55 protein-coding genes, 1 tRNA gene and 2 pseudogenes (2 of these 58 running past the window's edge) are annotated in these 55,952 nt (G+C 62.3%); 32 read left to right on the top strand and 26 right to left on the bottom strand.

Features of this window, described 5'->3' with window-relative positions; genetic code table 11:
* Positions 1-56: transfer RNA gene (locus HQ843_RS11330), tRNA-Ser, on the bottom strand (it extends 34 nt beyond the left edge of the window).
* A 255-nt stretch (positions 57-311) separates the two neighbouring features.
* Here HQ843_RS11330 and msrA point away from each other — a divergent pair.
* The 10 genes from msrA (at position 312) to HQ843_RS11280 (ending at position 9,801) form a co-directional block, all read left to right on the top strand.
* A complete protein-coding gene (gene msrA / locus HQ843_RS11325; RefSeq protein ID WP_180898216.1) occupies positions 312-962 on the top strand; it encodes a peptide-methionine (S)-S-oxide reductase MsrA in 651 nt (216 codons plus the stop codon).
* A 234-nt stretch (positions 963-1,196) separates the two neighbouring features.
* Positions 1,197-2,189 (top strand): BMP family lipoprotein, encoded by a 993-nt coding sequence (locus tag HQ843_RS11320; protein ID WP_180898217.1) that lies wholly within the window; start codon positions 1,197-1,199, stop codon positions 2,187-2,189.
* Positions 2,190-2,337: 148 nt separating this feature from the next.
* A complete protein-coding gene (locus HQ843_RS11315) occupies positions 2,338-3,843 on the top strand; it encodes an ABC transporter ATP-binding protein (protein WP_180898218.1) in 1,506 nt (501 codons plus the stop codon).
* Between the two features lie 7 nt (positions 3,844-3,850).
* The gene (locus HQ843_RS11310; protein WP_180898219.1) at positions 3,851-4,963 is read left to right on the top strand and encodes an ABC transporter permease; all 1,113 of its coding nucleotides are present in this window, start codon (positions 3,851-3,853) and stop codon (positions 4,961-4,963) included.
* A gap of 3 nt (positions 4,964-4,966) precedes the next feature.
* Entirely contained in the window at positions 4,967-5,938 is a 972-nt protein-coding gene (locus tag HQ843_RS11305; RefSeq protein WP_180898220.1) for an ABC transporter permease, read from the top strand.
* 1 nt (position 5,939) lies between these two features.
* The gene (cdd, locus tag HQ843_RS11300; RefSeq protein WP_180898221.1) at positions 5,940-6,338 is read left to right on the top strand and encodes a cytidine deaminase; all 399 of its coding nucleotides are present in this window, start codon (positions 5,940-5,942) and stop codon (positions 6,336-6,338) included.
* Positions 6,335-7,129, top strand: a complete 795-nt coding sequence (locus HQ843_RS11295) for a purine-nucleoside phosphorylase (RefSeq protein WP_180903486.1) — start codon at positions 6,335-6,337, stop codon at positions 7,127-7,129. Before cdd ends, HQ843_RS11295 begins: the two co-directional genes overlap by 4 nt.
* 3 nt (positions 7,130-7,132) lie before the next feature.
* A complete protein-coding gene (gene deoC / locus HQ843_RS11290; RefSeq protein ID WP_180898222.1) occupies positions 7,133-7,909 on the top strand; it encodes a deoxyribose-phosphate aldolase in 777 nt (258 codons plus the stop codon).
* A 3-nt stretch (positions 7,910-7,912) separates the two neighbouring features.
* A complete protein-coding gene (deoA, locus tag HQ843_RS11285) occupies positions 7,913-9,241 on the top strand; it encodes a thymidine phosphorylase (protein WP_180898223.1) in 1,329 nt (442 codons plus the stop codon).
* Positions 9,242-9,276: 35 nt separating this feature from the next.
* Entirely contained in the window at positions 9,277-9,801 is a 525-nt protein-coding gene (locus HQ843_RS11280; RefSeq protein WP_180898224.1) for a hypothetical protein, read from the top strand.
* 5 nt (positions 9,802-9,806) lie between these two features.
* On the opposite strand, the gene HQ843_RS11275 is transcribed toward HQ843_RS11280, so the two are convergent.
* From HQ843_RS11275 to purU, 6 genes are all read right to left on the bottom strand, one after another.
* The gene (locus HQ843_RS11275) at positions 9,807-10,079 is read right to left on the bottom strand and encodes an usg protein (protein ID WP_180898225.1); all 273 of its coding nucleotides are present in this window, start codon (positions 10,077-10,079) and stop codon (positions 9,807-9,809) included.
* A gap of 127 nt (positions 10,080-10,206) precedes the next feature.
* The gene (locus HQ843_RS11270) at positions 10,207-11,025 is read right to left on the bottom strand and encodes an aldo/keto reductase (RefSeq protein ID WP_180898226.1); all 819 of its coding nucleotides are present in this window, start codon (positions 11,023-11,025) and stop codon (positions 10,207-10,209) included.
* A gap of 69 nt (positions 11,026-11,094) precedes the next feature.
* Positions 11,095-11,517 carry a hypothetical protein gene (locus tag HQ843_RS11265; RefSeq protein WP_180903484.1) on the bottom strand — a complete coding sequence of 141 codons (423 nt, stop codon included), beginning with the start codon at positions 11,515-11,517 and terminating at the stop codon, positions 11,095-11,097.
* Entirely contained in the window at positions 11,518-11,847 is a 330-nt protein-coding gene (locus HQ843_RS11260) for a DUF883 family protein (RefSeq protein WP_180898228.1), read from the bottom strand.
* An 87-nt stretch (positions 11,848-11,934) separates the two neighbouring features.
* Positions 11,935-12,141 (bottom strand): hypothetical protein, encoded by a 207-nt coding sequence (locus HQ843_RS11255; RefSeq protein ID WP_180898229.1) that lies wholly within the window; start codon positions 12,139-12,141, stop codon positions 11,935-11,937.
* A 530-nt stretch (positions 12,142-12,671) separates the two neighbouring features.
* Positions 12,672-13,556 (bottom strand): formyltetrahydrofolate deformylase, encoded by an 885-nt coding sequence (gene purU / locus HQ843_RS11250; RefSeq protein WP_180898230.1) that lies wholly within the window; start codon positions 13,554-13,556, stop codon positions 12,672-12,674.
* 323 nt (positions 13,557-13,879) lie between these two features.
* On the opposite strand from purU, the gene HQ843_RS11245 reads away from it, so the two are divergent.
* A complete protein-coding gene (locus HQ843_RS11245; RefSeq protein ID WP_246710347.1) occupies positions 13,880-14,980 on the top strand; it encodes a glycoside hydrolase family 5 protein in 1,101 nt (366 codons plus the stop codon).
* Between the two features lie 3 nt (positions 14,981-14,983).
* On the opposite strand, the gene epmA is transcribed toward HQ843_RS11245, so the two are convergent.
* Positions 14,984-16,054, bottom strand: coding sequence for an EF-P lysine aminoacylase EpmA (gene epmA, locus HQ843_RS11240; RefSeq protein ID WP_180898231.1), 1,071 nt, complete (start codon positions 16,052-16,054; stop codon positions 14,984-14,986).
* A gap of 133 nt (positions 16,055-16,187) precedes the next feature.
* Between epmA and efp the strand changes: the two genes are divergently transcribed.
* Positions 16,188-16,757 (top strand): elongation factor P, encoded by a 570-nt coding sequence (efp, locus tag HQ843_RS11235; protein ID WP_180898232.1) that lies wholly within the window; start codon positions 16,188-16,190, stop codon positions 16,755-16,757.
* Positions 16,758-17,104: 347 nt separating this feature from the next.
* Here efp and hisG read toward each other — a convergent pair whose 3' ends face one another.
* The 4 genes from hisG to HQ843_RS11215 all read right to left on the bottom strand — a co-directional run bounded on the left by hisG (position 17,105) and on the right by HQ843_RS11215 (position 20,760).
* Positions 17,105-17,794 (bottom strand): ATP phosphoribosyltransferase, encoded by a 690-nt coding sequence (gene hisG / locus HQ843_RS11230; RefSeq protein WP_180898233.1) that lies wholly within the window; start codon positions 17,792-17,794, stop codon positions 17,105-17,107.
* The gene (locus HQ843_RS11225) at positions 17,791-18,930 is read right to left on the bottom strand and encodes an ATP phosphoribosyltransferase regulatory subunit (protein WP_180898234.1); all 1,140 of its coding nucleotides are present in this window, start codon (positions 18,928-18,930) and stop codon (positions 17,791-17,793) included. Before HQ843_RS11225 ends, hisG begins: the two co-directional genes overlap by 4 nt.
* Positions 18,931-19,008: 78 nt before the next feature.
* Positions 19,009-19,371, bottom strand: coding sequence for a VOC family protein (locus HQ843_RS11220; protein WP_180898235.1), 363 nt, complete (start codon positions 19,369-19,371; stop codon positions 19,009-19,011).
* Positions 19,372-19,389: 18 nt separating this feature from the next.
* Positions 19,390-20,760, bottom strand: coding sequence for an aspartate aminotransferase family protein (locus HQ843_RS11215; RefSeq protein WP_180898236.1), 1,371 nt, complete (start codon positions 20,758-20,760; stop codon positions 19,390-19,392).
* Between the two features lie 371 nt (positions 20,761-21,131).
* Between HQ843_RS11215 and HQ843_RS11210 the strand changes: the two genes are divergently transcribed.
* The 4 genes from HQ843_RS11210 (at position 21,132) to HQ843_RS11195 (ending at position 25,588) form a co-directional block, all read left to right on the top strand.
* Positions 21,132-22,316 carry a M24 family metallopeptidase gene (locus HQ843_RS11210; RefSeq protein ID WP_180898237.1) on the top strand — a complete coding sequence of 395 codons (1,185 nt, stop codon included), beginning with the start codon at positions 21,132-21,134 and terminating at the stop codon, positions 22,314-22,316.
* Between the two features lie 2 nt (positions 22,317-22,318).
* Positions 22,319-23,476 carry an acetylornithine deacetylase gene (gene argE / locus HQ843_RS11205; RefSeq protein ID WP_180898238.1) on the top strand — a complete coding sequence of 386 codons (1,158 nt, stop codon included), beginning with the start codon at positions 22,319-22,321 and terminating at the stop codon, positions 23,474-23,476.
* On the top strand, positions 23,473-24,147 hold the full coding sequence (locus tag HQ843_RS11200; protein WP_180898239.1) for a GntR family transcriptional regulator: 675 nt from the start codon (positions 23,473-23,475) through the stop codon (positions 24,145-24,147). Before argE ends, HQ843_RS11200 begins: the two co-directional genes overlap by 4 nt.
* A gap of 229 nt (positions 24,148-24,376) precedes the next feature.
* Positions 24,377-25,588 carry a GTP-binding protein gene (locus HQ843_RS11195; protein ID WP_180898240.1) on the top strand — a complete coding sequence of 404 codons (1,212 nt, stop codon included), beginning with the start codon at positions 24,377-24,379 and terminating at the stop codon, positions 25,586-25,588.
* A gap of 13 nt (positions 25,589-25,601) precedes the next feature.
* Here the strand turns inward: HQ843_RS11195 and dgcA are convergent, their stop codons facing one another.
* The 4 genes from dgcA to HQ843_RS11175 form a co-directional block, all read right to left on the bottom strand.
* Entirely contained in the window at positions 25,602-26,588 is a 987-nt protein-coding gene (gene dgcA, locus HQ843_RS11190; RefSeq protein ID WP_180898241.1) for an N-acetyl-D-Glu racemase DgcA, read from the bottom strand.
* A complete protein-coding gene (gene dgcN, locus HQ843_RS11185) occupies positions 26,585-27,586 on the bottom strand; it encodes an N-acetyltransferase DgcN (protein ID WP_180898242.1) in 1,002 nt (333 codons plus the stop codon). Before dgcN ends, dgcA begins: the two co-directional genes overlap by 4 nt.
* 359 nt (positions 27,587-27,945) lie before the next feature.
* Complete coding sequence (locus HQ843_RS11180; RefSeq protein WP_180898243.1) at positions 27,946-29,379, bottom strand: mannose-1-phosphate guanylyltransferase/mannose-6-phosphate isomerase; 1,434 nt, start codon at positions 29,377-29,379, stop codon at positions 27,946-27,948.
* A 44-nt stretch (positions 29,380-29,423) separates the two neighbouring features.
* Positions 29,424-30,842: a phosphomannomutase gene (locus tag HQ843_RS11175; RefSeq protein ID WP_180898244.1), complete on the bottom strand. Its 1,419-nt coding sequence runs from the start codon at positions 30,840-30,842 to the stop codon at positions 29,424-29,426.
* Between the two features lie 592 nt (positions 30,843-31,434).
* Between HQ843_RS11175 and HQ843_RS11170 the strand changes: the two genes are divergently transcribed.
* Positions 31,435-32,916 (top strand): HWE histidine kinase domain-containing protein, encoded by a 1,482-nt coding sequence (locus HQ843_RS11170; RefSeq protein ID WP_180898245.1) that lies wholly within the window; start codon positions 31,435-31,437, stop codon positions 32,914-32,916.
* A 210-nt stretch (positions 32,917-33,126) separates the two neighbouring features.
* Positions 33,127-34,149: a PRC-barrel domain-containing protein gene (locus tag HQ843_RS11165; protein ID WP_180898246.1), complete on the top strand. Its 1,023-nt coding sequence runs from the start codon at positions 33,127-33,129 to the stop codon at positions 34,147-34,149.
* 54 nt (positions 34,150-34,203) lie between these two features.
* Here the strand turns inward: HQ843_RS11165 and HQ843_RS29445 are convergent, their stop codons facing one another.
* The gene (locus HQ843_RS29445) at positions 34,204-34,584 is read right to left on the bottom strand and encodes a phosphoribosyltransferase family protein (RefSeq protein WP_256432945.1); all 381 of its coding nucleotides are present in this window, start codon (positions 34,582-34,584) and stop codon (positions 34,204-34,206) included.
* On the opposite strand from HQ843_RS29445, the pseudogene HQ843_RS30020 reads away from it, so the two are divergent.
* Positions 34,564-34,728, top strand: a pseudogene (locus HQ843_RS30020) (transposase); the annotation flags it as partial. The gene HQ843_RS29445 and the pseudogene HQ843_RS30020 overlap by 21 nt on opposite strands.
* A pseudogene (locus tag HQ843_RS11155) lies at positions 34,719-35,027 on the top strand (transposase); the annotation flags it as partial. The pseudogenes HQ843_RS30020 and HQ843_RS11155, both read left to right, overlap by 10 nt.
* A gap of 220 nt (positions 35,028-35,247) precedes the next feature.
* On the opposite strand, the gene pldH reads toward HQ843_RS11155, so the two are convergent.
* The 7 genes from pldH to HQ843_RS11120 are packed head-to-tail and all read right to left on the bottom strand — an operon-like array spanning position 35,248 to position 42,757.
* Positions 35,248-35,991 carry a pyridoxal 4-dehydrogenase, SDR-type gene (gene pldH, locus HQ843_RS11150; RefSeq protein ID WP_180898248.1) on the bottom strand — a complete coding sequence of 248 codons (744 nt, stop codon included), beginning with the start codon at positions 35,989-35,991 and terminating at the stop codon, positions 35,248-35,250.
* 34 nt (positions 35,992-36,025) lie between these two features.
* Positions 36,026-37,210 carry a pyridoxamine--pyruvate transaminase gene (ppaT, locus tag HQ843_RS11145; RefSeq protein WP_180898249.1) on the bottom strand — a complete coding sequence of 395 codons (1,185 nt, stop codon included), beginning with the start codon at positions 37,208-37,210 and terminating at the stop codon, positions 36,026-36,028.
* A 10-nt stretch (positions 37,211-37,220) separates the two neighbouring features.
* On the bottom strand, positions 37,221-38,027 hold the full coding sequence (gene pldA / locus HQ843_RS11140) for a 4-pyridoxolactonase (RefSeq protein ID WP_180898250.1): 807 nt from the start codon (positions 38,025-38,027) through the stop codon (positions 37,221-37,223).
* Positions 38,028-38,087: 60 nt separating this feature from the next.
* Positions 38,088-39,023, bottom strand: coding sequence for a putative B6 ABC transporter permease subunit 1 (locus HQ843_RS11135; protein ID WP_180898251.1), 936 nt, complete (start codon positions 39,021-39,023; stop codon positions 38,088-38,090).
* A 1-nt stretch (position 39,024) separates the two neighbouring features.
* Positions 39,025-40,134 (bottom strand): putative B6 ABC transporter permease subunit 2, encoded by a 1,110-nt coding sequence (locus HQ843_RS11130; RefSeq protein ID WP_246710345.1) that lies wholly within the window; start codon positions 40,132-40,134, stop codon positions 39,025-39,027.
* On the bottom strand, positions 40,131-41,720 hold the full coding sequence (locus tag HQ843_RS11125; protein ID WP_246710344.1) for a putative B6 ABC transporter ATP-binding protein: 1,590 nt from the start codon (positions 41,718-41,720) through the stop codon (positions 40,131-40,133). Before HQ843_RS11125 ends, HQ843_RS11130 begins: the two co-directional genes overlap by 4 nt.
* A gap of 20 nt (positions 41,721-41,740) precedes the next feature.
* Entirely contained in the window at positions 41,741-42,757 is a 1,017-nt protein-coding gene (locus tag HQ843_RS11120) for a putative B6 ABC transporter substrate-binding protein (RefSeq protein WP_246710343.1), read from the bottom strand.
* 172 nt (positions 42,758-42,929) lie between these two features.
* On the opposite strand from HQ843_RS11120, the gene HQ843_RS11115 reads away from it, so the two are divergent.
* Complete coding sequence (locus HQ843_RS11115; protein WP_180898253.1) at positions 42,930-43,253, top strand: hypothetical protein; 324 nt, start codon at positions 42,930-42,932, stop codon at positions 43,251-43,253.
* A 137-nt stretch (positions 43,254-43,390) separates the two neighbouring features.
* Here the strand turns inward: HQ843_RS11115 and HQ843_RS11110 are convergent, their stop codons facing one another.
* Positions 43,391-43,603, bottom strand: a complete 213-nt coding sequence (locus HQ843_RS11110; protein WP_180898254.1) for a hypothetical protein — start codon at positions 43,601-43,603, stop codon at positions 43,391-43,393.
* 221 nt (positions 43,604-43,824) lie between these two features.
* Between HQ843_RS11110 and HQ843_RS11105 the strand changes: the two genes are divergently transcribed.
* From HQ843_RS11105 to HQ843_RS11095, 3 genes are all read left to right on the top strand, one after another.
* Complete coding sequence (locus HQ843_RS11105; protein WP_180902234.1) at positions 43,825-44,496, top strand: GntR family transcriptional regulator; 672 nt, start codon at positions 43,825-43,827, stop codon at positions 44,494-44,496.
* A gap of 238 nt (positions 44,497-44,734) precedes the next feature.
* Complete coding sequence (locus HQ843_RS11100) at positions 44,735-46,276, top strand: GMC family oxidoreductase (RefSeq protein ID WP_180898255.1); 1,542 nt, start codon at positions 44,735-44,737, stop codon at positions 46,274-46,276.
* An 18-nt stretch (positions 46,277-46,294) separates the two neighbouring features.
* The gene (locus HQ843_RS11095) at positions 46,295-46,675 is read left to right on the top strand and encodes a carboxymuconolactone decarboxylase family protein (RefSeq protein WP_180898256.1); all 381 of its coding nucleotides are present in this window, start codon (positions 46,295-46,297) and stop codon (positions 46,673-46,675) included.
* 112 nt (positions 46,676-46,787) lie between these two features.
* Here the strand turns inward: HQ843_RS11095 and HQ843_RS11090 are convergent, their stop codons facing one another.
* Positions 46,788-47,459, bottom strand: coding sequence for a GntR family transcriptional regulator (locus HQ843_RS11090; RefSeq protein ID WP_180898257.1), 672 nt, complete (start codon positions 47,457-47,459; stop codon positions 46,788-46,790).
* 194 nt (positions 47,460-47,653) lie between these two features.
* Between HQ843_RS11090 and HQ843_RS11085 the strand changes: the two genes are divergently transcribed.
* The 8 genes from HQ843_RS11085 to HQ843_RS11050 form a co-directional block, all read left to right on the top strand.
* Positions 47,654-48,484 (top strand): alpha/beta fold hydrolase, encoded by an 831-nt coding sequence (locus HQ843_RS11085; RefSeq protein ID WP_180898258.1) that lies wholly within the window; start codon positions 47,654-47,656, stop codon positions 48,482-48,484.
* A 43-nt stretch (positions 48,485-48,527) separates the two neighbouring features.
* Positions 48,528-49,667 (top strand): FAD-dependent oxidoreductase, encoded by a 1,140-nt coding sequence (locus HQ843_RS11080; RefSeq protein ID WP_180898259.1) that lies wholly within the window; start codon positions 48,528-48,530, stop codon positions 49,665-49,667.
* A gap of 33 nt (positions 49,668-49,700) precedes the next feature.
* Positions 49,701-50,291, top strand: a complete 591-nt coding sequence (locus HQ843_RS11075) for an amino acid synthesis family protein (protein ID WP_180898260.1) — start codon at positions 49,701-49,703, stop codon at positions 50,289-50,291.
* Positions 50,292-50,317: 26 nt separating this feature from the next.
* Entirely contained in the window at positions 50,318-50,773 is a 456-nt protein-coding gene (locus HQ843_RS11070) for a YbhB/YbcL family Raf kinase inhibitor-like protein (protein ID WP_180898261.1), read from the top strand.
* 66 nt (positions 50,774-50,839) lie between these two features.
* Positions 50,840-51,574 (top strand): class II aldolase/adducin family protein, encoded by a 735-nt coding sequence (locus tag HQ843_RS11065; protein WP_180898262.1) that lies wholly within the window; start codon positions 50,840-50,842, stop codon positions 51,572-51,574.
* 109 nt (positions 51,575-51,683) lie between these two features.
* Positions 51,684-53,297, top strand: coding sequence for a GMC family oxidoreductase (locus HQ843_RS11060; protein ID WP_180903483.1), 1,614 nt, complete (start codon positions 51,684-51,686; stop codon positions 53,295-53,297).
* A gap of 74 nt (positions 53,298-53,371) precedes the next feature.
* Entirely contained in the window at positions 53,372-54,316 is a 945-nt protein-coding gene (locus HQ843_RS11055) for a TAXI family TRAP transporter solute-binding subunit (RefSeq protein ID WP_180898263.1), read from the top strand.
* Positions 54,317-54,343: 27 nt separating this feature from the next.
* Positions 54,344-55,952, top strand: the 5' portion of a protein-coding gene (locus HQ843_RS11050) for a TRAP transporter permease (RefSeq protein WP_180898264.1). 335 nt of this gene lie beyond the right edge of the window; 1,609 of the gene's 1,944 nt are visible here — the first part of the coding sequence; its start codon is at positions 54,344-54,346; its stop codon lies beyond the right edge, outside the window.

Genomic DNA, 55,952 nt, shown 5'->3' with positions numbered 1-55,952 from the left:
GTTTCCCGTATACACACTTTCCAGGCGTGCGCCTTCAACCACTCGGCCACCTGTCCGTCTAACGCCGTCATCGGAGGAACCGAGCGGCGGGAACGGCGCGATATATACCGATGAAGGCGTGATGATCAACCCGAATTTGTCAGTTTCTTGAAATGATCCCAACCGGCGGACGAATGTCCGCGCCCAGCAAGCCCGCTGCGGAACCGGAACTTGTGCCGGATCGTTTCGATGCTTATCTAATATGCATCTGTCGCCGTCGTTCCGCGACGGAGGAAAAGCGGAACCGGCGCACTCGTTCAAAGGAGAATCAGATGTTTCTCTCGACCCTCAAAAAGGAAAAGACCACGCTGCCGACGGCCGGGACGGCGCTTCCCGGTCGCGCCGAGCCGATTGCGACGGCCCGCGAGCACTTCGTCAATGGAAGGCCGCTCGCTCCGCCCTATCCCGGTCATCTCAAGGAAGTGATGCTCGGCATGGGCTGCTTCTGGGGCGCGGAGCGGCTTCTGTGGCAGACGCCCGGCGTCCATGTGACCGTTGCCGGCTATTCCGGCGGGATCACCCCCAACCCGACTTATGAGGAAACCTGCACCGGGCTGACCGGCCATGCCGAAGTGGTGCGGGTGGTCTACGATCCGCGCCAGGTAAGCCTCGAGCAATTGCTCGCGATCTTCTTCGAGGCCCATGACCCGACCCAGGGGATGCGCCAGGGCAATGATATCGGCACCACCTATCGCTCCGCGATCTACCTCGAGGACGAGGACGACCTGAAGCTTGCCGAAAGCGTGCGCGACCGTTTCCAGTCCGCCCTGAAGGAGAACGGCCGCGGCGATGCGATCACCACGGAAATCGCAAAGGCCGGCGCATTCTATCCGGCCGAAGACTACCACCAGCAATACCTGGCGAAGAACCCGGCAGGCTATTGCGGCCTCAGGGGCACCGGCGTTTCCTGCCCGGTCGGCTGATCGCTCGCGAGAGGTGACATCGACATTGCCGGAAGGGAGCGCTCGCGCTCCCTTTTCGTTTGCCCTGCCGCATGGATGAGCACCGCCCGTTTTTTACCCTTCGGGCAAATTTTGTGGTGAAATTTTGTTTGAGCCGTGCAACCATGAGCGCAGGGCCGGCCATTGCGCGCCGGCAACCTTCCCGGACAAGGACCGGGATCTCAGGGTTTCACGCACAGGGAACAGAGCTGCGATATGAAAAAGACCATTTTGAGCCTTATGGCTGTAGCCGCAATGTCGACCACCGCGCTCGCCGCAGACTTCAAGCCGGCGCTGGTCTACGGCACCGGCGGCAAGTTCGACAAGTCCTTCAATGAATCCGGCTATAACGGCGCGGAAAAATTCAAGACCGAGACCGGTGTCGAATACCGCGATTTCGAACCCACCGGCGATGCCCAGGGCGAACAGGCGATCCTGAACTTCGCATCGATGGGCTTCAACCCGATCGTCGCTCTGTCGTTCGCCTGGAAATCGGCCGTCGAAAAAATCGCCCCGCAGTTTCCCGATACCCAGTTCTACATCGTCGATGACGTCGTCGAAGCCCCGAATGTCCAGTCCATCGTCTTCAAGGAAGAAGAAGGCTCCTATCTCGTCGGCCTTCTGGGCGCGATGAAATCCGAAACTGGCACGGTCGGCTTTGTCGGCGGCATGGATATCCCGCTGATCCACAAATTCGGCTGCGGTTACGCCCAGGGCGCCCATGCGGCCGATGAGAACGTCAAGGTTATCCAGAACATGGTCGGCACCACGGGTGCTGCCTGGAACGACCCGGTCAAGGCCGGCGAACTCACCAAGAACCAGATGGACCAAGGCGCCGATGTGATCTACGCGGCAGCCGGCGCCTCTGGCCTCGGCGTGCTGCAGGCCGCCGCCGATGCCGAGAAATATTCGATCGGCGTCGATTCCAACCAGAATTACGTCCATCCGGGCTCGGTTCTGACCTCGATGGTCAAGCGCGTCGACAACGCCGTCTACGAGGCTTTCAAGGGCACGCAGGACGGTACGTTCGAGCCCGGCGTCAACAGCCTCGGCGTGGCCGAGAACGGCGTCGGCTGGGCCTATGACGACGACAACAAGCCGCTGATCACCGACGAGATGATGGCCGCCGTCGAAAAGGCGAAGGAAGGCATCATCTCCGGTGAGATCGAGGTGCACGACTACGCCGTCGACAATACCTGCCCCAATTGATCTGAACCTCGCCGGGCGTCTGCTGATCAGCCGACGCCCGGCTTTTCAATTCCGGCCGGCGCTCCCGCCTGCAATCCGGCAGCACCCGCCTCCGGCGAACGTCTTTCCACAAGGGCTACGGCAACCACCTGTTGGAGTACAAGAGCATTTGAGCCCCGCGATCGAACTCATCGGCATCGACAAAAGCTTTGGCCCGGTCCGCGCCAACAAGGACATCAACCTCACGGTTGAAAAGGGCACGATCCACGGCATTATCGGCGAAAACGGGGCCGGCAAATCGACCCTGATGTCGATCCTCTATGGCTTCTATCAGGCCGATCAAGGCGAAATCAGAGTCAATGGCGAAAAACTGGTGATCACCGACACCGATGTCGCGATCGATGCCGGCATCGGCATGGTGCATCAGCATTTCATGCTGGTGGAGGATTTCACCGTGCTGGAAAACCTCATGCTCGGCGCCGAGGGCGGCCCGTTGCTGGCGAAGGGCGCGGGCAACGCCCGCAAGGAACTGAAGCGGCTTGAAAGCGAATACGGCCTGGAGGTCGATCCCGACGCGGTGATCGAAGAATTGCCGGTCGGCCTGCAGCAGCGCGTCGAAATCCTGAAGGCGATGTTTCGCGGCGCCGAAATCCTGATCCTGGATGAACCGACCGGGGTGCTGACGCCGTCGGAAGCCGATCACCTGTTCCGGATCCTCGGCATGCTGCGCGACCAGGGCAAGACCGTTATCCTGATCACCCACAAGCTGCGCGAGATCATGGCGATCACCGACAAGGTCTCCGTCATGCGCCGCGGCGAGATGGTGGCGACGCGCAACACCGCCGAGACGACGGTGGAGGAACTCGCCGAACTGATGGTCGGCCGCCGCGTGCTGCTGCGCGTGGAAAAGGGCGCGGCCAATCCGGGCGAGGTCGCGCTTTCGGTGCGCAATCTCACCGTTCACGACGGGCGCGGCGTGCCGATGGTCAAGAACGTCTCCTTCGATGTCCGCAAGGGCGAGATCGTGGGGATCGCCGGCGTGGCCGGCAACGGCCAGTCGGAGCTGCTGGAGGCGCTTTCAGGCATCCGCAAACCGCATTCCGGCGAAATCTGGATCGATGGCAGGAAGATCGATCATGCCGATCCCGCCCGGTTCCGGCACGAAGGCGTTGCCCATATTCCCGAGGATCGCCACCATATGGGGCTGATCCTGCCGTTCGAGGAACGCGAAAACAGTATTCTCGGTTATCATCACCTTGAGAAATACGGCCGCGCCGGGGTTCTGGACCGTCAGGCGATCCTCGATGACGCCCGCGAGAAGATCGAGAAATACGATATCCGCCCGCCCAATCCGTTGCTGAAGACCGCCAATTTTTCCGGCGGCAACCAGCAGAAGATCGTGGTCGCCCGCGAAATCGAGCGCGATCCGGAGATCCTGCTTGTCGGCCAGCCGACCCGCGGCGTCGATATCGGCGCGATCGAATTCATCCACAGCCGCATCATCGATATGCGCGACAGCGGCAAGGCGGTGCTGCTCGTATCCGTGGAACTTGACGAGATCCGCGCCCTTGCCGACCGCATCCTGGTGATGTTCGTGGGCGAGATCGTCGGAGAAACCACGCCGACGGCGGACGAACAGAAACTCGGCCTGATGATGGCCGGGATAGCATCTTGAGGTCGACATGAGCGCCGCCAACACGCCCCTGCCCTCCTGGGTCACCTTCCTGCTGATGCCGCTGCTCAACCTCGCCACGGCGCTGGTGATCTCCGGCATCGTCATCTGGCTGATCGGCCAGAACCCGTTCGAGGCGCTCGGCATTCTGATCAACGGCGCGCTCGGCAACGGCATGGGCATCGGCTTCACGCTGTTTTACGCCACCAATTTCATTTTCACCGGGCTTTCGGTGGCGATGGCCTATCACGCCGGCCTGTTCAATATCGGCTCCGAGGGCCAGGCCTATGTCGGCGGGCTCGGCTGCGCGCTGGTGGCGCTGGCGCTCGACCGGTATGTGCCGTGGTATGTGACCATGCCCTTTGCCGTTCTGGGCGCCGGCATTTTCGGCGCGGCCTGGGCCTTCATTCCGGCATGGCTTCAGGCCAAACGCGGCAGCCATATCGTGATCACCACGATCATGTTCAATTTCATCGGCGCGGCGCTGATGGTCTATCTGCTCGTGCATGTGCTGAAACCCGCCGGCGCGATGTCGCCGGAAACGCGCGGCTTTGCCCCGGGCGGCCAGCTTCCGAACCTCGACTGGCTGATGGCGATGTTCGGGTCCAGACTTGGCCCCGCACCGCTCAACGTCTCCTTCATCATCGCGCTCGTCATGTGCGCCGCCGTCTGGTTCCTGATCTGGCGCACCAAGTTCGGCTATTCGGTGCGCGCGCTCGGCATGAGCAAGACGGCCGCGACCTATGCCGGCATTCCCTATGCCCGCACGGTGATCATCACCATGCTGTTGTCCGGCGCGCTTGCCGGCATGATGGCGCTCAACGTGGTGATGGGCTCGGCTGACCGGCTTCAGGTCGAATTCGTCGGCGGGGCGGGCTTTGTCGGCATCGCCGTCTCGCTGATGGGCCGCAACCATCCGCTCGGCATCCTGCTGGCGGCGATCCTGTTCGGCATTCTCTATCAGGGCGGCGCGCAGGTGTCGTTCATGATGCCGCAGATCACCCGCGACATGATCGTCATGATCCAGGGTCTCGTCATCCTGTTTGCGGGCGCGCTGGAATTCCTCTACCGGCCGGCGCTGGTCAAGGTGTTTTCCAGACGACAGATGGCGGCGGGGGCCTGAGCGATGCAGAGCATTGACATCATCATCGGCATGCTGGGCTCGACCATCCGCCTGTCCATTCCTCTGATCTTCACGGCGCTTGCGGGTCTGTTTTCGGAACGCTCCGGCATTTTCGATATCGGGCTCGAAGGCAAGATGCTGGCCTCGGCCTTCGCCGCCGCCGTCGTTGCCTATTACACCGGCTCGCCCTGGCTCGGGCTTCTCGGCGGCATCGCAATCTCGATCGTGTTCAGCCTTGTCCACGGCTACGCCTCGATCACCGCGCGCGGCAACCAGATCGTCTCGGGCGTTGCACTCAATTTCGTGGCGGCTGGGCTGACGGTGGTGCTCGGCAACGCCTGGTTCCGCCAGGGCGGGCGCACGCCGCAGCTTGAAAACAGCGCTCGCTTTACCGAAATCGATCTTCCGGGCGCGGAGGCGGCAAGCCAGATGGGCTTTTTCGGCCAGCTCTATTCGGATGTCATTTCCGGCAACAACATCCTTGTCTATATCGCGTTTGCGACCGTGCCGATCGTCTGGTGGGTGGTCTACAAGACCCGCTTCGGCCTGCGCCTGCGCGCCGTTGGCGAGAACCCGGGCGCGGTCGATACCGCCGGCATCTCGGTGACCTGGCTTCGCTACCGCGCGGTGATCCTCGCCGGCCTGCTCTGCGGGTTTTCCGGCACTTATCTGGCAATCGCGCAATCGGCCTCGTTCATCAACAACATGTCGGCGGGCAAGGGCTATATCGCGCTTGCGGCGCTGATCTTCGCCAAGTGGAAGCCGGTCCCGGTGATGTTTGCCTGCCTGCTGTTCGGCTTTCTCGACGCGTTTTCCAATTTCATGCAGGGCAAGTCGATGCCGCTGATCGGCGAGGTGCCGGTGCAGGTGTTCCAGGCCATGCCCTATATCCTCACCTGCGTGCTGCTGGCGGGCTTCATCGGCACCGCCCGCCCGCCGAGGGCCGGCGGCGTGCCCTATACCAAGGAGCGGTAAATTGACCAAGCCAGCCGATCTGTTCGAGGCCGCGCGCGCGGCAAGCGCCAGATCCTATTCGCCCTATTCGAAATTCCCGGTGGGCGCGGCGATCCTCGCCGATGACGGCGCGGTCTATGCCGGCGCCAATGTCGAGAACCTCGCCTATCCGGAAGGGATCTGCGCCGAGGGCGTCGCGATCGGCCACATGGTGATGGGCGGCGGGCGCAGGATCAGGGCGGTTGCCGTCTACGCGCCGCGTCTGGCGCTGTGCACGCCCTGCGGCGGGTGCCGCCAGAAGCTTGCCGAATTTTCCGCCGCCGATGCCGAGGTCTATCTGTGCGATGACGCCGGCGTGCGCGAAACCGTGACCGTCGGCGCGCTGCTGCCCCATGCCTTCTTCACCGAGGACATCGGATGAGCGAGGCGGCGCTCCTGCTGAAAGACGCGCTTGGCGACCTCTCCCCGGGCCATGCCATCGTGCTCGGCTCCGGCCTTGGCGGGCTTGCCGACGAGATCGAGAACCCGAGGCGCTTTGCGTTTTCCGAACTGCCGGGTTTTCCGGTCGGCGCGGTCAGCGGCCATCAGGGCAGCCTGATCGCCGGCACGCTTGCCGGTACCCCCGTGATCGTGCTTTCCGGACGGGTCCACTATTATGAACAGGGCGATGCGGCGGCCATGCGCCTGCCGCTCGAAACCCTTGCAGCGCTTGGGGTCGAAAACCTGCTCCTCACCAATGCCGCGGGATCGCTGCGCGAGGACATGCCGCCCGGCTCGGTGATGCTCCTGACCGACCATATCAACTATTCCGGCATGAACCCGCTGATCGGCGAGAATTCCGACCGGCGGTTCACGGGAATGAGCCACGCCTATGACCGCGAACTCGGCGACGCCATGCGGCGGGCGGCGGCCGATCTCGATATAATACTTGCGGAAGGCACATATATGTGGTTTTCAGGACCGAGTTTCGAAACACCGGCGGAAATTCGCATGGCCCGGATCCTGGGCGCCGACGCGGTTGGCATGTCGACGGTCCCCGAGGTCATCCTGGCGCGCTTTCTGGGTCTGAAGGTCGCCGCGGCTTCCGTCATCACCAATTTCGGGGCCGGAATGAGCCAGGGTGAACTTGGCCATGAGGAAACCAAGGAAATGGCGCCGGTCGGCGGCCGCAAGCTGGCGGCCATTGTCAAACGCGCGATCGGCAGGGGGTAAGCCATGAAACACCACACGATTCAGGAGGCCGCATCGGTCTCGCTTTCGCTGCTTGACCTGACCAATCTCAACGATGATTGCACCGACAGGGATATCGAGACGCTGCTGGAGCGCGCCCACACGACCTACGGCACCCCGGCGGCGATCTGCATCTGGCCGCGTTTCGTCAGCCTTGCCCGGCAGATGCTCGGCCCCGACCACCTGATCCGGATCGCGACCGTGGTGAATTTCCCCGCAGGCGACATGTCGATCTCGGCCGTGGAAGCGGAGACCGAACAGGCGATCCGCGATGGCGCCGACGAAATCGACCTTGTGATCCCCTATGCCAAGCTGAAGGCCGGCAATGAATGGGCCGTCAGCGAGATGGTGCGGGCCGTGCGCTTTCTCTGCCGCGAACCGGTGACGCTGAAGGTCATTCTGGAAACAGGCGAGCTTGGCGATGCCGCCCTGATCCGCAAGGCTGCCGAACTGGCGATTGCAGAAGGCGCGGATTTCATCAAGACATCCACCGGCAAGGTCAAGATCAACGCCACGCTTGAAGCCGCCGACATCATGCTCGGCGTCATTCGTCAGGCGGGCCGCAAGGTCGGCATCAAGCCTTCCGGCGGCATCTCGTCGGTGCGCGACGCCCAGCTCTATCTGAGCCTTGCAGAAACCGTGATGGGCGAGGGCTGGGTGATGCCCACGACCTTCCGCTTCGGCGCGTCCGGACTTCTGAATGACATCCGGGCCGTGCTTGACGGCAAGCAGTCGGGTAGTGCCGCGGCCAGCGGTTACTGATACATGCTCGCCCAGGAGATCATCCGCAGGAAGCGCGACGGGCTGACGCTTTCGGGTGAGGACATCTCCGCCTTTATCGGCGCGCTCAGCGACGAGACGCTTTCCGAAGCGCAGGCCGCCGCCTTCGCCATGGCCGTTTTCTTTCGCGGCATGGACGAGGCAGAGACGGTGGCGCTGACGCTCGCCATGCGCGATTCCGGCCATGTGCTCACCTGGCCCGGCATCGACCGCCCGATCGCCGACAAGCATTCGACGGGCGGGATCGGCGACAATGTCTCGCTGATGCTCGCCCCGATCGCAGCCGGCGCCGGGCTTGCCGTGCCGATGATCTCGGGACGGGGGCTCGGCCCCTCCGGCGGCACGCTCGACAAGCTGGAATCGATACCGGGCTACTCGATCAGCCCCGACGAAACCGCGCTCCGCAGGGTCATCGGCCAAGCCGGATGCGCGATCATTGGCCAGACGGCGGAACTCGCGCCCGCCGACAAGCGGCTTTACGCAATCCGCGATGTCACGGCGACGGTCGAATCGATGCCGCTGATCGTCTCCTCGATCCTGTCGAAAAAGCTCGCCGCCGGGCTTCAGACGCTGGTGCTCGACGTGAAATTCGGCAATGGCGCGTTCATGTCCGATCCGGATGACGCAAAGGCCCTCGCCCGCCTTCTGGTGAAGGTCGCCAATGGCGCGGGACTGGCCACGACAGCGCTCGTCACCGACATGAACGAGCCGCTCGCCGATGCCGTCGGCAACGCGGTCGAGATCGAAAACGCGCTGTCATTCCTGCGCGGCGAAAAATCCGGAACGCGGCTTGAAACCGTGGTGCTCGCCTTCGCCGCCGAGATGATCGCGAATGCCGGACTTGCCGACGACCATGATCGCGCCCGCGCCATCGCTCGCGAAACGCTCGCAAGCGGCAAGGCGCTGGAAACCTTCGGCAGGGTGGTGGCAGGCCTTGGCGGCCCGGCGGATTTCGTCGAGCGGTGGGAGAGCTACCTTCCCAAAGCCGCGATGATCCGCGCGGTCGAAAGCCCCGCCTCCGGCTATCTTTCAACAATCGACGCCAGGGCGATCGGCATGAGCGTGGTGTCGCTTGGCGGCGGACGGAAGCGACCCGGCGACCGCATCGATCACAGCGTCGGCTATTCGGCGCTGAGGCCGCTCGGAACAAGGATCGAGGCCGGCGAACCGCTTGGCCTCGTGCATGCAGCCACTGAAGAAGACTGGCAGGCCGCCGCCGCGGCCCTGCTCAAGGCTATCGGTATCGCCGATCGCGCCCCGGCTGAACGGCCGCTGGTGCTCGACCGGGTCGACGGATCCGACAATCACCTGTAACCTCAGGAAACACGTTCCAGCGGAAGGTCTGTCAATTGTCACTCAAAGCCCTGCTCACCATTCTCGTCTTCGCCACTCCGGCGCTCGCCGACGAGCCGGCGCAGCCCGTTCGCGAAGTCATGGCCGTGACGGAGAACAATTGGGCGGCCGGTTCGGCGCAGTATGAGGCGCTGTTCTCCGAGGACCGTCTGTCCCGCCTGTTCAGCGCGGATTTCCAGATGCGCTATGCCGAGGCGATGGAGACGCCCTATGCGCAGGAAGCCGGTTCACCCTTCGACTATGATGTCGTGACCAACGCTCAGGATGGCTGCCCGCTCGAGAACGTCACGATTTCCCCGCCGAAGCCGGTGAACGACGTTTTCCATGTCACCGTGCGGTTCCAGGCCTTTTCCTGCATGGGCGAGGCGGCCGAGTACCAGACCTATTCGACCGCGCGCTTCTCGATGATTCAGGAGAATGGCGCAACGCGGATCGACGATATCGTCGCCATCAACCCCATCGGCCTGATGCTGTCTGCCAAGGAGCAGTTGCAGGCGGTGATCGATACCGGCGGGGAATGAGAAATTTAGTGGATCGTGAACTCCCCTGATACCTGCCGCCATTCACTGGGTCCGATCAGCCTCCTGTGGGCATAGCGGACGGAGTGCAGCGGCCCGTCGAGTTTTTCCTTCCAGAAGTCGAGAAACTTGTGCATCTCGGGGAAATCGGGGGCGAGGTCGTAGTCCTGCCAGACATAGGTCTGCAGCAGGCTTTCGAAATCCGGAAGGCGGTAGAGGATATGCGCGGTCGTAAGCCCGTAGCCGGCAAGCTGCAACTCGAAGTCCGAAGCACGTTTCATGGTCCACCTCATTGTCGTTGACAATATCAGAGGCTGACGTATTTTGCCGGCGGCCGCAATCCGGAAAATTGCGTTTTAATAAACAATTTCAGCATGTTGGCAGCGCATCATAGCGAGTGCTGCCAGTTCAGTCCCAGTCGGGCGCCCATTCCGGATCGATCATCCGCATGCCGGCGTCAAGCTCGCGAATGCGCACGACCTCTTCGCCGGAAAGCCGAATGGCGGCCGCATCCAGATTGGATTTCACCCGCTCGGGCCGGCTTGAGGTGGGGATCACCACATGGCCTTCCGCCATCAGGAAGGCGAGCGCGATTTCGCCCTCGCCGGTTTCATGGGCGTTTGCCACTTCCTTCAGGATCGGATTGCCGACGATCTTGCCCTGGGCCAGCGGCGAATAGGCCGTCAACGCGATATCGTGCTCCCGGCAATAGTCGGCCACGATCCCGTTCTGGTTGAACACGTGGCACTCGACCTGATTGGTGGAAATCTTGCGATCGCCGAGCAGGCGCGCGGCTTCCGCCAGCAGGGCGGTATTGAAATTGGACACGCCGATGCGCTTTGTCAGGCCTTCGTCGTAAACCGCGGCAAGCTCGCCGATATAATCCTCGAAGGCGGGCCCGTCGGGGCGGCCGGGCCAATGCAGAAGCAGAAGGTCGAGCTTGTCGAGCCGCAGCCGCGCCATGCTTTCCTCCACGCTCGGACGGAAGGCGCCCGGCCCGTAATTGTCGATCCAGACCTTGGTGGTGACGAAAATATCCGCCGGCGTGAAGCTCGAATCGGAAATCGCATTGCCCACCTGGCTTTCATTGTCATAGGCCTGGGCGGTGTCGATATGGCGGTAACCGGCTTCAAGCGCGGCCTTCACCATCTCATAGGCCTCATTGCCAGTCCGCTTCCAGGTGCCGAAACCCATCTGCGGTATGCCGTTGATCGTATTCATGGTCATGTGTCATTCCCGGCAGCGCAAAACGGCAAAGCGACGGGTCGCCCCGTCGCCTCGCTCGCATGTCCGCTGTCATTTTTTCTTCTGGTAGGCGCGCATCAGCACAAAGGCGAGCGCGGCGATCGATGCCATGCCGGTGATCGGTTTCTGGTTGATCATTGTCGGCACAAGCCCGGCGAGGCTCTGCAGCATATCCTCGGTCGCGTATTTCGCAGCCCGGAAGCGCCTTCGCTCCATCCGGTTCATCATAATCGCATAGGCCAGCACGAACAGCGCAAGCGCCAGCGAGGCAATGGCGATGGTCAGAGCGGCGCCGAGCGGCCCGAATTTCTCCGCAAGGTAGATGGCAAGCGCCGCCACGCCGCTGACGAAGGCGGCGAGGAACAGGAAGAACAGAACAACCGCGACAATCGCATTACGCCTGGCTGAACGCGCAACTATGCGGCCATCCACTGCCATGGCGGCCGCCACGAGTGATATGAGCCGATCCATCATCTAGCGCCGCGTCAGGAGCGCCATCAGAAATCCGAAACCGGCAGCCACCATGATCGACTGAAGCGGGCGGCTGCGGATATGATCCTCGACGTCTTCCTCGAAAGAAAGCGCTTCTTCACGGGCGCGGTCATAGGCGTCCTGTCCGCTCTTGACGGCATCGTCCCGAAATTTCTCGGCTTTGACGCGGGCTTCAGAGGCCTTCTGATTGCCAAGCGATCCGATCATCTTCGTGAGTTCGGAGATATCTCCGCGCAACTGGTCGATCTGAGCCTGAATGTCGGCTTCCGTCGCCTTGCCCGCCTGGGCTTCCGTCGATTTATTGGCTACCATTGTGAACTCCTGAGATTAAGCTACTTCCGTAACGTAACGCCCGAGCATGATCCTTGTTCCAGATCAAAGCAACCGGGAACCGGAAAATCAGCCGGCGAGGGCCTGATCCGGCCCCTTGCGATAAAAATTTTCCACATGGGCGCGGATGGCGTGGCGCAGTTCGTCCATCGTTTCGTAGAGACGGCCGTCGAGACCGTGCACGTGAAATTTCACCGCCACGAACTTCAACCGGCCGTTCTCGGGGACAACAATGCCGACGGACTGGCCGGCGAATTCAACCATTTGCTTTTTCATGAAATGCACCTCCGACCTTTGAAAACCGGTCGGCCTTTATGTTTTCAACCTGCGTATGCAGCCTAGCTCCTATGAAGCTGGGCATTTTACGGTGGGAAGCCGGAGCCGGCCTCCCGGTCAATGGATCAGGCAGCACTGCCTTTTGAACGACAGACGCAAAACAAGGCACAAATGAGATTTCGGCGCTGATTGGTTTTTGAAGTATCCATTTCGACAGGCATCGAACGCTTCCTCTCCTAATAGCGGCAAAAGCCGCTCTCCGGCTTCTGTGATAGCCAAAGGCGGCCACGAATACCAGAATTATATTTTATCGATAGTGGGGATATTCTTCAAATTCATGACACAATTGATGAAAAAATTAAAATTTATTTCTCAAGCGGTTGCACCAATGTGGTTCGCAATTCTCCGCTGGTTCATAGATAGCGCGGAGCAATCGCCGGACAAGGGACCGGCCGACAAAATTGACGGCTCGTCAATAAATACATCCCTTGGATGCAAAACGGATGAATCTCGCCTTGCAGGACAGGATTTTAGCCCATGCGCTCCGATGCGTAGGAGCCGGCCGATGGCGCGAATATCACCGTGCGGTTGCCGTTGATGAACACCCGGTGATGGATATGGGCGTGGATGGCGCGGGCCAGCACCAGCGCCTCGACGTCGCGCCCCAGCGCCACATAATCGTCCGGGCTCTGGGCATGGGTGATGCGCACCGTTTCCTGCTCGATGATCGGGCCCTCGTCGAGATCCGGCGTCACGTAGTGCGCGGTCGCGCCGATCAGCTTGACGCCGCGCTGATAGGCCTGCTTGTAGGGATTAGCGCCCTTGAAGGACGGCAGGAAGGAATGATGGATATTGATCACCCGGCCCGCCATCTTGCGGCAAAGCGTATCGGAAAGCACCTGCATATAGCGCGCCAGCACCACAAGCTCGGTATCGGTCTGGTCGATCAGTTCCATCAGCCGCGCCTCGGCCGTCGCCTTGGTATCCTTGTTCACCGGAATATGGAAGAACGGTATATCGTGGTTGACCACCAGCTTCTGGTAATCGAGATGGTTGGAGACCACGCCGACGATATCGATCGGCAGCGCTCCGATGCGCCAGCGATAGAGCAGGTCGTTGAGGCAATGACCGAATCGCGACACCATGATCAGCGTCTTGATCTTGTAGGAGCCGTCATGGAACTTGTAGTCCATCGAGAACGGCGCCGCGACCGCCTCGAAGCCTTGCATGAGACTTTCGAGACTGGCCCCGGTTTCGGAAATGAAACTGATGTGGATGAAGAAACGGCCGGTGTCCAGATCGTCATATTGCGAACTGTCGATGATATTGCAGCCTTCGGCGGCGAGATAGCCGGAAATCGCGGCAACGATGCCACGGGTGGAAGGGCAGGTCACCGTAAGCACATAGTTGTTCATAGCTGTTTTCCATTCCTTGAGCGCCGGCGCCATATCGTTTGCTGGCCGCAGCCGGTCATAAAAGCTTGCGGCAGCGCTTTCAACCGTCGGCTTGCCCGGCGCATCAGACTACGGGCGGAACCGTCGCGCTTTTGCGTTGACGACGCAAACAGGCCGATTGCCGCCACGGCGATGGCCTTGCGACAGGGATATTGCGAAAAAATGCCGGGTGCAAAACCAAAAAGGCCGTTTCCACCGTGCTTCAAACCGGAACGCACACTATATGACTGTTAATTTATCGCTGGTATCATGTGGGCAGTCTGCCCATGCCTGGAGATTTGTGAATGCGTCGTCTGAAAGGGTCTATGCCGTGCCGCAGCGCCTATATGAACCTCAGGAAGCTGCTTTTTACGGCGGCGGTTTCGCTGACCGCTCTCTCGGTCTCGGTTCAGGCCGGCATGGCGGCGGATTGTGAGATGAGCCTGCGCGGCATCAATGTCGCCGGCGCGGAGTTCGGCAAGCCGGGCGACCCTTACGGCGAGGGCTATATCTACCCCGCGAAGGAAACGATCGACTCGCTTGCAAACGACAAGTTCAACGCCATCCGCCTGCCGTTCCTGTGGGAACGGCTGCAGCCGCAGTTGAACGGGATCCTGGATTCCACCGAGCTTTCGCGCATTCAGGCGACGGTCGCGGACGCCCATGCGAACCAGATGGTGGTGATCCTCGATCCACACAATTACGCCCGCTATCGCGGCGAGGTGATCGGCAGCCCCAACGTGCCGGTCGCAGCCTTCGCCGATTTCTGGAAGCGCCTCAGCGCCGTGTTCGCCAATGACCAGGATGTCATCTTCGGCCTTATGAACGAGCCGCACGACATCGAGGCCGCGGACTGGCTGACGGCCGCCAACGCGGCGCTGAAGTCGATCCGCGATATCGGCGCCGGCAATCTCGTGCTCGTGCCCGGCACCGCCTGGTCCGGCGCCCATAGCTGGAGCCAGGATTTCTACGGCAACTCCAACGCCTCGGTGATGACCGGCGTGAACGACCCGGTCGACAATTTCGCCTTCGAGGTGCATCAATATGCCGATGACGATTTTTCCGGCAAAAGCGACAACTGCAATCAGATCGACAGTGCGGTGGGTGCGGTACAGAGCTTCACCGACTGGCTGAACAACAACAAGTATCAGGGCTTCCTCGGCGAGTTCGGCGCGACCGACCAGCTTGCCTGCCTCAGGGGCCTGAAACAGATGGTCGACATCGTCGAAAACAACTCCAAGGCCTGGATCGGCTGGGCCTATTGGGCAAGCGGCGACTGGTGGCCGAAGAACGCGCCGATGATCATCCAGCCGGATTTGCGCAATGGCGGCAAGGCCCAGCTGAGCGCATTGGAGCCGGTCCTGGACGACCCGAATACCACCCAGCTTGCCTGCAACGATCACTGAAGCCTACCCTCCCGCAACGGGAGCCCAGAGCACATCTTCAATGCGGCGGGCGCCGGTCGCCAGCATCGCCAGCCTGTCGAAGCCGAGCGCGATGCCGCTTGCCGGCGGCATGATCCGAAGAGCATCCAGAAAATCCTCGTCGATCGGATAGGTCTCGCCATAGATGCGCTGTTTTTCCGCCATGTCGGCGACAAAGCGTCGGCGCTGCTCGTCCGCATCGGTCAGTTCGCCGAAGCCATTGGCAAGTTCCACCCCGCAGACATAGAGCTCGAAACGCTCGCTGATCCTAGGATCGACGGTACTCTTGCGCGCAAGTGCGGCCTCGCAGGCAGGATAGGCATCGAGCACGGTGGCGGCGCCATGGCCAAGCGCCGGCTCGACCTTTTCCACCAGCACGCGCGAGAACATGTCCGACCAGCTGTCATCCGGGCCATGACGAAGACCCGCTTTCTGCATCCGAGCGGCAAGGGCGTCGCGGTCCCCCTCCCCGTCACGGCCGATGGTCGCCAGCAGATCGATCCCCGCATGGCGCGCGAAGGCGTCGGCGACGCTGACCCGCTCGACCGGAGCGAACGGATCGCAGGCCTTGCCGCGCCAGGAAAACATCGTCGTGCCCGCAGCCTTTGCCGCAAGCGCCAGCAACGCCTGGCAATCCGCAAACAACCGTTCATAGGGCGCATGGGCGCGATACCATTCCACCATGGTGAATTCGGGATGGTGCAGCGGGCCGCGTTCCCGATTGCGATAGACATGGGAAAAGCAGACCAGCCGCTCCTCGCCCGCCGCCAGCAGCTTCTTTGCGGTGAATTCCGGCGAGGTGTGGAGGTAGACCGGCCGTCCGCCGCCGTCATTGCCGATCATGGTGGCGGCAAAGGCATGGAGGTGGGTCTCGTTTCCGGGCGAAACCTGCAGCGCCGGCACATCCGCCTCGATGAAATCGGCTTCGGCAAACCAGACGCGCATGGCCGCCATCATCCTGTTGCGGGCCATCAGCGCCGGTCTGCGGTCGGCATGGCGGTCGGGCCGCCACCATCTGTCCTCGTCCGCATGTCTGCTGTCAGTCGGCTTGTTCATATGGCATCCGTGGGCTTGCTGCCGGTTTCAGGCGTTTGGCACTGGCAATCCGGGGCAATTTGCGTTAGTCCCGCTGTCACCAATTCACAAGGAATTGCGGCCAGCGGCCGCGCTGAGATAGCAAGGAAGTTTCATGGTCAAGGTCATCGCCTCGTCGCTGCGCAAGGGGAATGTCGTCGATGTCGACAGCAAGCTCTATGTCGTGCTCACCGCCCAGAATTTTCACCCCGGCAAGGGCACGCCCGTTACCCAGGTGGACATGCGCCGGATCGCCGACGGCGTCAAGGTTTCAGAGCGCTGGAAGACCACCGAACAGGTCGAGCGCGCCTTCGTCGAGGACAATGATCACACCTTCCTCTACGCCGATGGCGAGGGCTACCACTTCATGAACCCGGAGACATACGACCAGCTCACCATGAGCGTGGACGATGTCGGCGATGCCGCCGCCTATCTCTCCGAAGGCATGACGGTGATCCTGTCGATCCACGAGGGCGTGGCGATCGCCATCGAGCTGCCGCGCCAGGTGACGCTCGAAATCACCGAGACCGAGCCGGTGGTCAAGGGCCAGACCGCCTCGTCCTCCTACAAGCCGGCCATGCTCACCAACGGCGTTCGCACCATGGTGCCGCCGCATATCGACGCCGGCACCCGCGTGGTGATCCTCACCGAGGACGGCTCCTACGTCGAACGCGCCAAGAACTGAGCGATCTTCCGTTTCACGGACCTCTCAGCCCCTTGAGTGGCAGGGCAATCGCATACGGCTTTCCCGCAGAGCCCGCAAACATTCTCGCCCCGGAGGGGAGAGATGTCGCGACAGCGACAGTGAGGGGGGAATCTATCCCCTCGAACGCCCTCACATTTGGAAATGCTGCTCACTGCCCCTTTCGGGGCATCTCTCCCGCAAGCGGGCGAGAATATTGGGAGCAAGCCGCAAGGCCATACGCAGTTTTCCTGCCCTCAAGGGGGGAGATTGATGGCGGCACGGCCTTGGGGAAACCGGCGTCCGTAATGGTGAAACGGCCGGTTCCGATGCCTTGCCTTTGTCCGTCCTCACCCGCGCATTGCGGCAACGATCTCGGCGATCAGCGGATCGCCGTCATGCCCGCTCTTCTTCGCGCGCATGAAACAGGCCTCCGATTTCAGGATCAGCCCATCGGTCAGCACCTTCAGGTGGTTGGCCTTCAGCGTCGAACCGGTCGAGGTGATATCGACGATGATATCGGCCTGGCCGGCCATCGGTGCGCCCTCGGTGGCGCCGAGGCTTTCGACGATGCGATAGAGCTGGATGCCGTGGGTGGCGGTGAAGAACTGCTGCGTCAGCCGCCAGAATTTGGTGGCGATCGCCAGCCTTCGGCCATGGCGGCTGCGGAATTCGGCGGCGACATCATTGAGGTCGGCCATGGTATCGACGTCGAGCCAGATTTCCGGCACGGCGACCACGACATCGGCCTGACCGAAACCGAGGCGCGACACGATCTCGACACGGGCCTCGGCATTGGCGACATTCTCGCGCACGACATCCTCGCCGGTGACGCCGAAATCGACGGCGCCGCTGCCGACCTCGCGGGCAATCTCGGAGGCCGAGAGAAACGCGACCTCGATATCGCCGCGGCCTTCGATATGGCCGCGATAGGAGCGGGTATTGCCGTTGGTCGCGACCGCAAGGCCTGCCGCTCTCAACGCCTGTTCCGCGCCTTCCTTGATGCGCCCCTTGGAGGGCAGAGCGATCGTGACGGTCATCGGGTGCCCTCGCCTTGGTTGCCTGCCCGCTCGATCCGGTCGAGCCAGAGCGAAAACCCGACCGCCGGAATATGGCCGCTCGCGCCCAGCAGCGTCAGCAGCCGGTCATAGCGCCCGCCGCCGGCAAGCAGGCTACCGCGCAGGCTCTGTTCGCTGATCTCGAAGACAAGGCCGGTGTAGTAATCGAGCGGACGCCCGAAGGCGGCGCGATAGGTGATCTCGGCAACCGCAACGCCGCTTGCCGCTATCGCCTCGATCCGGCGTTCGAAGGCGGCGATCGCCGAACCGATATCGAGGCCGAATTTTTCCGCGAATGCGCCGAGCGCCACCGATGCCTGATCGAGGCCGATGTCAAGCGCCAGGAAACCCGTGAGCGCGTCCAGCGCCTCGGCGTCGAGGCTGGTGACCGACAGCGCCAGCTTTTCCTTCAGCCGCCGCGCGATTTCTTCCGGGCTGCGGCTGGCATTGGTGGAATAGCCGGTCGCCTGCATGGTCTCGTCGATATGGGCGATCAGCCCGGCCTCGTCGCCGTCGGCGAGAAAGCCCGCGACGCGCCGGTCAAGACCGCCGACCGGCTGCGGCCGGGCAAGGGCTGCAAGCAGCGCCTCGAGCCGCTTCTGATTGCCGAAAGCATGGATCAACCGCTTCTGCCAACCGCCCGGCAGGCCGAGCGCGCCGACGACCGCCTCGAACACGTTCTGGTCGCCAAGCGTGACCGCAAGCGGCACCTCCGGCAGGCAGTCGCGCAAGATACCGAGCGCATCGGCAATGGCGCGGGCATCGGCTTCGGCGAAATCGGCGCTGCCGAGATCCTCGATCCCGGCCTGAAAGAATTCGGACGCGCCGTCATCGCGCGCCTGACGGAACACCATGCCGCAATAGGCGTAGCGCTTCGGCGTGCCGGCGTTGTTCTCGATATGATGGGCGCAGACGGGAATGGTGAATTCCGGCCTCAGGCACAGGCTCTCGCCGGTCTCGCTCTCGGTCATGAAGATCCGGCGGCGCAGCGCCTCGCCGGCCATATCCAGAAAGGGCGCCGCGGGCTGGATGACCGGGATATCGGTCAGCGTCGTATCGCGCGCCGCAAGGGCTTCAAGGATGGTGCCGGCGCAATCCGGCAGGCTGGTGGACGGCATGGATGGACGGTCTCTTCTGTTCGCCGCAACCGATGACCATCCTTTGCGGCAAATGTCAACGATTGCGGGCCGAAAAGCTCAGGCCAAAGCCTGCATCAGTTCGATGCGGTTGCCGAACGGATCGTAGACATAGCTGCGCAAGAACCCTTCCAGCGGCTCGTCGGTCTTCACCTCGTAGCCGGCCTTCGCGACCCGCACTGCAAGCGCATCGACATCGTCAACGAGGATAGCCGGATGGGCCTTGCGGGCAGGGCGGAAGTCGTTCTCGACGCCGAGATGGATGCGCAGGCCATCCGCCTCGAACCAGCACCCGCCGCGCGGCTTCAGATTGTCGGGCTTTTCCACCTCGGGCATGCCGATAACATCCTGATAGAAGGCGCGCGCCCGATCCTCGCCGCCCGCCGGCATGGCAAGCTGCACATGATGGATCGCCTTCAGCATCGCGCCCTCCTTTCGCGCCTAGCCCAGTACGGTCGTCACCGCCTTCTTCGTCGCGGCCACGATCTGGTCGGCCTCGTCGCGCGTCAGGCAGAGCGGCGGGGCGTAGCCCAGAATATCGCCCTCCGGCATGGCGCGGGCGATCACGCCCTCGGAAATCAGCGCAGCGGCAAGGTTAGGTCCAACCTTTTCCGACGGATCGTAGAATGTGCGGCTCTCGCGATCCTTGACGAATTCGACGGCCATCAGCATGCCCTCGCCGCGAATATCGCCGATATGGGGATGATCGGAAAGCGCATCCTTCATGGCGGCGCGGAGATAAGCGCCGGTCTCGGCGGCGTTCTTCACCAGCCCCAGCTCATCGATCAGCTTCAGGTTGGCAACGCCCGCGGCAGCGCCGATCGGGTGGGCGGAATAGGTCCAGCCATGGCCGATCGGGCCGTTTTCATCCGTGCCCTGCTCCAGCACCTTCCACACCTTGTCGGAAACAATCGTGCCGGAGAGCGGCGCATAGGCCGAGGTCAACCCCTTGGCGATCGTGATCAGGTCGGGCTTCAGGCCATAGTGATCAGAGCCGAACATCGAGCCGAGCCGGCCAAAGCCGGTGACGACTTCGTCCGCGATCAGCAGGATATCGTGCTTTTCAAGCACCGCCGAAATCGCCTTCCAGTAGCCTTCCGGCGGCGGCACGATGCCGCCGGTGCCCAGCACCGGCTCGCCGATGAAGGCCGCGATCGTATCCGCGCCCTCGCGCTCGATCCGCATTTCCAGCTCGGAAACGCAATGGGCGACGAAATCGGCCTCGCTCATGGCAAGGTCGGGGCGGCGGTAATAATAGGGCGCGGTGGTGTGGAACACCCGCTCCAGCGGCAGGTCGAACTTCTTCTGGAAGCCGGCAAGACCGGTGAGCGACCCGGTCATCAGCCCGGAACCGTGATAGCCGCGCCAGCGCGAGATGATCTTCTTCTTCTCCGGGCGACCGAGAATATTGTTGTAGTACCAGACCAGCTTGATGTTGGTCTCGTTGGCATCAGACCCCGACAGGCCGAAATAGACCTTGGACATATGGTCCGGCGCGCGGTCGATTACCATCTTCGCCAGGGTGATCGAGGCCTCCGTGCCGTGGCCCGCATAGGCGTGATAATAGGCAAGCTCCTTGGCCTGCTCGGCAATCGCCTCGATGATGCTTTCCTGTCCGTAGCCGACATTGACGCAATAGAGCCCGCCGAAGCCATCCAGCAGCTTCTTGCCATCACGATCCTCGATGAACACGCCCTTCGCCGTTTTCACGATCCGGCTCGGGCTCTCACCGCGCGCATGCTGGGCGAGATGGGTCGAGGGATGGAAGAAGTTCTCGCGGTCGAAACGGTCGAGCTGGTCGTTGGTGAGCATCTTGTCCTCGTGCTGCTGTGAAAGGGCTTGCGGGCCGGCTTGAAACGGTGTTGTATACAACATTGACAGAGAAAGCAAAGCGTAACATTCTGGACCTGAATATCGAGAGGCCTCCCCTCCTCTTCTGCGTCATCCTCGGGCTTGACCCGAGGATCCAACCACCTATGCCGCGAGCGGCGCTTGCGGTTGAAATAGCTAGAGGATGAAAGTCATGTGGGGCTTCCGCTCCTCCTGTCGCAGGGGATCGTGATTAGATCCTCGGGTCAAGCCCGAGGATGACGCCGAGAGAAACGGAGAGTGTATTCTAGCTGCCAGTCAACCACAGCGGCAACGCTCTCTACGACGTTGTGCACAACAAAGACGAGGCAAATATGGCGGCGGATCAACTGCCCTTTTCGAGATCGGAATATGACCGTCGGCTGACACTGACCCGCAAGGCCATGGAGGCCTATGGGCTCGATGCGCTGGTGGTCACCTCGCCCGCCGGGATGAACTGGCTGACCGGCTATGACGGCTGGTCCTTCTATGTCGATCAGGCGGTGATCGTCACCGGCGATGGCATGCCCTGTTGGTGGGGCCGGCTGATGGACGCCAATGGCGCGCGCCGCACCGCCTTTCTCGACGAGGACCACATCCTCTGGTACGCCGACCGCTATATACAGGCGGAAGGCATCCACCCGATGGATGACCTTGCCGAGAAGCTTGCGGGCCTCGGCCTCGACAAGGCCCGCATCGGCGTCGAGATGAATGCCTACTACTATTCCGCCGCCGGTCACGCGGCGCTCGTCAAGGGCCTCCCTGGTGCTGTCATCAAGGATGGCTCCGGCCTCGTCGACTGGCAGCGCGTGGTGAAATCGGAGGAGGAAATCGCCTTCATGCGCAAGGCCGCGAAGATTTCCGACCGGGTGATGGGCCATGCGATGGAGATCGCCGAACCGGGCATGAAGAAGAACCATTTCGTCGGCGAACTGATGAAGACCGCGATTACCGGCATCGACGATATCTGGGGCGACTACCCGGCGATCATGCCCCTTCTACCATCTGGCCCCGATGCCTCCGCGCCGCACCTGACCTGGAGCGGCGACGAGTTCAAAAACGGCGAGGCCACCTTCATCGAGCAGGCTGGCTGCTACCGCCGTTACCATGCCCCCCTCAGCCGCACGGTGTTTTTCGGCAAGCCGCCGCAATACATGACCGACGCCGCCGAAGCGCTGGTCGCAGGCCTCAATGCCGGCATCGATGCGGCGCGGGCGGGCAACCGGGCCGGCGATATTGCAGCCGCGCTCGAAAAGGAACTCTGGAAGGTCGGGATCGAACGGCCGAACCGCTGCGGCTATGCCACCGGCCTTGCCTATCCGCCGGACTGGGGCGAGCACACCGTCAGCATCCGCACCAGCGACGAGACGCTGCTGGAACCGGGCATGACGCTGCATTTCATGCCGGGCCTGTGGATGGATGACTGGGGCCTGGAAATCACCGAGACCATTCTGATCACCGAAAACGGCCCGGCCGAGGCGCTCTGCTCGGTCGAACGCAAACTGTTCGTGAAGGATTGAAATTGAGCGATCTTGCCGCCGCCCGCGATATTCTCGCCGATCTCGTCGCCTTTCCCTCGGTGTCGTCGGAAAGCAATCTGCCGGTGATCGCCTATATCGCCGATCGGCTGTCGGATTGCGGCGCGCGGGTGGAAATCCTGACCGATGCCACTGGCAGCAAGGCCAATCTGTTCGCAACGCTCGGCGACGATCGCCCCGGCGGGCTGATGCTCTCCGGCCACAGCGATGTCGTGCCGGTGGATGACCAGAACTGGACCAGCGACCCGTTCACCCTTGCCGAGCGCGACGGCAAGTTCTTCGGGCGCGGAACCTGCGACATGAAGGGGTTTATCGCCGCCTGCCTTGCAAAGCGGGAGGTGCTGGCGGAAATCGCCGCCAGCAAGCCGATCCACTTCGCCTTTACCCATGACGAGGAGGTCGGCTGCATCGGCGCGCGGGCGCTGACCGAATGGCTTGTCGCCCGCGAGGCGCGCCCGGCGCTCGCCATCGTCGGCGAGCCGACCATGATGCGGGTGATCGAGGGGCACAAGGGCTGCTGCGAATATACCGTCACCTTCACCGGCCGCTCCGGCCATTCCTCCGCGCCCGAGGCCGGCGTCAACGCGGTCGAATATGCCGCCCGCTATATCGCCCGGCTGATGGAACTGCGCGAGCGGCTGATGGCGCGGGTGCCGGAGGGTTCCCGCTACCAGCCGCCGTATGCGACGCTCAATGTCGGCGGGCTCGAGGGCGGATTGTCGCACAATGTCATTGCGCCGCGCGCGGTGCTGCGCTGGGAAACCCGGCCGGTGATCGCCGAGGACCTGTCACTGGTGAAAGACGGCATTGCCGACTACTGCACTCGCGACCTTCTGCCGGCCATGCGCGCGGTCGCGCCCGAAGCCGACATCGAAACGCAAGTGATCGGCGAGGCGGCGGCGCTGTTTCCGAAAAACCAGAATGCCGCCCGCGACCTCGCCTTCCGGCTCACCGGCGAGCAAAGCGCCGATGTCGTGCCGTTCGGCACCGAGGCCGGCTTCTTTCAGGAGATCGGCATGGATGCCGTGGTCTGCGGGCCGGGCTCGATCGATCAGGCTCACAAGCCGGATGAATATCTGAGCGCCGACCAGCTCGGCCAGTGCCTTGCCATGCTGGACCGGCTTGCAGGCGCATGGCGATGACGGCAGAGCCTGCAACCGGCCGCGACCGGCTCACCCAGATCCACGACATCATCCGCGAGCGGATCATGATGCTCGACTATCCGCCGGGCGAAAAACTCTCGGAAACCGAACTGGCGCGTGAATTCGGCGTGTCGCGCACGCCGCTGAGGCGCGTTCTGGCAAGCCTTGAGGATGAGGGGTTGCTGCGCTCGGTCCATGGCGTCGGCACCATCGTCACCGACGTCGATCTCGATGAACTGGCGCAGGTCTATCGCCTCAGGATGGAGCTGATGGTTCTGGTCGCGCGCCTCGATCCGACCCCCGTCACGGCGGAGATTGTCGCCGGCTTTCGCGCGCTCCACCAACGCGCCCTGGCGCTGCGGCAGGCGCCCGCGCCCCGCGATTTCGCGGCGCTCGACCGCGACATGTTCCTGGCGCTCAACAGGCTGTCACTGAACCAGCCGCAGCGCGACACCGGCGAGCGCCTTTATTTCCGCACCGCACGCATCTGGCTGCAGGCAATCACCGCGTCCGATATCGATCTCGAAAACGAGGCAGAAATCTACTGCCGCGAAACCGCCGAAATCCTCGCCGCCATCGAGACCGGCCAGATCGACGCGCTCTGCCACCTCCGCCGCGCCCATATCGCGATGAGCTTGGCGCGGATGCGGCAATCGGGGCCGCCCGGCTGATCAGCGTTCCGCAATCAACGCAAACAAAGATCCACTCCATCTGTTTGTTTTCACGCATTTTGCGCGCATCCCATGCTCCGGCGGACGATCTGCCGCTCGTCCGAATGCGCGTTGTCGCCGTCAGTTGACGCATGCTTCGCTTTTGGCTATTTGTGTTATGTTATAACATATAAAACTCGGGGCGGATGCCGTTCGACCGGCATCTTCGCTCAACGCAAGGACATGACCGATGCTGCAAAACAACGACACCCGCCTTCCCGTCACCGTGCTTTCCGGCTTTCTGGGCGCGGGCAAGACGACCTTGCTGAACCACATCCTCAACAATCGCGAAGGACGGCGGGTCGCCGTGATCGTCAACGATATGAGCGAGGTGAATATCGATGCCGATCTGGTGCGTGAAGGCGGCGCCAACCTCTCGCGCACCGAGGAAACCATGGTCGAGATGACCAATGGCTGCATCTGTTGCACGCTGCGCGACGACCTTCTGACGGAGGTGAGGCGGCTCTCGGAGGAAAAACGCTTCGACTATCTTCTGATCGAGGGAACCGGCATTGCCGAGCCGCTGCCGGTGGCCGCGACATTCTCCTGGCGCGACGAGCGCGGTGACAGCCTCTCCGATCTCGCCCGGCTCGATACCATGGTGACGGTCGTCGATGCCGTGAACCTGCTGCGCGAATATGGCGGCCACGAATTCCTCAGCAGCCGCGGCGAGGTCGCCGGCGACGATGACGAGCGCACGCTGGTCGACCTTCATGTCGAACAGATCGAATTCGCCGATGTCGTGGTCGTCAACAAGGTCTCCGACGTCACGCCCGAAGAGCGCGCAAACGTCGTCAAGATCATCCACGCGCTCAACGCCGACGCGAAGGTCATCGAGACCGATTTCAGCCGCGTCGATCTGGCCGAACTCCTCGATACCGGCCTTTTCAGCGAGGACAAGGCCAGCCAGCATCCGCTCTGGGCCAAGGAGCTCCACGGCTTTGCCGACCATGTGCCGGAAACCGAGGAATACGGCATTTCAAGCTTCATCTACCGGGCGCGCGCGCCCTTCGATCCGCTGAAATTCGACGCGTTCACGCGGATGACCTTCCCCGGTCTTATCCGCGCCAAGGGTCATTTCTGGCTGGCGACGCGGCCGGATTTCGCCGGCGAATTCTCGCTCGCCGGCGCGATCGTGCGCAGCGGTCCGCTTGGCCGCTGGTGGGCGGCGGTGCCGAAGAGCCGCTGGCCGGACGCGCCGGAGCTTCGGCAGATGATCGATAATTGCTGGGACGCGGTCTATGGCGATCGCCGTCAGGAAATCGTCTTCATCGGCGCGGGCATGGACAAGGCGGCGATCCGAAAAGCCCTCGATGACTGCATGATCGACACCGGCCCTAAGTTCAATGAACGCGATTTCGAGTTCCTCACCGACCCCTTTCCATCCTGGACGAGAGGTTGAGGCGGGAGACCGCCTATCCCCAAAGCACAGCTTCTGCCGGATGCATCACCGAGCCTTCGAACCTGATCGCGTTGGCGCGGTCTTCGGCGAGCAGCAGCGGACCGTCGAGATCGACGAAGGCGGCGCCCTCGGCGACCAGCATGGCGGGCGCCATCGCAAGCGAGGTGCCGAGCATGCAGCCGATCATGATCTGGAAGCCCATGGCCACGGCCTCCTGCTTCAGGAGCAGCGCCTCGGTGAGGCCGCCGGTCTTGTCGATCTTGATGTTGATCGCGTCGTATTTGCCCTTGAGATCGGCAAGCGACGGGCGGGCATGGCAGCTTTCGTCGGCGCAGACCGGAAGCGGCCTGTCGATATGGCGCAGCGCCTCGTCATCGCCGGCCGGCAGCGGTTGTTCCACTAGCGCCACGCCGAGGCGGACGAGCGCGGGCGCGAGCGCCTGATAGGCCTCGACGCTCCAGCCCTCATTGGCATCGACGATGATCGCGGCATCGGGCGCGCCGGCGCGCACCGCCTCGATGCGGGCAAGATCGTCCTCGGTCCCGAGCTTGACCTTCAGCAGCGGCCGGTGGGCGTTTTCAGCCGCCTGGGCCCGCATCTTTTCCGGCGTGCCGAGCGAGATCGTGTAGGCCGTGGTCAGCGGGCCGGGCCGCGCCAGGCCCGCGAGCTGCCACACGGGGGTGCCGCTGCTTTTCGCCGCAAAATCCCAGAACGCGCAGTCGAGCGCATTGCGGGCAGCGCCCGGCTTCATCCGGGCCTGCAATGTTTCGCGGTCGAGGCCGGCGCGGATTTCGGCTTCCAGCGACAGGATATCCGCAATCACGCCATCGACGGTCTCGCCATAGCGGGCGTAGGGCACGGATTCGCCCCGACCGGTATGGGTGCCGTCGGTGAGCGTCACCGTGACAACGCGGATTTCGGTGCGCGAACCGCGCGAGATCGTGAACGAACCCGCGACCGGAAACACGTCCTCGCGGGCTGAAACGTAAAGTCCGGTCATAGCGCCGCCAGCGCCTCGGCAAGGCGTTCGGCCCCATGGCGGAACGGATCGACCGTCGGCAGGCCCATGCGCGCCTCGGTCTGTCTGCAATATTCGAGCGCCTCCTCGTCCGACATGGCGGAGGTGTTCAGCGATATGCCGACCACCTTGCAATCCGGATTGACGATCCTGGCCATCTGCAGCGCCAGGTCCCGCAACGTTTCGAGGCTCGGGAGCTGATAGTCCGGCAGGCCGCGCATATGGGCGCGGTTGGGCTCGTGGCAAAGCACCAGCGCATCCGGCTGTCCGCCATGGATCAACGCCAGCGTGACGCCGGAATAGGAGGCGTGGAACAGGCTGCCCTGCCCCTCGATCAGGTCCCAGTGGTCGGCGTCATTATCGGGCGTCAGATATTCGATCGAACCGGCCATGAAATCGGCGATCACCGCATCGAGCGGAACGCCGCCGCCGGTGATCAGGATACCGGTCTGGCCGGTGGCGCGGAAGGTCGCCTTCATGCCCATTTCGCGCATTGCCTTTTCCATGCAGAGCGCGGTGTACATCTTGCCGACCGAGCAATCCGTGCCGACGGCGAGCATGCGTTTGCCGGATCGTCTCTTGCCGTTGGCAATCGGGTATTGCACCGCAGGGATGCGCACATCATGCAGCGTTCGGCCAAGTTCCGCAGCCTTCGCGGCAAGGTCGGCCTCATTTCTCAAGAGGTTATGCAGGCCGGAGGCAAGATCGAGACCCGCTTCCATCGCTTCGATCAACACGCTCTTCCAGGCCGGCGAAATGACGCCGCCGCGGTTGGCGACGCCGATCACCAGCGTCTTGACGCCCTTGTCCACCGCCTCGGCGACCGAAAGATCCGGCAGCTTCATATCCGCCTTGCAGCCCGGAAGCCGCAACTGGCCGACGGCATATTCGGGACGCCAGTCCTTGATGCCCTGCGCGACCTTGGCTGCGAGCGCATCGGGCGCATCACCCAGGAAAAGAAGATAGGGAGTTTCGATCATGTGCTTGACCACCGACTGTAAAGGAGAATTTCGGCAACGATATCGCGAGGGGTCCGCACCGGTCAAGCTGACGGACAGAAAGTTTGCGTGAATTCGAAGGTTTCACGCAGAAATCGCGAGTTTTTATCTTACGAAATGCTTTTCTGACGGATTTTTACGAAAATGGCGCAATGCCGCCCCCTCACCGCCGTCATCCCGGCCTTGAGCCGGGATCCAGGGCCACACGACGGATGCAGGCAAAGGCGTACAACGCACTTGTCGGACGGCTCTCCCGTATTGCCCTGGATGCCGGCTCAAGGCCGGCATGACGGACGCCGTGCAGCAGTCCGAAGACGCGCCCGCAGGCGCGGCCCCCTCAATCAGCCACGGCCGAAATCGTCGACGATACGAATAATATCGTCCTCGCCGAGATAGGAGCCGGTCTGGACCTCGATCAGCTCAAGCAAGATCTTGCCGGGGTTCGAAAGCCGGTGGACGGCGCCGAGCGGAATATAGACCGACTGGTTTTCGGTCAGCATCTTCACATCCTCGTCCACCGTCACCTCGGCCGTGCCCGTGACGACGATCCAGTGTTCGGCGCGGTGATGATGTTTCTGCAGCGACAGCTTCTTGCCCGGCTTGACGAAGATGCGCTTGGCCTGGAACCGTTCGCCCTTGATGATCGAGGTATAGCCGCCCCAGGGACGGTAAGAGGTCGGGTGATCCTCGGAAAGCGCGCGGGTGGCCTTGTCGGCCTTCAGCGACTTGACGATATTGCCGACGTTCTGGCTGTCTTCGAGCCTGCCGACATAGACCGCATCTTCCGAGGCGATCACCGCCATGCCATCAAGGCCCTGCATGGCGATATGCATGTCGCGGGAGATCACCAGCGAATTCGTGGTATCGAGCAGCGTGGCGTCACCGGCGATCACATTGCCATCGCCGTTCTGATCGCCATCCTTCCAGATCGCGTCCCAGGAGCCCAGATCCGACCATGTAAACGGCGAGGGCACGACCACCGCCTCGCCGGTCTTTTCCATCACCGCGTAGTCGATCGAGATATCCGGGCACTGGCTGAAAGTGTCCTTGTCGAGACGGGTGAAATCGAGATCGAGATCGCTCTCGTCCTTCAGCACCGCCTGTTCGGCGAACTGGAAGACCTCCGGCGCATATTTTTCAAGCTCGCGGATCAGCGGCGCGACCGGGAACATGAACATGCCGGAATTCCAGGTATAATTGCCGGCGGCGATCATCTCCCCGGCCCTTGCCTGTTCCGGCTTTTCGATGAAGCGGGCAACCTTGCGCGCGCCGGAGGGCAATTCCTCGCCGGCCTCGATATAGCCATAGCCGGTCGCGGGCTCGGTGGGCTCGATACCGAAGGTCACGAGCTTGCCGGCTTTGGCGGCCGCGAGCGCCGTGTCGATGCAGGCGAAATAATCGTCCGCCGCGTCGATTTCATGGTCGGAAGCCAGCACCTGCATGATGGCGTCATCGCCGAAATTGTTGCGCACGAATGCGGCGGCGGCGGCAACGGCTGGCGCGGTGTTGCGCGCGATCGGCTCAAGCAGGATGCCGGACAGTTCGATATCCAGCTCACGCGCCTGCTCGGCTGCGAGAAACCGGAAATCCTCGTTGGTCAGGATGATCGGCGCTTCATAGCGGTCCGTATCCGAGACCCGTTCGAGGGTCTTCTGGTAGAGCGTCTTCGGCCCGAGAAAGCGGATGAACTGCTTGGGCGCGGACGACCGCGACAGAGGCCACAAGCGTGTCCCCTTGCCGCCGGCCATGATGACGGGAACGATCTTGCTGGTCATAACGATAAATCTCCTAATGAATTCGTCTTTAATAGATGGCCGGGTCAGCCGGCCTTGAAACCTTCGATCAGGGCGAGACCCTTCTTCAAAAGCTCGCGCGCCTCGCCCGCGCTTGCCGCCTCGACATAGCACCGCATTTCGGGCGCATTGCCGGAGGGGCGGAAATGGATGATGCGGCCGTCGGCGAGCGTGACGCGCAGACCGTCGATGTCGCTCGTGCCGGCGACCGTGCCGATGGGCGCGAGGAAATCGGCGAGATTCCGCTCGCTTGCGCGCAGATATTCCATCAATGCGGCACTGCGCGCCTGATCGAAATCCTTGATCCGGTCGGCGTCGGCAACCGGCAGGCTGTGAGCTTTCGCGAGCTCCGACAGGGGCCGGTTGTCGCGGTGGGCAAGATAGAGCGCCGAGAGAACCGGCAGGAAACAATCGCGCGTCGGCAATGGCGCGATGGTGTCGCCGGCGGGCCGGAAAGGCGAAGCCGTCAGCAGACCGCCATTGGCCTCAAACCCCATGACGCCCTCCTTGCCTTCGCGGATCGCCTTTTCCATCGCCGCGATCACATAGGGCGAACCGACTTGTGTCCTAATCACCTCAAAATCGCCGTTCTTCTCGATGCCCGAATTGGAGGTGACCGGGGTCACCACCACTTTCGCGCCGAGAAAATTGGCGGTCATCAGTCCGATCAGATCGCCGCGCAAGGGCATACCGGTTTCATCCGCCACCAACGGACGGTCGGCATCGCCATCGGCGGAAATGATGGCGTCGAAACCGTGTTCGCCGGCCCAGCCCTTGAGAAGCTCAACCGTCTCCGGCGACACCGCCTCGGTGTCGACAGGAATAAATTCCTCGGAAAAGCAGAGCGGAGTGACGTCTGCGCCATAATGTTCGAGGATCGCGATAAACAGATCGCGCGCCACCGTCGAATGCTGATAGACGCCGACCTTCATGCCTGAAAGGGCGTCATCGGGCAGGATAGCGGTGCACCGCGCGCCGAAGCCGGCAAGCGCTTCGCTGGCCTCGTCCTCGCCCTCCTCGGTTGCCGGCTCGACCGTGCCTCTGAGCTTTTCGGCAAAGGCTGAAATAGCCTGTTCATCCTCCTTGGTAATCTCGCCGTGTGGCAGATAGAACTTGATGCCGTTTCGATCCGCCGGAATATGGGAGCCGGTGATCATCATCGAGGCGGCTTTTTTCCTCTGGCCGTAAAAGGCAAGCGCTGGCGTCGGCAGCGCCCCGCAATTGACCGGCGTGAAGCCGGCGGCCGCGATCGCCCCCATGCAGTTGGCGGCGATGGCCGGGCTCGAATCGCGGTAATCCTGACCCACGAGCACGACATCGCCCTTTGCGGCATATCCCGCCTGCTGCAGGTGATGACAGAAAGCCGTGGTATAAAGGGAAGACGGTTCCCCCAGAAGATCCGTTGACAGGCCGCGAAGGCCACTCGTCCCGAATTTTACGCTCATTGCGACTACTTATCCCAGTTTTGGGCGGCGTTTTCGGCCCGCCGCCAGTCAAAATAGTGGAGCGGCCCTGGCCACTCCGATACTTTGTCGCGCCGCCCCGGCCAAACCGAATGCTGCGCAACCTATGGTCAATGGCCTTTACCCTGGCGCGGTCGGGCCCACCCGGATGCGTCAATCTTGCCCAAAGGCTTTATCCTTACAAGATCCGTACCATGGCTTGCGTGACGCAAGCATACCCGAACCCTGAATGCCCTCAAGCCCTGGATCGCATTCGCGCGGCGGCGCGCGCAAGCGGAGACGCGACCCGCGCTTGCACGCAGCATTGTCCTTCCGCCACGTCACGGTCAGTCGGCACCTCTTTGTTGCTTCTTTTCTGAACGCTCGCAATCCCTGTTTGTTCCGCGACCGAATTTACGATGCAGAAATATCACGCATGGGCGGAACCGATCGCCAAGTCGGGACGTTTCGATGCAAGGCCGGAAATCCTTGCGCGTTTTCGGCCCGGTGACTTATAGGTGTGCCCGGGCGGGGGATTCTGTGCCTGAGCGAAATCGAAGAGCTTTAGCCTGTGGAACATTTGCCATCGGAAATTGTGGACGCGATCAGGGACGAGGACCGCCTGAAGACGCTTTCGCAATCCATCATGCGCGCCGCGGAAACCGACGAGAACTTCGTCGCGATCGTCGAGGCGGCGGCAAATCTCTTTTCGTGCCCGGCTGCCTTGATCCTGATTGCCGATTCTGACGAAAATTGGGTCCAGGCCGTCCATGGCATGAAAATTGACGACGTTCCAACCCGCTCGGGCCTGTTCGTCTATCCGATCGCGCTTCAAAAACAGCAGGCGCTGATCATCAACAATCCCGAGACGCAGAAAGCGCTCGCGCGTTCGGTGCCGATGTTCGAGGGCGAGCGCGTGAAGTTTTTCGCCGGCGCGCCCATCCGGGTCCACGGCGTCAATGCCGGGGCCATCTGCATCATCGATGGCGAAAATCACCGCGACACCACGCAAGAGGACGCCGAAGCGCTTCGCAGGCTGGCAAACCTTGCCGGATCGCTGTACGAACTGAAGCACGCCGCGCGCGGCAAGGCTTCGGCCGATATCGCCCTTTCACAATCGGAACGGCGTCACTCGATGGCATTGAGGGCGGCCAACATTGCGACCTGGAGCTGGGACGGCGTCAGCGAGACCGTCGAATGCGACAATGCCTTGCGGGAAATGCTTGCGCTCGCACCGGACGAGCCGCTGACCTGTCGCCGGGTGCTCGGCGCCATCAATCCCGAAATGCGGTTTTCCCTGATGCGCCGGTTCAAGGCAGCGCTTGACCGGGGCGAGGAATATCAATGCGAATTCAAGGTGGATTCCACCGGCAAATGGCTTCTTTCTCTGGGCGGCGCCTATGAGAACGCGATGATCGAGGAGCGCAAGGGGCCGGTCTTCGGCGTGGTTGTGGACATCACCACCACCAAGGAAACCGAGCAGAAGACCCGTCTCCTGTTGCGCGAACTCAATCATCGGGTCAAGAATACGCTGGCGATCGTGCAGTCGATCGCCGGGCAGACGCTGCGGCGCTCGCGCACCTCCGCCGAGTTCAATATGTCGTTCTCCGGTCGGCTCCAGGCGCTTTCGGCGGCGCACACCCTGCTTTCGGACGAGCAGTGGGGGGCGATCGCCCTCGACCGGCTGCTGCGCTCACAGATCGCGCCCTACACCGACACCTCGGACCGGCAGGTGGATATTCATGGCAGCGCGGTCTACCTCGATCCCGACGAAGCGCTGGCGCTGGGCCTTGTCATCCATGAGCTTGCCAGCAACGCCGCCAAGTTCGGAGCGCTTTCGACCCGGGCCGGCGTCGTGGATATAACCGTCGCCTGCAAGGATGAAGGCGGCGGCGCGCATCTGCAGCTCGACTGGGTGGAGGTCGGCGGTCCGCAGGTGACCACGCCCGGGCAGCGCGGCTTCGGATCCGTTCTGATCGAACGCAGCCTCGACAAGGTGATCGGCAGCAAGGTCGATGTCGACTATGCCGAAACCGGCCTCAAGGTCCACATTGCGATGCCGCTGCGCTATTGCTGACCAGATACGATTTCGGATGAACCAGCCCGCCCGTATCTCAGAACGCGGCGGGCTTTTTTCGACGTTTTTTTTCCAAAAAAATCACTGCCGGCAGGAACAAGGGTCGGGCGGGGGCGTTTTATTGTCGTGAGCAAGGTGAGATAAAAGAAAATAATAGAAATATTAAATCGCGCCTAAATTGGAGCAACTCAAGAAAAGAGGAGTATTGACATGCTTCGCAAGATTCTTTCGACCACGGCACTGGTAGCTGTTGTTTCGGCGGGCGCAGCCTTTGCCCAGGACACCAACACTGCCGACCCCATGAAGCAGCCTGAAGCCAGCTCGGGCATGGAAACCGGCGCAGCGCCGGTCTTTCCTGACCGTCAGGCCGCAGGCGATGAGGCAAAAAGCTTCTACGGTGCAACGGACCAGCAGGTTCTGGCCAGTTCGCTGCTCGGCTGGCCGGTCTACGGCATGAGCGCCGAAAATCAGGAACGCGAGCAGGTTGGCGATGTCGCCGATATCGTGATGAACACCGACGGTTCGGCGAACGCCGCAGTGATCGGCGTCGGCGGCTTCCTCGGCATCGGCGAAAAGAAAGTTGCGATTTCTTTCGACCGTCTGTCCTGGCAGCCCGGCGACAATGGCGCATGGCTGAGCATCGACGCCACCCGCGAAGAGCTCGAATCCGCGCCGGAATTCAAGTCCGATGACGAAAACCTGATGAAGGTTGGCCGCGCACCGGCTCCGGAAGGCACCATGGCTGACGGAGCCACCGATCTTGCCAACACGGCGGGAACGGCCCTTGATCAGGCAGGCAATGCCACCGGCGACGCCATGAACGACATGGCGGAAAATGTCGACAATGCCGGCGATGCCATGCAGAACGACGGCATGATGGCAACGGCGGAAAACCCGATGCTGGAAGGCATGAGCGAAGTCGACACCGCCTCGATCTCCTATGACGAGTTGGAAGGCGCGCCGGTGCTCGGCGCCGATGGCGACAGTGTCGGCGAAATCTCCGACATCATCGTCTACGGCGACAACAACGAAAACGTCTTCGTCGTTGATGTCGGCGGGTTCCTGGGCATTGGCGAAAAGCCGGTTGCCATCTCGGCCGAAACGGCCACTGTCATGAGCGATGGCGACAGTTATGTGATCCAGACCAGGTATGATCGCGCCACGCTCGAAAACCAGCCGGAATATACCGAGCAGAGCCTGAACGATAATCCGGACGCCGTTCTTCTGAACTAATTCCGGCCTGCAAACCCTTGCAGAAGGCCCGCGGTCTCCGGATCGCGGGCCTTCTCATGCCGCCCGCCAGAGCCCGTCCGGGCCGCGCAGAAGCAATGGCGTGGCGAAGCAGGCGTGCATGCAGGCGGCGATATCCGCGTCGAAAGCGGCCAGAGCCTCGACATGGCGTGACGTCTGCAACATGGCGGCGACGATCGCCACGGGGCGGATGCCGCATTGTTTCAAAAGCGACAGCCCCGCCATGATCGATTGTCCCGAGGAAATCACATCATCCACAAGGACGACCCGCCGGCCGTGAAGCAGCGGCAACATGCGCGGATCGATACAACAGACTGCTGCAAAACTCCTGGTCAGCGGGCTGAGTCTGTGATTCAGTTTTGGCGTTGATTTGCGGGGGTGGATTGATGCGCGGGCGATCGGATGCTGATGGAGCAAATCAACTACAATCTTCTGTTTCGCTGGTTCGTCGGGCTTTCGATGGATGCCGATATCTGGCATCCAACCGGCTTCACGCACAATCGCGACCGGCTGCTCGAAGCGGATGTGGCGCGGGATTTCCTGTCCGCGCTGATGTCGAAGCCTTTGTCGGGAGCTTGCGCGCCCGCAAGGTCACGCCGCATATCGCCATCAACGGCAGTGTTTCCAAGATCGGCAAGGTCCGCAAGACAGCCATGGCCAAGCGCACGACGCATCATCCCGGCTACGGCATCAGCCTGCGCTGCCGCAAGCGCGTTGAGAAGGTGTTCAGCCGGATCAAAGCACAGGCCGGCTTCGCCAAGGTCAAAGTTCGCGGCAGACCGAAAGTGGCCGCCGTCTTCGGTTTCGCAATCGCAGCCTATAACCTCGTCAGACTGCAGAAGCTCCTTGCCGCAGCCGCCGCCCAGTCGCTAGAGTTTGTCAGGGAAAAGTGGAATCCGGTTTTCCCGAAAAGACAAACGAAAACAAATAAATCTAGAGTCTGTCTGGTTCGATTTGAACCTGACAGACTCTAAAGACCAGAGCAGACACCGGCAACCAACGTCAGCAACCACGTCAAACGCAGTATCCAACCGAATACGCAACCAAAAACAACCAACGAAGCCGTTTTGCAGCAGCCTGTTAAAGGCGGATCATGCCGGCATCCACATTGACGCACTGGCCGGTCATCCAGCCTGCGTCGTCGGATACGAGGAACGCCACGACCTTTGCGATATCGGCGGGCTGGCCCTTGCCGGGCATCGCCTGAAGCATCTCGACGAAACCGAAGCTTTCGGCATGCGGGCTGACCTTGACGCCGTCGGATTCGATCAGGCCCGGCGTGACCGCGTTGACGCGAATACCGTATTTTCCCACTTCCGTCGCCAGCGCCCGGGTGAAGCCGATCACGCCGCCCTTTGCCGCCACATAGGCAGACATGTTCGGCGTACCGGCATAGAAGGCGTTCGATGCGATGTTGAGCACCGTGCCCTTGCGATCTACCGCGCGCATCATGTCAGTCGCCTTGCGGCTGGCAATGAAGACGCTCGTCAGATTGGTGTCGATGATCTTCTGCCAATGCGCCAGATCCACATCGTCCCATGCAATGTAGGGAACGATGGAGGCGTTGTTGACGAGAATATCGATGGCGCCGTTCTCGGCGGCATCCTCCAGCATCTTTTCAACCTGTTCCACATTGGTGGAATCGCAGGTCACGCCCACCACGCCGTGGCCGATTTCCGCGGCGGCGGCCTTTGCGCCCTCGCCGTTGATATCGGAGATCACCACCTTTGCGCCTGCTTCGGCCAGAGCCCTGGCAATGGCCTTGCCAATGCCCTGCGCCCCGCCGGTTACAACGGCCTTGCGGCCTTCAAGACTGGTACTCATTCCCTCTTTCCTTTCTTTCTCGCCGTTCCCGGCCCTATTCGTCGATTGCTGCGTCCCAGGCGGCCTGTGCCGCGGCAAGTCCCGCCGCCACATCAACCTTCGCGCCCAATGCCTTCAGCGCGCCGCCTATCGCGGAGACCGCCAGAAGCGCGTAAGCAGGCTCAGCCGTCGGGCCCATGTGGCCGATGCGGATCAGCTTGCCGAGCGTTTCCGCCCGACCGGCAGACATGGAGACACCGTAGCGGGCCCGGGCTTCCACCAGTACGGGACCGGCATCGATGCCATCGGGCATCTTCACCGCGGTCGCGGTCGGCGAAGCGATGTCCTCGGAAACCGGCCAGAGCTCGATCCCCATGGCCTTGATGCCTTCCCGGCAAACCCTGGCGGTCACCGCATGCCGCTTCCAGACAGCCTCCGGCCCCTCTTCGAGATAGCGGTCGAGCGCAGCGCTCAGACCGTTGAGTTCCGCCACCGAAGGGGTGAAGGGGAACGGCTCGGTCCTCTTCCAGGCGTTCTTCCAGTCGGTGAAGCTCAGCATGGAGGCGAAGGGCGCATCCGGATTGGCCTCGATCTTGGCCCAGGCGGCTTCGGATACGGCCACGAGCGAGAGCGACGGCGGGCAGCCGAGGCACTTGTTCGGACCGGTGATGTAAACCGCCGCCTGACTGGAGGTCGGGCTGGTGGGCATGCCGGCCCAGGAGGAGACCGCATCGACCAGCAGAAGCGCGCCGGCTTCAGCGACAACGGCGCCGATCGCGTCGATATCGTTGAGTGTGCCCGACGGCGTGTCGTGGTTGCAGACGCAGACGATCTTGACCTCGGGATGCTGCTTGAGGAAGGCGCGGACCTGTTCGGCGTCGATCGCGGCGTTGTAGGGCACCTCGATTTCCTCGACCTTTTTGGCATAGCGCGCGGCCCAGTAGCCGAAGCCCTTGCCATAGACTCCGGAAGCGAGGTTGAGGACCACGTCGTCCCTGGCGATGAGCGAGGCGGCGGCGCCTTCCAGTGCGAGCACCGGCTCGCCCTGAAGGATGAGCGGCGGCAGATCGCAGCCCAGCGCTTCCTGCGCCTTCAAGGTGAGATCCTCGAAGAAGGACTGGAAGGCCGGATCGTAATCGTAGAGCACCGTGGTGCCGAGCGCGCGCAGCACTTCCGGGTAGGCATCCACAGGACCGGCCGTCAGGGTGAAGACCGGGGGTTTGGTTTCAGGATATTTCATCTGGCCCTCCTCAACCGTAGAAATTGACGCCGGTCTTGTAGTCCTTGAAGCTCTCCGGATCGTGGCTGAACAGAACCTCGGCGTTCTTCTCCTTCTCGATGTCCTTCAGGCGGCGCATGGAATTCACGCCGGCCACGGGATCGATGTGGAAACCCGCATTGATGTCATTATCGTAGTTCTTGCGGGTATAGGCGGCATCGAGCGTGAGCAGCAGCGGACGGCGGGTGTCGAACTCGACGAGCAGCGAATAGTGCCCGACCGTATGGCCCGGCGTGTAGATCAGCGTCACGCCCGGAGCGAGTTCCACGTCGCCCTCGATCAGTTCGAACCTGGTATTGCCGGCCGTCTGCCCGGCGCCGAGTTGATCGCTCATGCCGCGCGCCTCCGCCACATCCGTGGAGAAGGCAAGGTCGGAATAGCCCAGCACCTCAAACGGCTGGCACTTCGCCGCCTGCGGCAGTTCTTGCCTATGGCAGATCTTCTTGGCGTCGGGGAAGAACTTGTTGCCGCCGACATGGTCGAAGTGGAAATGCGAGTTGAACAGGACGTCGATGTCCTTGGGCTCCAGCCCCAGAAGCTTCAGCGCGCCGGGAATGGTCTGCTGTTCGCTCTGCTGCGGCTTTTCGAACGGCAACACCTTCTGCACGTGGTCGAAATCATAGCCGGTATCGATCAGGAATTTTCCCTTGGGATGATCGACGAGCACGGAATAGACGGGAAAGCGGACTTCGCCGCCCGGACCCTTGTTCCACCAGATATGGAAACCGTCGAGCACCAGCGAGCCGCCGTCGAGCAGGAATACTTTGGTATCTGCCATGTCACTTCTCCTATGTGTTGTCCGGACCCCTCCCGGACCCGGAATTGGTGATGACGCCGCTCAGCGGGCGCCGCGTTCGTAAGCAGCACCCAGTGCCGCAGGCAGTTTTGCCCGGCGTCCGAAAAGCACGAGGACGAGCATCACTGCCGCGAAAGGCAGCATCTGGATGACGTCGGTCGGAATGTTCGATCCCGCGACCTGCAGGGCCGTGGTCAGGGACAGCGCCGCGCCGAAGATGAGCGAGCCGATCAACACCCAGAGCGGCCGGCCCCGCGCCAGCATGGCGAGCACGATGCCGATGAAGCCCGCGCCGCCGGTCATGAAAGGCAGGAACAGCCCTGCCCCGATATTGGCGAGATAGGCGCCGCCTAAACCTGCCATCGCGCCGGTGAACAGAACCGCGAAAACGCGGATGCCGAGCACATTGCCACCGGCCACGTCCAGCGCCGCAGGCCGTTCACCGGCAGCCCGCAGCGTCATGCCGAGATTGGTGCGCCGATAGAGGAACGCCAGCACCGCGACCGCCAGGAGCGCAAGATAGACAATCAGATGACGCCCGAAGAGCGATGGCCCGATCACCGGCAGATCGGTCAATCCCGGAATGTTCAACCGTTCCGGCGCGGGTAAGCGCGGATAGGTTCGCGAGAACTGGAAATGGTGAAGCAGCGCGGTCAGCCCCTCCACCCCCAGCGTCAGGCCGATGCCGATCACGATCTGGTTCAGACCCAGACGCACGCAGAGCACGGCCATGACGATGGCAACCAATACGCCGCCAAGCATGCCGCCCAGAAAGCCCAGCCACAGGGACTCGGTCCTGAAGGCAACGAGAAAGCCCATATAGGCCCCCATCAGCATCATGCCTTCGATGCCGATATTGAGCACGCCCGCCTTTTCCGACATCTGCTCGCCAAGGCCAGCCAGAAGCATCGGGATGGCGGCAATGATCGCGCCCGTGAGAAGAGACGACAGGAACGCCTCGGTTAGCAATCCGCTCATCTCAACGCTCCTTCTTGCGTTTGTGCTGATCGATATACTCGCCGAGCCCAAGGCAGATCAGCAGGCTGGCGACCAGCACGAGGGTGAAGTTCTGCGGCACGCCGAGACGGCGCGCGGCACTCTCGCTGCCGATCATCAGCGCCGAGTAGAAGAAGACGAGCACGATCGCGCCGATACCGTTGAAGCGGGCAAGAAAGACCAGCGGGATGACCATCAGCCCATAGGCGGGGTTCCAGTTGGCGGGTACATTGCCGGCAACGCCGAGGATTTCGGAAGCGCCCGCGAGCCCGGCCAGGCCTGCCGACAGCGCAAACGTCGCCATGGTCAGGAGCGGCACCGACAGGCCCGCATGGGTCGCGGCGACTGGGTTTGCGCCCACCATCCGCAACCGCAATCCGAAGGATGTGCGGGTCATCATCAGATGGACGGCCAGAACGGCGATCAACCCCCAGATCAGGCCGCTGGAAATCGAGGTGTCGAACAGCCTTGGCAAACGGTCTTCGACCGGAAGAGTTCGGGTCTGCGGTACTGTGGTCGACGGGTCCCTGAAGACCAGCTTGACCAGCGTCGAGGCCAAAAGCACGCCGAGAAACGACATCATCAGCGTCGTGATGATCTCGTTCACGCCCTGATATGCCTTGAGCAGCGCCGGTATGACCGACCAGAGCGCGCCGACGAGCGCGGCCAGCACGAAGCCGACCAGAAGCACCGCCCATCCGGGCAGAATGCCGACCAGGAGGGGCGCGGTGGCCGCAGCGGCGACAGCGCCGAGCAGGAATTGCCCGTCCGTTCCCAGATTCCATATCCCCGCGCGGAACGCAACGATCAGGCCGGCGCAGAGAAACAGAAGCGGCGCCATGCGGGTTGCCGTCTGCTGCAGGCCCAGTCCCGAAAAGAGCGAGCGTTCGAGAATGTAGCCGTAATAGGTCAACGGGTTGACGCCCACCAGCATCAGGATGATCGCCGACAGCAGGAAGGCCGCGATGATCGGACCAACGGTCAGCGTCAGAATGCGCTGGAATGCACTGCGCTCGTTCACCGGTCGCGCGCTGCCGACATTGTCCGTTTGCGTATCCGCCGGTACGGCGTTGATTTCGTCTTGCATGCTCATGCCGTCGCCTGTCTGTTTTCTTCCTCGCCGGCCATCATCCGGCCGATACGCAGGCGCAGGGCCTCGCCGCTGCCGTCGTTTTCGACGATCCCGCGGATACGGCCGCCTTCCATCACCGCGATGCGGTCCGACAGGGCCATCAACTCGTCGAGGTCGGTCGAGATGAGCAGCACTCCGAGGCCGCGTTCGGCGATGTCGGCGATGCGCTGGCGCGATGTATCGATGTTCTTGAGGTCCAGCCCGTAAGTGGGCTTGTTGAACACCACCACGCGCGCCTCGCCCGAGAGTTCGCGCGCCAGCAGGACCTTCTGGATATTGCCGCCCGAAAGCCGCCCGATCGGGGTGGTCTCGCTGGGCGTGCTCACCGAAAACCTTGCGATGAGATCGCGCGCATGCTCCGCGATGCGGTGCGGGCGCTCCAGGCCGTTCACCCAGAAAGGCGGCTGGCCGATATCCTTGAGCACCGTATTCTCCGAAATCGGAAAGGCGGCGACCGACCCTTCGGACAAACGGTCATCCGTCAGGTAACGGAGCCCCTTGCGGCGGCGCTGTGCGATGGAGGCGCGGGTAATATCCTCGCCGTCAAGTTCGACGCGCCCGGAATTGAGGGGCCGCTGGCCCGCCATGGCCTCGGCCAGCTGCTTCTGGCCATTGCCATCGATCCCGGCCACGCCGACGATCTCACCTGCACGCAGGCTCAGCGAAATGTCTTCAAGGCCCATGACGTCGGCATCGCCCTCTGTCGACAGGGCCTCGACCTTGAGAGCGATATTTTCACGCGCCGTGCTTTTCCTGTGATCGGTGGACGTGGCGCCGGCCTCGCGGCCGAACATCAGACGGACGATCTCGTCCACCGCCTCGTCCTCGGACATGGATTTCAACTGTTCCGGACCCATTTCGCCGGCGAGCGCGCCCTGTTTGAGCACGGAAATACGGTTGCCATAACGATAGGCTTCAGCGAGTTTGTGGGTGATGAAAATCACCGCCAGCCCGCTTTTGACCAGTTGCTGCATCCGCTCGCCAAGCTCCTGCGCGCCCTGGGGCGTGAGCATGGAGGTCGCTTCATCAAGAATCAGCACCTTGCTGTCGCGTAAAAGCGCGCGGGCGATCTCGATCTGCTGCTGCTGGCCAAGCGAAAGCTCGCCGGTAATGGCGTCAAGCGGGAGTGAAAGCGCGAATTGCCGCTTCAGTTCCGCCATTCGCGCCGTGATCCGGGCACGGGGCGGACGCTCATACCAGGGCGCGCCCAGCGTCAGGTTTTCCAGAACCGTCAGCGTCGGCACCAGCATGGAATGCTGGAAGACCGTGCTGATGCCGGCATCGAGACTGGCCGAGGGGCTGGCGAGCCGGGTTTTCTTTCCGTTGAGCGACAGGTAGCCCTCGTCCGGCGGCTGAAGACCGGAAAGAATGCCGACCAGTGTCGATTTGCCCGCGCCGTTCTCGCCCAGAAGGACATGGACCTCACCGGGATGAAATGTAAGCGAAACGTTGTTCACCGCGATCACGCCGGGGAAGCGCTTGGTTACGCCGTGTACGCCAATGACGCCTGCCCCCGTTTCCGGGGACAGGTTTGTCGGGGTTGCCACTGCATTTGCCACGGATACGCTCACTCAGTCACGGTGACCAGAGCGCGAACATCGCCCGCATCGAACTTCGGCTCGACCGTGATGTCGCCAGCGATGATCTGCTCGCGCAGTTCCATCACCTCGTTCCAGGCGGCCTCATCGACCTGCGGCGTCTTGACGAGCTTGACGGAATCGTCCGCCAGGCTGATCGCATAACCGTGGGTGCCGAACTTGTCGGCCCTCAGATCCTCGATCATCGCGGTGTAGACCGGGGTCATGTCCCACATAACCGAGGTCAGCAGATGACCTTTGTCCAGTTCGGACTTGTCGCCGATCACGTCGATGAAGAGCACATCCGACCCGTCGGTCGCCTTGTTGGATTCAACGGCCTGGATCATGCCGAAGCTCGAGCCATTGCCCTGACCGAAGATGATGTCGGCACCTGCCGCGATAACCGAAGTGGTCACGCGATTGCCGCCTGCCGCGTCGGAATAGGCTGCCGGGCCGATCACCGAGTAGAGGATCTTGACGTCCGGCTTCTCGGCACGAACGCCCTCGGCAAAACCTGCCGACTGCGAGTTCCATGATGGCGGTTCGCCGGAAACGACGATACCGACGGTACCCGTGGTCGTCATCTTGGCGGCCAGACGGCCGGCGAGGTAAGCGCCCTCATGACCCGAGAGCGTGTAGTCGGCAACCAGCCCGTCTTCCAGAGCGTCGGGACTGTCGACAATGGCAACCGGCACGCCGGTTTCTTTGGCGATCTCCGGACCGGCGGTATTGTAGCCGCTGGCATGCGCGATCATAAGATCGGCGCCGTCGGCCGCCAGTTCGCGCATTGGCGCACGAACATCGCCATAACCCAGGCCTTCGGCGACAATGATTTCGACGCCGGTTGCCGCGGCAGCGGCCTTGGCCGCTTCGACGCCCTGCTGGTTCCAGCCATAGTCACTCCCCTGTTCCGGAGTAAGAATGGCTATGGTATCTACCTCCGCAGCAAATGCGGCCGGGGCTCCTAGCACCATGCTAAGCGCGACAGAAACAAGTAGGTTTTTCATCATGCTGTTCCCTGATTGGTTGTCGGTTTCCCGTCACAAGACGGAAGCGATTGGCAGACTTGTTGTTATTCTTGCCCTGTCTGCTGGGTTTTCCTCATCTCCGGCCCAGGCCGAGAGCGGAGCTTATGTGCCCTATTCGGGCATTGTTCATGGCACCGAAGGCGCCGAGCCCGTGGAAATTTCAGTTACCAATGAAACCGGATCCTCCCTCGATTGCCGTGCGGCCCTTGCCCACTGGTATTCCGATGAACTGGGTCGCATAGAACCTGGCGACCGGTTGATGCTGACGCTGTGGCACGATGACAAGACGGGCGTTCTCAACCTGATGAACGCCACCGACGACCGCATGCCCGTCGAAGCCATCTGGTGCGCCAGCGACAGCGCCCGCGCGCGCCTCGACCTGCCGATGACGGCGGGCAAGGAAGCTGCCACGCTGCGCTTTTCCTGCCGGACCGGAGACGGCTCCGGGCTGAACTGCGTTTCCACGGACGGCTAGGCCCGATATTTTCCGGAGAAGCACTTCGCGCTGCGGCATGTTCCGGGCGCGAATTCCGACGGCGCCCGAATCACGGCCAGCGCCTCCGCCGGAAGCGGCAATGCCGAGCGCGTCGAGTACGCCATCAGCGACCGCCATCATGCCGCGCGCGCGCTCAAGCGCGCCTCCAGCGCACCGAATAGCCCGGCGTCGATTGCGGCAGAAAACCTGGCGAAACGATCGCTGGAGCGAACAACCAGCGGCGCAAACATTGCCGATTTTGCGGTGATGCCATGGGAGGCAAGCAGCAGCGGGCCGTTACCCGCCTCACCAACGCCCGGAGCGATGCGTCCCGCGTCGACACGACGCATATTCATATCTTTGCTAGAGGCGACTGCCGCCATGTGTCTCAAGCCCTGCCTCGGTATCTGTCGTGGAGGGAAGGATGACATAAACCAGACACACGTCAAGCAGATTGTCTGTCATTCTTTCATTCTTATGAGTTGACAAGAAGGCATTCGCGCGATCAAATTTGCCTGCAATTAACCATATCGCTTCTGGTCGCCCCCCCGGATTCACGAGGTTTCACACAATGCCGCCAGACCTGAATTTACGAGTGTTGCCGCGCACGGTGCAGCAGGAGACGGTCGAGAAGCTGCGGTTTGCAATTTTCTCCGGCATTTTCGAACCGGGAAGCCGCCTGATCGAAAGTCAGCTATGCGTGCAGCTTGGCATCAGCCGCCCGTCCTTGCGTGAAGCATTGCGCAGTCTGGCGGCGGAACGGCTCATCGACATCGTGCCGAACCGCGGTCCTTCGGTGCCCGCACTTACATGGGAAGAGGTCACCGCCATCTACGAGGTTCGCGAGTTGCTGGAAGTCGAGGCGGCGGGGCGCTGCTCGCAGAGGATTTCCGAGGAGCAACTGCGCGCCCTCAAGAACGCGCTTCATGCATTCGAAAAGGCTGCTTCGAGCAAAGACAGTCTGGCCCGGGTCACCACAGCCGCAGACTTCTATTCCGTCATACTCGCAAACTGCGGCAATCCGATCCTGGAGGAAATCCACCGGGGCCTGGTCGCCAGGATCAGCCTGTTCCGCTCGCGCTCGATGTCACTGGAAGGGCGCGCCGACAGCAGTCTGGCGGAGATGAGGGAAATTTACGAAGCCATCGTCGCAGGCGATGAGACAGCTGCCCGGAAAGCCTCCAGAAGGCACATCCTTGAGGCGATGGCAGCGACGAAAAGGTCCATGGACAGCGGGAGCTAAAGCAATTCCAGGAAAAGTGTAATCACGGTTTTCCGTCCGGACGCGCGTAACAACAAATAGCCAGAGCATTTTTTATGATCCGGTTTTCACCGGAGATGCTCCGGCCCAAGAAAGAGGGGATCGTCATGACATTTCAGATCGGACAGCGCGCGGGCCGGATGCCCACGCTGTCAGGCGTTTGCGGGTTGACCACGCCAAATTCAGTCTCGAACGCAGTCTTCGCCATGGGGACATGGCGATGACCGGCGCTCATTCCATGGAACAAGCGGTTGCAGACGTGGTCATTATCGGCGGCGGTTCGGCAGGCGCCTTGCTCGCCGCCCGATTGAGCGAAGATCCGGCGCGCAGCGTACTGCTGGTCGAAGCCGGCGAGGAACCCTCCGACCCCGATATCTGGACCCCCTCGGCCTGGCCGGCGCTTCAGGGCCGCGCTTACGACTGGGACTATCTTACGGAACCGCAAGCGGGAACCTGTGGCAGGGTTCACCATTGGGCGCGCGGCAAGCTGATCGGCGGATCGAGCTGCCTGCACGCCATGGGTTACATGCGCGGACACCGTGAAGACTATCAGGCCTGGGTCGACGCGACCGGCTCCCCCCGCTGGAGCTGGGAAGCGCTTCTGCCGGTCTTCGAGGCGATTGAAGACCGACCGGACAGCGAGGGCGGCGGCCCCCTGCCCCTCTACATGCCCGACGAGGAGGTAAGCCCCCTCACCCGCGCATTCATCGAGACCGGCGTCTCGCTCGGCCTGCCGCGCCTTCCAGACCACAATGACGGCCGGATGATCGGCGTCACGCCCAATACCCTGAACATCCGCGACGGACGCCGCGTGACGGTGGCGGAGGCCTGGCTGACGCCGGAGGTTCGCGCGCGTGAAAACCTCAGGATTCTCACTGGAACACGCGCACAACGGCTGGCCATGGATGGCAGCCGGGTGAACCATATCGAGGGCGTCGGTCCGCAAGGCCCGATCGCCATATCTGCCGGCCAGGTCGTTCTGTGCGCAGGCGCGCTGGAAACCCCTGCCCTGCTGATGCGCTCCGGCATTGGGCCGAAGGACGTGCTCGATGCATCATCTGTCGACTGCCTGATCGACATGCCGGGGATCGGCCGCAATCTCCAGGACCATCTGCTGGGCGCCGGAAATCTTTACGCAACCCGCAAACAGCTGCCGGCATCGCGCCTTCAACACTCCGAGTCGATGGCCTATATGCGGGCCGGCGACTTCACCGCCGCCGGGCAACCCGAGATCGTGGTCGGCTGCGGCGTGGCGCCGATCGTATCCGAATGTTTTCAGGCACCCGACGCCGGCACAGCCTATTCGTTCCTGTTCGGCGTCACCCACCCGACCAGCCGCGGCAACCTGCGCATCAGCGGGCCGGACCTCAACGACCGGCTGATCATTGACCCGGCCTATCTGCAAACCGAACACGACCGCGACATGTTCCGCAAGGCTCTCGAGGCCGCGCGGACGATCGGACACGCGGACGGGCTTGCTGAATGGCGCGATCGCGAACTGCTCCCCGGCCCTCTCGACAGCAAGGCAGAGATCGATGATTTCATCGCGAAGGCGGCCATTACCCATCACCACCCCTGCGGCACCTGCAGAATGGGCAAGGACGACGATGCCGTTGTCGATCCGGATCTGCGGCTCAAATCGCTCGACAATCTCCATGTCGTGGACGCTTCCGTCATGCCAAGCCTGACCGCGGGACCAATTCACGCCGCCGTTCTGGCAATTGCCGAGACCTTTGCCCGCACGATAACCTCTGGCGATTGACAGAGGAAAGGACATGAAATGAGCGTTTTCGACGAAGATCTGTTCCTCAAGGGCCTCGAACAGCGCAAAGCCACGCTCGGCGCCGAGTATGTCGAGAAAAACCTTGCGGCTGCCGACGAATTCACCCGGCCATTCCAGGAAGCGATGACTGCGTGGTGCTGGGGTTTTGGCTGGGGGGACGATGTGATCCCTCCCAAGACACGCTCAATGATGAACCTCGCCATGATCGGGGCTCTCGGCAAGATGCATGAATGGGAACTGCACTGCCGGGGGGCGATCAACAACGGCGTATCCAAGGAAGAAATCCGCGCCATCATCCATGTCGTCGCAATCTATTGCGGCGTGCCTCAGGCGCTCGAATGCTTCCGTGCGGCGCGCAAGGTTCTTGAGGATCAGTGAGCCGCATCCCATGCGCTGCCTTCGTCGACCCTGTCAGTGCCTCACCTTCCGGGCATCGGGCAAAGCGCGCGTTCTTGCGCCACAGTCCGCTTGATGAGGCAGGCCGACGAAATCAGGTCTCGCTTTCCATCGCATGTTTGGCCGCCGCCTTGGCCTGGTCCAGATGGCGCTTTGCCGCCTCCCGCGCGCGCTCTTCGTCGCCCGCGGCAATCCCATTGTAGATGTCACGCATCTCGCGAAGACTATCCTGCGCGCGCCCCTCAAGCGACATTGACCGGCCGCGGAAAAAACTGATCCGCGCCACAAGTCCGCGATGGACTTCCTCGAGAATGGCGTTGCCGCAATTTGCCAGAATAATCGCGTAGAATTCAGCCGCAGTGGTCACCAGTTCGAGGCTGTCTCCGCTTTTCTGGGCGCGTTCGAAAGCCTTCAACGCCCTTTCGAGTTCCTTGACCTGCTCGGGTGTAATCAGCGCGGCACAACGCCCCACCGCCACGACCTCCAGGAGTTCGCGCACGTCGTAAATCTCGGTCGCCTCCTCCCAGGAAAGCTTGGGAACGAAGGGGCCTCGGTTCGGTATGATCTCGATCAGCCGCTCTGCCTGCAGACTGCGCAACGCCTCGCGCAAAGACGGGCGACTGACCCCGAGCTGGGTGCAGAGCTGGCTTTCGACCAGTCGGCTGCCTGGAGGGAACACCCCGGCAATGATGGCCAGTCTCAGCTTTTCAATCGTCTGCTGCTGCACAGTTCTCGGCGTGATCCGCAGATCCAGACCAGAGTTCATGGCGTTTCCTTAAGGCTCTTCAAATTATATTCCCATGGTTTTTCTACACGAACGGGCGAGCAGAGGATAGCATGAGGCCGCCCGCTGTCTGCAATAATTAACAACAGAATGTCTTACAATCTTATTGACAGCAAATAATCCGCATGGTTCCCTGACGACATAGAAAGAAATGGAAACGTCAAGGGAACCTCGAAATGGCGGACAGCCCCACCCTCAGCCGGTACGAAGAACGTCGGATCGACACCGGCCGCATCACTTTGAACGTGCGTATAGGGGGCAGCGGCCCGCTCATGCTGTTCTTCCACGGGATCACCGCGAACTCCGCCGTTTTCGGCCCGCTCATGGATGCCTTTTCCGACCGGTTTACAACGGTGGCCGTGGACCAGCGCGGCCACGGACATTCGGACAAGCCGCAAACCGGTTACGACGCTGCGGACTATGCAGACGACATCGCGGCGCTGATCAGGACGCTCGATATGGGCCCTGCGATTCTCGTCGGACACTCGCTGGGATCGCGGAACTCCGTAACCGCCGCCGCGCGCCATCCCGAACTGGTCCGCTCGGCCGTCGCCATCGACTTCACGCCCTATATCGAGGACGAAGTCTTCGCCTCGCTCTCCGCCAGAGTGAACGCGGGCGATCAGGCCTTTGCCGATACCGATGCCATCGTCACCTATCTCGCCAATCGCTATCCGAACATTCCGGCTCCGGCTATCCGCATTCGCGCGGAAAGCGGCTACGGCCCGGCCGGCGATGGCCTGCGCCCCCTCGCCTCGGCGTCCGCCATGGCTCAGACCGCCGAGGGCCTGCGTGCCGACCTGGTTCCCGCTTTCCGCGATGTGACCCGCCCGGTTCTCATTCTGCGCGGCGCGAACAGCAAGCTGGTTTCCGCCGCGGCGCTCGAAAAGACCCACGATTTGCGCCCGGATCTGCCCATCGTCGTCGTGCCTGGCGCCGACCACTATGTGAACGAGACCAACCCCGACGTCACGATCGGCGCGATCCGCAATTTCATCGATGGCTGAATTGCCGGACCTCCCCAAATGAAAAACCAACAGGAACAGTGAAATGGTCAGCATCAACAAAACCACGGACAAGACACGGGTTGCGCAGGTTGCGGGCGGCGGGTTTTCCGGCCTCACGGCCGCCATCGCCCTGCGCCAGAACGGCTGGGATGTGGTCCTGCACGAAAAGAGCCCCGAACTGCGCGCCTTCGGCGCGGGCATCTATCTCTGGCACAACGGCCTCAGGGTGCTTGAAGGCCTCGGCTGCCTGAATGAAGTCCTCGAGGATTCCTTCACGCCTCCGGCTTACGAAACCTGGATGCACAACAAGACCGTGTCGAAAGAGACGTTCAACGGTCTGCCGTGGCGCATCATGACCCGGGCTCATCTGCACGATGCCCTGGCCAACCGCGCCCGTGAAGTCGGCGTTGAAATCCGCACGAATTCCGTAGCGGTCGGCGCGGACGCTTCCGGCAAGCTGAAACTGGCCTCCGGCGAGGTCGTTGAAGGCGATCTGATCGTGGGCGCCGACGGGGTCGGCTCCAAGGTCCGCGATTCGCTCGGCTTCGAGCAGGAGCGCTGGGGCGCGACCGACGGCATCATCCGCCTCATCGTCCCGCGCCACAAAGACAAGCTTGGCCATGGCGAATGGGACAACACCATCGACATGTGGAACCACTGGCCGCGGGTGCAGCGCATCCTCTATTCGCCCTGCAACGACAGGGAACTCTATCTCGGCCTGATGGCGCCTTCCGCCGATCCGCGCGGTTCGCGCGTTCCGCTCGACCTTGAGGTCTGGATGGAGATGTTCCCCTTCCTCGAACCCTGCCTGGTCGATGCCGCCAAGATCGAGGACGCGCGTTACGACACCTATCAGACCACCAAGCTCGACAGCTGGTCGCGCGGCAAGGTCGCCCTCGTCGGCGATGCCGCCCACGCTATGTGCCCGGCGCTGGCGCAGGGCGCGGGCTGCGGCATGGTGAACGCCTTCACCCTGGCGCAGGACATCGAGAAGAACGGTTCGCTCGAAGACGCGCTCGCCGATTGGGAAAAATCGGTGCGTCCGATCACCGACCTTACGCAAAAGCTGTCCGCGGATCATGCCGCCAACCGCACCATGTCCTATGGCAACGGCTTCACCCCCGAAGCCCTGACCGCCGCCCGCTTCGACCCGATCAACCGCGTCTATTCGTGGCCGCAATAAGCAATACCCCTATCATCTCTACAGGAGACATTCATGAATTACTCTAGCCAGGTCGAAAAGGACTATCAGGTCCGCGGCTGGTACGGTGCGACCCAGGAAGTGCTGCATGATGGCGGCGGTGCTACGGCCCCTCTGATCAAGGCCGCAGCAGCCGTCATCATCAAAAACCCCTATGCGGGCAGGTTCGTGGCAGACCTTTCGGCGCTGACCGCTCCCTCGGCCGCCATCGGCTATGCGCTTGGCGAACGTGCGGTCGCCCTGCTTGGCGGCCGGCCGGTCGAGAGCTATGGCAAGGGCGGCATCGCGGGCGTCGCCGGCGAGCAGGAGCATGTCGTGGCCTGTGTCACCACCGTTTTTGGCGACCCGCTGCGCGAAGCCATCGGCGGCGGAGACGCATGGATATCTTCCGCCAGCAAGGTTGCCTCGGCAGGCACCGCCATCGATATTCCGCTGGCCCACAAGGACGAGCTCTATATACGCTCCCATTATGACGCCTTCACCTTCGTCGCGCCGGACGGCCCGCGTCCTGACGAAATCCTGATCTGTGTTGCCGTGGCGACAGGCGGTCGCGTGCATCAGCGCGTGGGTGGAAAAACCGTTGCCGACCTAAAGGCCACGGCCTGACGCAAACGAATATTCAAGGAAACCAAATGCCTCTGAACATCAAAGACCTGAAGATCACCTCTTCCGATTTCGCCCCGCTTACGCGCCTCGCCGACAAACACGCAGGCGACAAGGGCAATGTGCTGCCGCAACTGACGGTCAGCGGCGTGCCGGAAGGCACGAAGGAACTGGCCGTGATCTGCCATGATCCGGACGCCCCTCTGGCGCATGGTTTCACCCACTGGACGATCTATGCCATCGATCCCAAGACCACCGATCTTTCGGATGCGCAGGAGAAATTCCGCGTTGGCCCCAACGGCGCCGGAGACATGCAGTATTATGGACCGCAGCCGCCTGCCGGCCATGGCGACCATCACTATTACTTCTGGGTCTACGCGCTGGACACGAATGTCGAGGGCACGCCCACGCGCGAGCAGTTTCTCGACGCCTATGCGGACAATATCATCGAGCAGAACCGGATCGTCGGTCTCTACTCCAACTAAACGATGTTTTTACCGGCGTGATACCAGGGTCACGCCGTGACCGCTCATCCACAGGAGACCTGAACAATGTCTGATACAGCAACAGCGCGTGAAACCGCGATCCAGGAACTGGTGATGGCCACCCGGATTCTGGTGAACGAGGGCATCATGGATGTCTTTGGTCATATCAGCGCCCGCGACCCGGAAAACCCCAACCAGTTCCTGCTGCCGCAAAAGCTGGCGCCCAATACGATCACGACCTCCGACATCCAGACCCTGACGCTCGATGGCGAGACGACGGACAACCGCCCCTCCTATCTGGAGCGCTATATTCACAGCGAGATCTACAAGGCCCGGCCGGATGTGATGTGCGTTCTTCACACGCATTCGCCTGCCGTTCTGCCCTTCTGCTTCATCGACACGCCGCTGCGTCCGGTCACCCATATGGGCGCATTCCTCGGAGAATCCGTGCCGGTCTATGAGATTCGCGAAAAACAGGGCGATTCCACCGACCTGTTCGGCGGCAGTCCAGACGTCTGCGCCGAAATCGCAGAAAGCCTCGGCCAGTCGCCTGCCGTCATCATGGCCCGCCATGGCGTCGTGAACGTCGGCAGCTCGATCCGGCAAACCACCTTCCGCGCCTTCTATATGGAGCAGGAAGCCAAGGCCTATACGCTCGGCCTTCAGATCGGGAATATCAAGTACATGACGGAGGGCGAGCTTGAGGCCGCAGGCAACCTCGTCGGCGCACAGATCAATCGCGGCTGGGACCACTGGTCCGCTGCTGTCCGCCACCTCGGGCTGGCCGAAGACCTCGCCTGAGACACTCTGGCGGAAGGCGCAGTCACGGGCTCAAAGCTCCTGCGCCTCCTGCTGTCCAACACGCGTAGAACGGATCGGGCCGGTCGCACCGATTGCAAGGAAGAACGCCATGTCGCACGCTGAAACCTATGACTACGTCATCGTCGGAGCCGGCTCCGCGGGCTGCGTGCTGGCCAACCGCCTGAGCGAAGACCCTTCGGTAAGCGTGCTTCTGCTCGAAGCCGGCGGCTGGGATCGCGATCCGATGATCCATATTCCGCTGGGCTGGGGCAAGATCCTGACCGAACGGCGCCATGACTGGATGTATTTCTGCGAGCCGGAGGAAAATGTCGGCGGCCGCGCCGTGGAATGCGCCCGCGGCAAGGTGATCGGCGGCTCCTCCTCCACCAATGCCATGGCCTATGTCCGCGGCAATCGTGGCGATTACGATCGCTGGGCGGCAAGCGGGCTTACCGAATGGTCCTATGAAAAAACCCTGCCCTATTTCAAGAAAACCGAACGCTGGGAAGGCGGCGAAACGGCTTTTCGCGGCGGGACCGGCCCGGTCTCGACCCAGCGCTGCCGCTACCAGGACCCGCTGACGGATGCGGTGGCCGAAGCCAGCCGCGAGGCGGGCTATCCCCAGACCGAGGATTACAATGGCGAAACCCAGGAAGGTTTCAGCCGTCTGCAGATGACTATCGGCAACGGCCGGCGCGCCTCGACCGCCAACGCCTATCTGCGGCCGGCGATGAAGCGGCCGAACCTCACCGTTCTGACCGATGCCATGGCCAAAAACCTTACCTTCGAGGGCAGTCGCGCCACCGGTCTCGTCTTCGACCACAAGGGCAGCGAGCGCCGCGTCACCGCAAACCGCGAGGTGCTGCTTTCGGGCGGCGTCATCAACACGCCGCAACTCATGATGCTCTCGGGCCTCGGCGCGGGCGACGAGCTGCAGGCGCAGGGGATTGAGACCAGGGTCAATCTTCCCGCCGTCGGCAAGAACCTTCAGGATCATGTCTCGGTGCTGATCATGCATCACCGCAAGACGCCCGGCCCCTTCCTGCACAAGATGCGCGCCGACAGGATCGCGCTCGATTTCGCCAGGACCTACCTGACGGGCAAGGGATTTTCCGGCGACGTGCCCGGCGGCGTCGTGGCTTTCCTCAGGAGCGATGAAAGCCGGCCGCTCCCCGACATCCAGCTTCTGTTCACCGCAGCACCACTGGCGGCATGGCCATGGTTCAAACCGTTCAAGCAACCCTTTCGCGATGGCTTCGCCACCCGCATCGTCGCGGTGCAGCCCGAAAGCCGGGGCGAGGTCAAGCTCGGATCCGCCGATCCCTTCGCCGCGCCGCTCATTCACCAGAACTTCCTTGCCGCCGAGAACGACTGGAAATCGCTGCGCGCAGGCTTCCGCGTCGGGCGCACGCTCGCCGCTCAGCCTGCGATGGCCGACTATATCGAAACCGAGTTTTTCCCCGGCGCCAAATGCCAGAGCGACGAGGAGATCGATGAGCATATCCGCAATACCTCGATCACCGTGCACCACCCGGCGGGCACCTGCCGCATGGGCGCGGACGAGGCTTCCGTCGTCGACCCCGAACTCAAGGTTCGCGGCATTACCGGACTTCGCGTCGTCGACGCCTCGGTGATGCCCGATCTGCCCTGCGGCAATATCAATGCCGCCGTCATCATGATCGCCGAGAAAGCGGCAGACCTCATCAAGGCCCGTCAAACATGATCCGCTAAACATCACGACCCAAGGACAAGAAGCGAAAACGCCGGTCTGGTCAAAACTCACAGAGGAGAACAAAAATGAAATTCAGGATTTTCGCAGCCAGCGTGCTGCTCGTGGCAGGTTCTATCAGCTCTGCCGCTCTTGCCCAGGATCTGCGCTTCGGCTCCGGCCAGCAGGGTTCCCAGAACTATGGCGTGAACGCCGCCCTGGCGCAGGTGATCGGCGCGAACACCGATCTGAACGTGACGGTACAGTCCTTCGGCGGCGCGACCGCTTTTGTGCCCCTCATCAATGCCGGGGAACTCGATATCGCGGCGCTTGTCACGCCTGACGCGGGAGATGCCATTCGGGGAAACGGCCCGTTCAAGGGGATGGCGCAAGACAATATCGCGCTGGTCGCCGCACTGCTTCCAAGCCCGGTGGGGTTGATGGTCCGCGCTGATTCCGGGATTGAGAGCATTTCCGATCTCAAGGGCAAGCGCATGGCCTGGGGCGTTCCCGCACAGGCAAGCCTGCTGCCCTATTTCGAAGGCGCGCTGGCCAATGGCGGCCTCACTCCCGACGATGTCACCACCGTTCCGGTATCGAGCGTGCGCACGGGCGTTCAGGCGCTGGTGAACGGCGATGTCGACGCCACGCTTTTCGCCTTGCGCGCGGGCGCGGTGGTCGAAGCGGATTCGGCGCTCGGCGGCATCGCCTGGCTGCCCTTCGACGATAGCCCCGAAGCGGTCGAACGCATGAATGCCGTAGCACCGGAAGCCTACATCTACGATGTCGCCGCGGATGCGGGCGTCGTCGGCGCGCCGGGCCCATTCAAGACGATGGCCTATGATTATGTCCTCGTCGCCCGCAAGGACCTCGATCCCGAGGTGGTCTCCAAGATCGCGACGATGATCAAGACCGACACAGCGGCAATCGCCGCCTCCAACCCGATCCTCGGCGCAATGTCGCAAGCCAGCGTGTCGCGGGTCTATACAAAATTGCCCTATCACGACGGGGCGCAGGTATCGGAAACGGAATGATCAGGTTCCAGTAGCTGGGCTGACATCATGACCACCCAACCCGATACATCCTCACCGCCTGTCGCGGTCAACGCCGCCCCGCCAGCAAATGTCGGGGCGAGGGCGGCTGGCTTCCTGCTGGTCGCCATCTCGCTGGCGTGGATCCTCAACCTCCACACGCTGGTCAGGATCCCGCTGTTCAACGAGCAGCCTCTGGCCTGCGCCGTGGGGCTGTCGCTCGCTGTGACGGCCTTTTTGCTGGGCGACCGGGCGCGCGGCCCGCTCCGCCTTGCGGGCTATCTCGCCGGCTGCATCCTGCTGGCGATCATGCTCACCATTGCCTGGCGCTATCCCCAGCTGACAATCCTCGCCGTGATGCGCCCGCTCTGGCTGACGCTGAGCGCCTATGCCGTCATCGCCGGGCTTGCCGTCCTCGTCTGGCGCAATGTCGGCCTGCCCATCGTCCTGATCGTCGCCCTGTTTTCCTTGCTCGCCATTTTCGGCGGTCCGCTCGGCATTCCCGAAACCCCGGTCAATCGCTGGGCGATCTACATGCTCACCGATCCAAACGCGCTTTTGGGCACGCCGGTTCGCGTCGCCGTCGAAATCGTCATTCCCTTTGTTCTCTTCGGCGAACTGCTGCGCCATTCCGGCGGCAGCGATTTCCTGACCCGCGTCAGCTTCGCGATCTTTGGCCGTTTCCGTGGCGGCAGCGCCAAGGCCGCCGTCGGAACCTCCGCGCTTTTCGGCACGATCACCGGCAATGCCGTGTCCAATGTCGTCTCAACCGGGATCATGACGATCCCGCTGATGAAACGGGCCGGTCTCAGCGCCTCGACCGCCTCCGCCGTCGAGGCCGCCGCCTCCACCGGCGGCCAGCTCCTGCCGCCGGTCATGGGGGCTGCGGCCTTCGTCATGGCCGATTACATCCAGGTGCCCTATAAAGAGGTCATCATCGCCGCCGCCCTTCCCGCAGCCCTTTATTTCGGCGCGATCTTTCTGCAGGTCGATCGCCTGGCGGCCCGCGCGGATGTGCGCGAGATCGACAAGGGCGAGCGCATGACGTTCCGTGCGGCGTTTCGCGAAGGCGGACATTTCGCGCTGCCCTTTCTCGTCATGTTTCTCGTTCTCTTCAACCTTCAGACGCGGCCGCAGATGGCGGCCATTGCGGCCATCGTCGCGCTGGTTCTCGTGAGCATCGTCCGCCCCTATCGCGGCGTGCGCCTCACGCCCGGCATCCTGCTGCGCGTTGTGGTCGATACCGGCATTTCGGTCGCCCCGCTTCTGCTCATCACCGCGGCTGCGGGCCTCATCATCGGCCTGATCAGCCTCACCGGTCTCGGCTTCTCCATTGCCGGTCAGGCCATTGCGCTCAGCGGCGGGCACAAGATCGTGCTCCTCGTCCTCGTCGCCCTGATCGCGATCCTTTTCGGCATGGGCATGCCCACGGTCGCCGTCTATGTCGTGCTTGCGACGATCCTCGCCCCGGCCCTTCAGGACACCGGCCTCGAACCGATGCAGGCGCATCTGTTCATCCTTTATTTCGGCATGATGTCGATGCTGACGCCGCCGGTGGCGCTGGCCTCGATCACCGCGGCCAGGATAGGCGGAGCCAATATGTGGCGCACCAGTTTCGAAGCCCTGAAACTTGCCTGGG

Origin of the sequence: Martelella sp. NC20 (assembly GCF_013459645.1) — a bacterium.
GTDB lineage: Bacteria > Pseudomonadota > Alphaproteobacteria > Rhizobiales > Rhizobiaceae > Martelella.
The sequence above is the reverse complement of the archived record's forward strand: the minus strand, read 5'-3'. Positions and strand labels throughout refer to the sequence as shown.

Excerpts from the sequence above, each read along its gene's own strand:
- msrA (WP_180898216.1), top strand. The coding sequence starts at position 312 with ATGTTTCTCTCGACCCTCAAAAAGGAAAAGACCACGCTGCCGACGGCC.
- HQ843_RS11320 (WP_180898217.1), top strand. The coding sequence starts at position 1,197 with ATGAAAAAGACCATTTTGAGCCTTATGGCTGTAGCCGCAATGTCGACC.
- HQ843_RS11310 (WP_180898219.1), top strand. The coding sequence starts at position 3,851 with ATGAGCGCCGCCAACACGCCCCTGCCCTCCTGGGTCACCTTCCTGCTG.
- HQ843_RS11305 (WP_180898220.1), top strand. The coding sequence starts at position 4,967 with ATGCAGAGCATTGACATCATCATCGGCATGCTGGGCTCGACCATCCGC.
- HQ843_RS11295 (WP_180903486.1), top strand. The coding sequence starts at position 6,335 with ATGAGCGAGGCGGCGCTCCTGCTGAAAGACGCGCTTGGCGACCTCTCC.
- deoC (WP_180898222.1), top strand. The coding sequence starts at position 7,133 with ATGAAACACCACACGATTCAGGAGGCCGCATCGGTCTCGCTTTCGCTG.
- deoA (WP_180898223.1), top strand. The coding sequence starts at position 7,913 with ATGCTCGCCCAGGAGATCATCCGCAGGAAGCGCGACGGGCTGACGCTT.
- HQ843_RS11275 (WP_180898225.1), bottom strand. The coding sequence starts at position 10,079 with ATGAAACGTGCTTCGGACTTCGAGTTGCAGCTTGCCGGCTACGGGCTT.
- HQ843_RS11270 (WP_180898226.1), bottom strand. The coding sequence starts at position 11,025 with ATGACCATGAATACGATCAACGGCATACCGCAGATGGGTTTCGGCACC.
- HQ843_RS11265 (WP_180903484.1), bottom strand. The coding sequence starts at position 11,517 with ATGATGGATCGGCTCATATCACTCGTGGCGGCCGCCATGGCAGTGGAT.
- HQ843_RS11260 (WP_180898228.1), bottom strand. The coding sequence starts at position 11,847 with ATGGTAGCCAATAAATCGACGGAAGCCCAGGCGGGCAAGGCGACGGAA.
- HQ843_RS11255 (WP_180898229.1), bottom strand. The coding sequence starts at position 12,141 with ATGAAAAAGCAAATGGTTGAATTCGCCGGCCAGTCCGTCGGCATTGTT.
- purU (WP_180898230.1), bottom strand. The coding sequence starts at position 13,556 with ATGAACAACTATGTGCTTACGGTGACCTGCCCTTCCACCCGTGGCATC.
- HQ843_RS11245 (WP_246710347.1), top strand. The coding sequence starts at position 13,880 with ATGCGTCGTCTGAAAGGGTCTATGCCGTGCCGCAGCGCCTATATGAAC.
- epmA (WP_180898231.1), bottom strand. The coding sequence starts at position 16,054 with ATGAACAAGCCGACTGACAGCAGACATGCGGACGAGGACAGATGGTGG.
- efp (WP_180898232.1), top strand. The coding sequence starts at position 16,188 with ATGGTCAAGGTCATCGCCTCGTCGCTGCGCAAGGGGAATGTCGTCGAT.
- hisG (WP_180898233.1), bottom strand. The coding sequence starts at position 17,794 with ATGACCGTCACGATCGCTCTGCCCTCCAAGGGGCGCATCAAGGAAGGC.
- HQ843_RS11225 (WP_180898234.1), bottom strand. The coding sequence starts at position 18,930 with ATGCCGTCCACCAGCCTGCCGGATTGCGCCGGCACCATCCTTGAAGCC.
- HQ843_RS11220 (WP_180898235.1), bottom strand. The coding sequence starts at position 19,371 with ATGCTGAAGGCGATCCATCATGTGCAGCTTGCCATGCCGGCGGGCGGC.
- HQ843_RS11215 (WP_180898236.1), bottom strand. The coding sequence starts at position 20,760 with ATGCTCACCAACGACCAGCTCGACCGTTTCGACCGCGAGAACTTCTTC.
- HQ843_RS11210 (WP_180898237.1), top strand. The coding sequence starts at position 21,132 with ATGGCGGCGGATCAACTGCCCTTTTCGAGATCGGAATATGACCGTCGG.
- HQ843_RS11200 (WP_180898239.1), top strand. The coding sequence starts at position 23,473 with ATGACGGCAGAGCCTGCAACCGGCCGCGACCGGCTCACCCAGATCCAC.
- HQ843_RS11195 (WP_180898240.1), top strand. The coding sequence starts at position 24,377 with ATGCTGCAAAACAACGACACCCGCCTTCCCGTCACCGTGCTTTCCGGC.
- dgcA (WP_180898241.1), bottom strand. The coding sequence starts at position 26,588 with ATGACCGGACTTTACGTTTCAGCCCGCGAGGACGTGTTTCCGGTCGCG.
- dgcN (WP_180898242.1), bottom strand. The coding sequence starts at position 27,586 with ATGATCGAAACTCCCTATCTTCTTTTCCTGGGTGATGCGCCCGATGCG.
- HQ843_RS11180 (WP_180898243.1), bottom strand. The coding sequence starts at position 29,379 with ATGACCAGCAAGATCGTTCCCGTCATCATGGCCGGCGGCAAGGGGACA.
- HQ843_RS11175 (WP_180898244.1), bottom strand. The coding sequence starts at position 30,842 with ATGAGCGTAAAATTCGGGACGAGTGGCCTTCGCGGCCTGTCAACGGAT.
- HQ843_RS11165 (WP_180898246.1), top strand. The coding sequence starts at position 33,127 with ATGCTTCGCAAGATTCTTTCGACCACGGCACTGGTAGCTGTTGTTTCG.
- pldH (WP_180898248.1), bottom strand. The coding sequence starts at position 35,991 with ATGAGTACCAGTCTTGAAGGCCGCAAGGCCGTTGTAACCGGCGGGGCG.
- ppaT (WP_180898249.1), bottom strand. The coding sequence starts at position 37,210 with ATGAAATATCCTGAAACCAAACCCCCGGTCTTCACCCTGACGGCCGGT.
- pldA (WP_180898250.1), bottom strand. The coding sequence starts at position 38,027 with ATGGCAGATACCAAAGTATTCCTGCTCGACGGCGGCTCGCTGGTGCTC.
- HQ843_RS11135 (WP_180898251.1), bottom strand. The coding sequence starts at position 39,023 with ATGAGCGGATTGCTAACCGAGGCGTTCCTGTCGTCTCTTCTCACGGGC.
- HQ843_RS11130 (WP_246710345.1), bottom strand. The coding sequence starts at position 40,134 with ATGAGCATGCAAGACGAAATCAACGCCGTACCGGCGGATACGCAAACG.
- HQ843_RS11120 (WP_246710343.1), bottom strand. The coding sequence starts at position 42,757 with ATGAAAAACCTACTTGTTTCTGTCGCGCTTAGCATGGTGCTAGGAGCC.
- HQ843_RS11110 (WP_180898254.1), bottom strand. The coding sequence starts at position 43,603 with ATGCGTCGTGTCGACGCGGGACGCATCGCTCCGGGCGTTGGTGAGGCG.
- HQ843_RS11105 (WP_180902234.1), top strand. The coding sequence starts at position 43,825 with ATGCCGCCAGACCTGAATTTACGAGTGTTGCCGCGCACGGTGCAGCAG.
- HQ843_RS11100 (WP_180898255.1), top strand. The coding sequence starts at position 44,735 with ATGACCGGCGCTCATTCCATGGAACAAGCGGTTGCAGACGTGGTCATT.
- HQ843_RS11095 (WP_180898256.1), top strand. The coding sequence starts at position 46,295 with ATGAGCGTTTTCGACGAAGATCTGTTCCTCAAGGGCCTCGAACAGCGC.
- HQ843_RS11090 (WP_180898257.1), bottom strand. The coding sequence starts at position 47,459 with ATGAACTCTGGTCTGGATCTGCGGATCACGCCGAGAACTGTGCAGCAG.
- HQ843_RS11085 (WP_180898258.1), top strand. The coding sequence starts at position 47,654 with ATGGCGGACAGCCCCACCCTCAGCCGGTACGAAGAACGTCGGATCGAC.
- HQ843_RS11080 (WP_180898259.1), top strand. The coding sequence starts at position 48,528 with ATGGTCAGCATCAACAAAACCACGGACAAGACACGGGTTGCGCAGGTT.
- HQ843_RS11075 (WP_180898260.1), top strand. The coding sequence starts at position 49,701 with ATGAATTACTCTAGCCAGGTCGAAAAGGACTATCAGGTCCGCGGCTGG.
- HQ843_RS11070 (WP_180898261.1), top strand. The coding sequence starts at position 50,318 with ATGCCTCTGAACATCAAAGACCTGAAGATCACCTCTTCCGATTTCGCC.
- HQ843_RS11065 (WP_180898262.1), top strand. The coding sequence starts at position 50,840 with ATGTCTGATACAGCAACAGCGCGTGAAACCGCGATCCAGGAACTGGTG.
- HQ843_RS11060 (WP_180903483.1), top strand. The coding sequence starts at position 51,684 with ATGTCGCACGCTGAAACCTATGACTACGTCATCGTCGGAGCCGGCTCC.
- HQ843_RS11055 (WP_180898263.1), top strand. The coding sequence starts at position 53,372 with ATGAAATTCAGGATTTTCGCAGCCAGCGTGCTGCTCGTGGCAGGTTCT.